This window comes from Pseudomonas sp. N40(2020), from assembly GCF_014472415.1.
Classification (GTDB): domain Bacteria; phylum Pseudomonadota; class Gammaproteobacteria; order Pseudomonadales; family Pseudomonadaceae; genus Aquipseudomonas.
The window spans coordinates 115,344-173,014 of sequence record NZ_JACSZV010000005.1 but is presented as its reverse complement, the minus strand read 5'-3'; the positions used below and the strand labels follow the sequence as shown (position 1 = coordinate 173,014).

Below are 57,671 nucleotides of genomic sequence, written 5' to 3'. Positions count from 1 at the left end.
CGCGGGCGATCTTTGCGGCGCCGCAGCATCCGTACACGCAAGAACTCCTGAAAGCATCGGGATTGGTGGTTTCCCGCCCAATCGCCGAACTCGTGTAGGAGCTGCCGCAGGCTGCGATCTTTTGATCTTGCTTTTTAAAGGATCAAAGTCAAAAGATCGCAGCCTGCGGCAGCTCCTACAGGGGATTTGCGGGGTTTGACATTTATTTTTCGGGCACTGCATCCAATCGGCTCCGCCATGGGTAGTCCCTGTAACAGCCCTCCTTGGCTGCCAGCGATCTACCCTTTTCGGAGAAAACACTGATGAACGCCACACAGCTGATTTGCTTCACCGGTTTGCTTGCAGCCTCCTCGGCAACGTTCGCCCAAAGCAGCTACCCCGACACCATCAAAGTCCCGGACGGCCACAAGATCGCGCTGGAAACCACCGGGGTCGGCGAGATCACCTACGAATGCCGCGACAAGCCCAATATGGCCGGGCAGACCGAGTGGACCTTCGTCGGCCCCAAAGCGGTGCTCAATGATCGCAGTGGCAAGCAGGTCGGCACTTACTTCGGCCCACCGGCCACCTGGCAGGCCAAGGACGGTTCGAAAGTCACCGGCACGCAACTGGCGGTAGCGCCGTCGAGCCCGGGCAACCTGCCCTATCAACTGGTCAAGGCCAACCCTGCAGAAGGCAAAGGCGCGATGACCGGCGTGAGCTACATCCAGCGTGTCGCGCTCAAGGGCGGCGTGGCGCCGAGCAGTGAATGCACGGCGGCGAACAAGGGTAAGCAGGAAGTGGTGAAGTACCAGGCGGATTACATTTTCTGGGCGGCGAACTGACTTTCAGCGCCCACACAAATTCCCTGTAGGAGTGAGCCTGCTCGCGATGGCGGTGTGTCAGCCAATATCTGCTCCATTGACACACCGCCATCGCGAGCAGGCTCACTCCTACAAGGGAATCGTGTGGCCTGGATGTTTGGGGAATGTGAGCTAGATTGCACTGCATGTCCTTACCCGAAACTGAATTCGATTACGAAGCCCGTCTCGCTGCCTGTGCCCGCGGCGAGCGGTCGGCCCTGCGCGATTTGTATGTGCAGGAAGGCCCGCGCCTGCTCGGCGTGGCCAAACGGCTGGTACGCGACACGGCACTGGCGGAGGACATCGTCCATGAGGCCTTCATCAAGATCTGGAACGGCGCGGCAGGGTTTGATCCGACGCGAGGTTCGGCGCGTGGCTGGATGTTCACCGTGACCCGGCACCTGGCGTTGAACCTGCTGCGTAATCAGGCTCGGGAAACACCGTTCAGCGAAGATCATGAAATGCCCACGCACGACGATGACGGCTTCGATGTCCAGGCGCATTCGGCGCGCATTCACCGCTGCCTGGAACAACTCGATCCTCAACGCCGAAGCTGCATCATTCATGCGTATGTCGACGGCTACAGCCATGCGCAGATTTCCGCGCGCCTCGACACGCCGCTGGGCACCGTCAAAGCGTGGATCAAACGCAGCCTCAACGCCTTGCGGGAGTGCATGGGATGACCACTGAATCGGAACGCGATGAGCTGGCCAGCGAATATGTACTCGGCACGCTCTCGGCTGAAGATCGCGCCGACGTTCAACGGCGCCTGCCGACTGATCCTGAACTGCGTGCTGCAGTGGATGTCTGGGAACGACGCCTGCTGGACCTCACCGACCTCGCCGAGCCGCAACAGCCATCCCCCCTGTTGTGGCCGCGAATTGAGCGCAGTGTCGAACGACTTACGCAAAAAGTATCCAGCCCGGCGCAAACCTCCTGGTGGAATCTGCTGCCGCTGTGGCGCGGTTTGAGTGCTGCCGGGTTAGCCGCAACGTTGATATTGGGTTCAATCCTGCTGACCCAGACCACGCCGAAGCCGAGTTATCTGGTGGTGCTGGTCGCGCCGCAGGACAAGGCCCCGGGCTGGGTGATTCAGGCCAGCAACTCACATGAGATTCAATTGATACCGCTGGGCGTAGTCGAGGTGCCGGCGGACAAGGCGCTGGAATTCTGGACTAAGGCCGATGGCTGGCAAGGGCCTGTGTCGCTGGGGCTGGTCAAGCCCGGGCAGGCGCTGAAGGTTGAATTGGATAAGTTGCCGCCACTGCAACCCAATCAGCTGTTCGAGCTGACGCTGGAAGGCGCCAACGGCTCGCCGATCGGCAAACCGACCGGGCCGATTCAGGCCATCGGGCGCGCGGTGAAGGTGCTGTGAGGCTCTAAGCTGCGGGCTCTGTCAATCATCAGCGGCGTCGATGTTCACAATCACAGCAATGAAGTTCTCATAAAAAATCTCCGGCGTAACATCTGCTCCATACCAACCAATAACACCCCGGAGCACACCATCATGAAACGCCAAACTCTTCTCAGCATCGCATTCTCGGTTTTCGCAGTTAACGCTTTTGCCGCTACTCCAGCACACACGATGATCGCTGAAGGTGGCTCCGACAAATTGATCGAAAGCCGTCTGGCTGAAGGTGGTGCGGATCGTCTGATCGAACGCCGCGTTGCTGAAGGTGGTGCAGATCGTCTGATCGAACGCCGCGTTGCTGAAGGTGGTGCAGATCGTCTGATCGAACGCCGTGTTGCTGAAGGTGGTGCGGATCGTCTGAACGAACTGCGCAACGCTTGAATGAATGGCGTCATCGCAACAACCCAGAAAAACCCGGCTCCCCTCAGCCGGGTTTTTTATGCCTGCAACAATCAGCCACCCTTGGCCATGCAGCGTTTGTAACGCTCATCCACGCGTTTGGCGAACCACGCGGTGGTCAGTTTTCGGGTGATTTTCGGACTCTGCAGCACGATCCCTGGCAGCACCGCACGCGGCAATGACTTGCCTTCGGCCTTCTCCGCCAACTCGAATACCCGTTGATAGAGTTTGGTCTCTTCGAATTCCAGGGTTTTGCCCTTCTCCAGTTGATCGCGAATGGTCGGATTGCGCATGCCCAACGACTTGCCGAGGGTGCGTACCGCCAGTTCCGTGCCGCCGGGCATGATCGAGTCGTAGCGGATCAAGTCGCCGTCCAGCGCCAACGGGATACCCGACGCGCGACTGACCGCGTTCTGGAACGCCGCGTTGCGGCTGGCGTACCAACCGGCGTTGAAGTCGGCGAAACGATAGAGCGGCTCGCGGTAACTCACCGGGTAACCGAGCAGATGCGCGATGCCGAAATACATCCCACCACGACGGCTGAACACCTCGCGGCGGATGGTGCCGTCGACCGGGTACGGATAATCCTTGGCGTGCTGTTCGGCAAACTCGATGCTGACCTGCATCGGTCCGCCGGTATGCACCGGATTGAAGCCGCCGAACAGTGTGCGACCCATCGGCACCCTGCCGATGAAGTCATCAAAAATCGCACTCAACTCCTTTTCGCTGCGCGCGCTGCTCAGGCGTTCGCTGTAGCTCTTGCCGTTGGTCGAACGCACTTGCAGGGCGCCGCTGACCAACAGGCTGGGGATATGGACTTTGGCGGCGCGGCGGTCGATTTCATCGCGAGCGATTTTGCCCAGACCGGGCACGGTGGGGTCGGCCTGAAAGGTGGATTCCTGTTCGGCAACGGCCAATACCGAGCACAGGTTTTGTGTGGTCGGGCTGATGCCTTGTGCAGCGAACGCGGCGTAGATATCGGTGGCCCAGCCTTGGCGATCGGCGGTTTTGGCGGGCATCAGGCGCACGATCTCGGCCTTCACTTCAGCCGGTGGGCGTGGGGCGGGTTCGCCGCTGCGCTGGCTGGCGCAACCGGCCAGTACGAGCATTGCGGCGAGGGTGATCAGTAATCGAGGGGTGTGCATGTTGCTCCATCCAGTCCGTTGAGCCGGGTTCACCATACGACCAATGGTGTAGCGCAGGCTAGGACTGCGCCGCTCCAGAGCTGTTCCCCTGCTTTTTAATCGTGATGACAAACTGATTGCAAAACGTTACTGAGAAAACCTATCATTTGCACCTGGAGTCGCATTTGCGCAAGGAGTTCCGCGCCGTCTTAACCTTTTCTCACCGGCCGTGCGCCTCCAGGTACGAAACATGCCCGCTTCAGCCCGACTTGCCGTCCCGTTCCGCCCGACGCTTCTCGCCCTGCTGTGCTCCCTGACTGTCACTGCCCATGCCGCTGAAGAAGACGGCAAAGAACTGCTGCTGGACAACGTCAACATCAACGCCCAGGCCCCAGCGCCAAACGCCTTGCCACCGGTTTATTCCGGTGGTCAGGTCGCTCGTGGCGGCCAATTGGGCGTGTTGGGTAATCAGGACATGATGGACGTACCCTTCAGTGCCGCGTCCTACACCGAGCAACTGATTCAGGACCAGCAAGCCGAAAACGTCGCTGACGTGCTGCTCAATGATTCGTCGGTGCGCCAGGCGTCCGGCTTTTCCAACCAGTCGCAAGTCTTCATGATCCGTGGCCTGCCGCTGAACGGCGACGACATTTCCTATAACGGCCTGTACGGCGTACTGCCACGGCAGATCATTTCCACTGACGCCCTGGAGCGCGTGGAAGTGTTCAAAGGCCCCAACGCCTTCATCAACGGCGTGACCCCGACCGGCTCCGGCATCGGTGGCGGCGTCAACCTGCAGCCAAAGCGCGCCGGCGACGTGCCGCTGCGCCGCTACACCACCGACATCAACAGCGAAGGCCGCATCGGTCATCACTTCGACATCGGCCAGCGTTTCGGTGAAGACAACCGCTTCGGCGCACGGATCAACCTGTCCCAGCGCGAAGGCGATACCGGCATTGATCACGAGAACCAGCGTTCGAAACTGTTTGCCATCGGCCTCGACTATCGCGGCGATGCGCTACGAATTTCCGGCGACTTCGCCTATCAGAAAGAGCGCGTCAACGGTGGCCGCAACTCGGTCAACCTCGGCACCGCCACGCACATTCCGGATGCGCCATCAGCCGACACCAACTACGCGCCGAAATGGGGCTACACCGACATCGAAGACACCTTCGGCATGCTCCGCGCCGAGTACGACCTGAACGACAACTGGACCGCATACGCCGCTGGCGGCGCCAAGCACACTCGTGAAGTCGGGCGCTATAACTCGACCACGCTGGTCGGCAATAACGGTGCATCGTTCACCACCGGCTCGTTCATTCCCCACGATGAAGACAACACCAGTGTGATGGCCGGCCTTAACGGTAAATTCAACACCGGCCCGGTCAGCCACAAGCTCAATTTCGGCCTGACCGGCATCTGGGCCGAACAGCGCAGCGCCTATGATTTTGACTTGACCAAATACGCCAACAACATCTATCACCCGGTACAGACCCCGTCGCCGGTCGGCAACTTTTCCGGTGGCGACCTGAATGACCCGGGCATCGTCGGCAAGACCTTCAACCGCAGCCTCGCGATCTCCGACACTCTCGGTTTCTTCGATGATCGCCTGCTGATCACCGCCGGCCTGCGTCGTCAGCAATTGGTCGTGCAAGGTTACGGTTACGCCAGCTATGGCAGCGGCCCGCGCTTTTCGAGCTACGATGAGTCGATCACCACGCCGGTGTACGGCATCGTATTCAAGCCGTGGGAGCACGTTTCGTTCTACGCCAACCACATCGAAGGCCTGGCCCAGGGCCCGACTTCGCCGACCAGCTCCGGTGGCTTTCGCGTGACCAATGGCAACGAAGTCTACGCACCGGCCCGTTCCAAGCAGACCGAGGCCGGGGTGAAAGTCGACATGGGCACTTACGGCGCGAGCCTGGGTGTGTACCGCATCGAGCAGCCGAGCGACGGCTACTGTGAAATCGACAGCGCCACCACGTGCACCTACGTGCGTGAAGGCGAGCAGATCAACAAAGGCGTGGAAATGAACGTGTTCGGCGAGCCAATCAATGGTCTGCGCCTGATCAGCGGCCTGACCCTCATGGACACCGAACTGAAGAACACCCTGAACGGCGCCAACGACGGCAACCGTGCCATCGGCGTGCCGACCTTCCAGTTCAACGCCGGCGTGGATTGGGATGTACCCGGCCTGCAAGGCGTCGCGCTGAATGCGCGGATGCTGCTCACCGGCGGCCAATACGCCGACGCGGCGAACAACCTCAGCCTGCCGACCTGGAACCGCTTCGACGCGGGTGCGCGTTATGCCTTCAAGGTCTCGGAAAAAGACGTGACCTTGCGTCTGGGCGTGGAGAACCTGGCGAACAAGAAGTACTGGGAATCGGCTCAGGGCGGTTATCTGACGCAAGGTGAGCCGCGGGTGGCGAAGTTGTCGGGCACCATCGACTTCTAAACAACGCCGCAGCATGAAAAAGGCCTCGCAGCTTCACGGTTGCGGGGCCTTTTTGGGTTTTGTGGCGCTTGATAAGGCCACTTCGCGAGCAGGCTCGCTCCCACAGGGGACTGTATTCCAAAGTGGGAGCGAGCCTGCTCGCGAAGACGGCCGGGCCTGGCCACCCTCTCCTTCTGATCCATACTTGCTCCACAGCAAACGGAGGACAGGCCCATGAACCGCAGCGACGTCCTGATCATCGGCGCCGGCCCCACCGGACTCGTTCTGGCCTTGTGGCTGAGCAAACTGGGCGTTCAGGTGCGCATCATCGACAAGACTTCTGCCCCCGGCACCACCTCCCGGGCATTGGCGGTGCAGGCGCGAACCCTGGAGCTGTATCGGCAACTGGATCTGGCCGACACCATTGTGCGCAACGGCCATCGCGTGGCGGCAGCAAACTTCTGGGTCAACGGCAAACCCGTCGCGCAATTGCCGCTCAACCGCATCGGCGAAGGCCTGACGCCTTACTCTTTCGTCGAAATCTTCCCGCAGGATGAGCATGAACGGCTATTGATCGAACGCCTCGAAGACTATGGCGTCAGCGTCGAACGCAACACCACGCTGGAGAGTTTCGCGGAAACCGGCGACGGCCTCACCGCGCATTTGCGTCTGCCCGATGGCGAGCAGGAAATCTGCCAGGCCTGTTACCTGGCTGGTTGCGATGGCGCGCGATCGGTGGTGCGTAAAAACCTCGACACCGAATTCCCCGGCGGGACCTATCAGCAGATTTTCTACGTGGCAGATGTGCAGGCCAGCGGCCCGGCGCTCAATGGCGAGTTGCATCTGGATCTGGACGAAGCGGACTTTCTCGCGGTGTTCCCACTGGCGGGCGAAGGCCGTGCACGACTGATCGGCACCGTGCGCGACGAACGCACGGATCGCGTCGAAACCCTGGAATTCTCTGACGTCAGCAGCCGCGCCATCGAGCACCTGAAAGTCCATATCGAAGACGTGCATTGGTTTTCCACCTACCGCGTGCATCACCGCGTGGCTGAGCATTTTCGCAGTGGCCGCGCTTTTTTGCTCGGCGACGCGGCGCACGTGCACAGCCCGGCGGGCGGCCAGGGCATGAACACCGGTATCGGTGACGCGATCAATCTGGCGTGGAAACTCGCCGCCGTGCTCAGCGGCGCTGCCGAGGCCAGACTGCTCGACACTTACGAAACCGAGCGCATCGCGTTTGCCCGGCGACTGGTCTCGACCACCGACAAAGTCTTCAGTTTTGTCACCGCTGAGGGGCGCATGGCCGATCTGCTGCGCATGCGGCTTGCACCGTTTCTGATCCCGAAAATGGCCGCGTTCGAGACGAGTCGCGAATTTCTCTTTCGCACCGTATCGCAGGTCACCCTCAACTATCGCGGCATGCCGCTCAGCCAAGGCACGGCCGGCCAAGTCCACGGCGGTGATCGCTTGCCGTGGGCGCATGACGGTGAAGGGGATAATTATGAGCCGCTACGCCAACCGTGCTGGCAGGTGCATGTGTACGGCGACACCAGCGACGAGATGATCGCTTGGTGCGTTGAGCATCATTTGCCGCTGCATGTGTTCGACTGGCGCCCGGCGTTTGAAACGGCGGGGTTGGGGCGCAACGGCTTTTATCTGTTGCGCCCGGATACCTATGTGGCGATTGCCGATAACAGCGCCGATCCGAAGGTGATCGAGCGCTATTTTCGCGATCACGGGATCAGGCCATTCCTCCCCTGCCCCTGACACACCACAAAACCCTGTAGGAGTGCAGTGCTGTTTAGATCCCGGCCAGCGCCAGGTCCATCGCAAAGTAAGTGAAGATCAGATCCGCACCCGCGCGCTTGATCGCCCCAAGGCTTTCACGCACCACACGATCTTCATCAATCGCCCCGGCTTGTGCGCCGAACTTGATCATCGCGTACTCGCCGCTGACCTGATACGCCGCCAGCGGCAGGTTCGAGGCTTCGCGGATGTCGCGGATGATGTCCAGATACGCGCCGGCCGGTTTGACCATCAGCGCATCGGCGCCTTCCTGTTCGTCCAGCAGCGATTCGCGCAGGGCTTCGCGGCGGTTCATCGGGTTCATCTGGTAGCTTTTGCGGTCGCCCTTGAGCGCGCTGCCACCGGCCTCGCGGAACGGGCCGTAAAGTGCGGAGGCGAATTTGGTCGAGTAGGCCATGATCGGAATCTGGGTGAAACCGGCGGCATCGAGTGCCTGGCGAATCGCTCGCACCTGACCGTCCATCGCCGCCGACGGTGCAATCACATCTGCGCCCGCCCGCGCCGCTGCCACGGCTTGTTTGCCAAGGTTGACCAAGGTCTGATCGTTGTCGACTTCATGGTTGTGCATCACGCCGCAGTGGCCGTGATCGGTGTATTCGCAGAAGCAGGTGTCGGACATCACGATCATTTCCGGCACGGCATCCTTGGCGATGCGCGACATGCGCGAGACCAGACCGTTTTCGCGCCAGGTATCGCTGCCGTTGCTGTCCAGATGGTGGGACACGCCGAAGGTCATCACCGACTTGACGCCGGCGCGGGCGTAGCGCTCGATCTCGCTGGCCAGTTTGCGCTCGGGAATGCGCATCACACCGGGCATGCTCTTGATCGGCACGAAGTCATCGATTTCTTCCTCGACGAAAATCGGCAGCACCAGATCGTTCAGGCTGAACTCGGTTTCCTGGAACAGACTGCGCAGGCTCGCATTGCGGCGCAGACGGCGGGGACGTGCTTCGGGGAACTGACTGGACATGGGGCCTTCCTGAAACCTGCAGATGAGACGAAAGTCGTAGGGGGCGAAGCTTATGCCTTGCGGGGGTTGAGGTACAAACCTGGATCAATCAAGAGTGCATTACCGGGGGTGCAATAATCATCGGGGTTACGCTGGCGCGTCTTGCCTTCAGAGAGTCAACTGTCCGTCAATGCAGGTCACCACAGCACCGCCAACCCAGATTTCGTCGCCAAGCCGATTAACCCGAATCCGCCCCGCTCGGCCCATGCTCAAACCCTGACTGACGGTGTAGGAATCTGGCGCCAGCCCTTCGCCGAGTAACCATTGAGCCATCCCGGCATTCAGACTTCCGGTGGCCGGATCCTCGGGCATACCATCCCCGGAAATAAACGCGCGCACCTCAAACTGTGCCTCATCACCCTCGCGCTCAGGATCCCACGGAGCGATGACGCCAACCGCCAGACCGAGCATTTGCGCATGATCCGGTTGCAGGTTCAGCACCTGCTGCCGATCGCGGAGCATCACGGCCAGCCATCCCGCGCCGTTGTCCACCCATTGCGCACGAACAATGGCGTCGCTGGCAAGGCCAAGACCTCGCTGCACTCGCGCCATAATCTCGGACTCAACCGGCCCCGTCCTTATAAGTGGCGGTGCGAGAAACGCGAGTTCCTTGCCCTCGCGCCGAATCCGCACCAACCCGACGCCGCACTCCTGAATGATCTCGTCGCCTATTGGCGTGCCCCCCGCCTCGAGCCAGGCATGGCAGCTACCGAGCGTTGGATGACCGGCAAACGGCAATTCGTTCAACGTGGTGAAAATCCGCACCCGATAATCGGCGCGAGGATCACGCGGTTCAAGAATGAACGTGGTTTCGCTCAAATTGGTCCATGCGGCAAACGCAGCCATGCGTTCATCGCTCAGGGAGTCGGCGCCAAATACCACAGCCAGCGGATTGCCTTTGAGCGCTATCTGGCTGAAAACGTCGACTTGCTTGAAATCGAATGAACGCATACACAGACCTTTATTGAGGAATAGTCAAACCACGCACCACCGCCGGCCGCGCCAGGAAGCGTTCCAGCACGCGGGTGACATTCGGGAAATTGCTGATGCCGACCAAGTCACCGGCCTCGTAGAAGCCAATCAAATTGCGCACCCACGGAAACGTGGCGATGTCGGCGATGGTGTAGCGCTCGCCCATGATCCAGTCGCGCCCTTCGAGGCGGGTGTCGAGCACCTTGAGCAGGCGTTTGCTTTCGTCGACGTAGCGATCACGCGGACGCTTGTCTTCGTAGTCCTTGCCGGCAAATTTGTTGAAGAAGCCGAGTTGGCCAAACATCGGGCCGATACCGCCCATCTGGAACATCAGCCACTGAATGGTTTCGTAGCGCAGCGCGCCTTCCTGAGCGAGCAATTGCCCGCTCTTGTCGGCCAGATAGATCAGAATCGCGCCGGATTCGAACAGCGGCAACGGTTGGTCTTCAGGGCCGTGGGGGTCGAGGATGGCCGGGATCTTGTTGTTCGGATTCAGCGACAGGAACGCCGGGGACAACTGGTCATTAGTGTCGAAACCGACGCGGTGCGGCTCGTACGGCAGGCCGATCTCTTCGAGCATGATCGAGACTTTGACGCCATTGGGGGTCGGCAAAGAGTAGAGCTGAATCCAGTCTGGGTACTGCGCGGGCCACTTTTGGGTGATCGGGAACGCGGACAGATCGGTCATGGGAAGCATCCAGTCACAAATGAAAGGCCTGAGCATAATCCAGGATCATCCGCTCTAGCTCGGGTTCTTTTCCCGGACGGCCACCTGCTTACTTAATTTCGCAACATCCTGTCGCTAACCTGCGAACAAGCCATTGAGGGTTGCCGATAGAGTGCTGCGCACTTTTGCCGATCGAACCAAACGGCCTCAGAGGACTCTGAGTTATGCCTTTCGCAAGGGAAGCGCAAACGACATGGAAAACACCCGGTGCTGGGAGCCCGCGGTGTAAAGGTTTGTCAGCCTTAACCGAACACGCTGAAGAATTCTTAATTTCATGACGAACCTTATGAGTTTCGCCAAACGCTTCAAACATCGCGCTTATGTGGCCCTGCCCTCCCTGTTGGCGGTCAGCGCGCTGTTTCTGTCGCTGGAATCCAGCGAAAGCCGTGCGCAGCCGGTGGACGGCACGCAGACTCTGGTGTTCCTGCGCCACGCTGAAAAACCCGAGGGCGGTCTCGGCCAGCTCAACTGCCAGGGCCTGAACCGTGCCATCGACCTGTCGACACTGCTACCGGAGAAATTCGGCAAGGCTGACTACGTGTTCGCCGCCAATCCGACGCGCAATGTCGAGGAAGGCGAGCTGGACAATTCCTACAGTTACATTCGCCCGCTGATGACCATCAGCCCGGCCGCGATCAAGCTCGGCCTGCCGGTAAACATCGAGTTCTCGGCCAACGACACCAGCGATCTGGCGCGTGAGCTGCTTGATGACAAGTATCACAACTCGACGATCTACACCGCCTGGTCACACGGCTATCTGCCGGAGCTGATCAACAAGGTGGCGGGCAACGCGGTCGGCGAAAAGCAGAGCATCACCGATGACTGGGCGGGCAACGACTTTGACTCGCTGTATGTGCTGACCCTGACCTGGCACAACGGCAAGGCCAGTCTGCAGAGCCATAGCTACAAGCAGGGGTTGGATAATGGCAAGGAATCTTGCCCGACTTGAGTCATCGGGTGTCTGTTCGGGCCTCATCGCTGGCAAGCCAGCTCCCACAGATATTGAGTGACGCCGCTATTTGGGGGTAACACACATCACTGTGGGAGCTGGCTTGCCAGCGATGAGGCCGCTGGATTTCACATCAAGTTTTCTGACTCACGCGCTGACGCAGATATTCAATAACCGCCCCACGCTCCCCCGCAAACTCGATCCGCCCGCCCTTCTTCTCCCGCTGAAACACATACATCGGGTCGTAATACTCGCGCAGCAACCCCTCGATCCAGCCGCGATGCAGATCCACCGATCCACTACGCACCTGCTCGGCCAACGCCGCTTCCATCAAGCTAAACATGCGCCGATGCCGCTCACCACCGAGGCGCTTCTGTACATTGTTCAGGCTTTCCAGCAAGCGTTCGGAGAACAGCGCGAAACCCTCCTCGCCATGCACCTGCGAAAATTCCGCCGACAAATCCACCACGTAATCACGCAGGATGCGCTCGACACGATCCGCAAAACTGTCCTCCAGCCAGACCATCGGGTACTGCTGCATGCCTTGATACAGCGGCAGTGGCAATGCACAACTGCCGACCACCCGGCTCTCGTCCTCCAGCACAAACTGCCCGATACCGGCATCGCGCTTCTTGAGAATGTCGATGGCCAGACGGTTCTCAAAATCGATATTCGACGGCTGCCCCGTGGCCCGTTTGCCGAAACTGGAGCCGCGATGATTGGCGTGCCCTTCCAGGTCCAGCCCATTGCGCAACTGCACCAGCACTTCGGTCTTGCCCGTACCGGTCATACCGCCGAGCAAGACGAAATCACACTGCGCGATGGCTTGCTCAACGGTATCGATCAGAAAGCTGCGCATCGCCTTGTAACCGCCACCGACGCGCGGATAGTCGATGCCGGCCTCGTCACGCAGCCACTGCTGGGTGATCTGCGAACGCAAGCCACCCCGAAAACAATAGAGATAACCCTCAGGATGGGCCCGGGCAAAATCGGCCCAGGCTTGAATGCGCTCGGCCTTCACCGGCCCGGCCACCATTTGATGTCCCAACTCGATGGCCGCTTGTTGGCCGTGCTGCTTGTAACAGGTGCCGATCTTCTGGCGCTCGACGTCATTCATCAGCGGCAGATTGACCACGCCGGGAAACGCGCCGTGGGCAAATTCAATCGGCGCGCGGGCATCCATCATCGGCCGGTCGTTGACGAAAATGTCGCGGTAATCGGTACAGTCGCGGAGCATCAAATCACCTCGACTGCGTTGCTCTGTCGCTCAACCAATTCGCCGATGGGCGCCAGGTTCAGGCCCAGTTCGGCGGCGACGGCGAGGAACTCGTCATTGCCTTCAGGCGTGACTGCGATGAGCAGGCCGCCGCTGGTTTGCGGGTCGCACAGCACGCGCTTGTGCAACTCCTGCACGCGCCCAACCTTGCTTGCGTAACTGTCGAAATTGCGCAACGTACCGCCGGGCACACAGCCCTGATCGAGGTAATACTCGACGCTGTCCAGACGCGGCACGAGGTCATAACGGATGCGCGCGGTCAGTTGACTGCCATCGGCCATTTCCACCAGATGCCCGAGCAGTCCGAAACCGGTGACGTCGGTCATCGCGGTGACGCCGGCCAGTTTGCCGAAGCGGCTGCCGGGTTTGTTCAACGTGCACATCCAGTCGCGAGCCACGCCAACGTCGCTGTGGCGCAACTTGCCCTTCTTCTCGGCGGTGGTGAGGATGCCGATGCCCAGCGGTTTGGTCAGGTACAGCAAGCAACCAGCGGTGGCGGTGTCGTTGCGCTTCATGTGGCGTTTTTCGACGAGACCGGTCACGGCCAGGCCGAAGATCGGCTCCGGTGCATCGATCGAGTGCCCGCCGGCCAGCGGAATACCTGCGGCGTCGCACACCGCACGCCCGCCGCGAATCACTTCCCGCGCCACTTCCGGCGCCAGTACATTCACCGGCCAGCCGAGGATCGCAATCGCCATCAACGGATCGCCGCCCATGGCGTAGATGTCGCTGATCGCGTTGGTCGCGGCGATACGGCCGAAGTCGAACGGGTCATCGACAATCGGCATGAAAAAATCAGTGGTCGACACAACGCCGCGCTCGGCATCGATCTCATACACCGCCGCGTCATCGCGCGAGGCATTGCCGACCCACAGCTTCGGATCAAGGTTCTGCGCGCCGCTACCGGCCAGAATCACTTCCAGCACCTGCGGAGAAATCTTGCAGCCACAACCGGCACCGTGGCTGTATTGGGTCAGACGAATCGGCTCACTCATCAGGAGGGTCTCTGGCAGGGAATGGGGCGGATTCTAGCAGAGAGCGGAACTTGCAATTTGTCTGGTGACTGTCAAGGCGCCTACGCGAGCAGTCAATGAACACTTCACTGCAAAAGCGCAGAAAGGGCCCTGATGAAAAATCATCTGCCACTGTTAGACGGTTCCTACACCGATTTCACTGGTTACATGTTTGGGCTACGGCGGGTTGCGTCTTTGCCTACAACAACGCCAGAATCGCCCGGCTTGTGTGCCTTGCGGGCTGTGCCTATTGTTTCTCGGTCGCTGAAATACAGCGGTCGGGCTTGGCGGCCCGGAAAGGTGTTGCAGGTTCTGTCATGAAAGTTTCAGGCGCTTATGGGTGCCGGACTCACTTTATGGCGGGTTGCACATGGATTCCTTCGGGGATGCCGATTCACCTTTCTCGGTCCGCCAACCCTGTGCAACCTGCCACCCAATCTGCTTGGCGGCAGATGGGGTCAGTCCATCGATTTGAAAGGTGATTTCACAATGGTCAAAGTTACTCCAAATCCCCCCAGCACCATGTTCATGGTCGCCCCCAACATCGACACCGAATCTCTCCTCGCCAACGCCTGCGAATCATTGGCCTCTGCCAACGTGATGCTGGCCGAATTTGCCGCCGTGCTGAACGGCCACAATCGAAACACCGTGCTGGGCATCGCCCAGATCGTCATGCTCGGTGAACTTGCAGTCAACCGGGCCTTGGACAATATCGATCCGCAACAATAAAGATCAAAAGATCGCAGCCTGCGACAGCACCTACAGGAAAACGCGAATTCCCGTGTAGGAGCTGCCGCAGGCTGCGATCTTTTGCTTTAACCAAAAAAAACCGCCCTTTCGGGCGGCTAAAAGTGCTTCGACCCTAAATCAGAAGCCAAGGCTGAAGCTGACGGTCATCGCGTGATCGTTGTTGTCGTTCGACAGTTGTCCCGAGTAGCCGATTCCGAGTTTGCCGGTCGGGCTGATCTGGAAATCCACGCCGGCTTCGACGATGGCACTGTCCTTGGCAATCGGTACGCCCTGAGTGCTGAACGAGGCGCCGCCGTCGATGAAGGTCAGATCCGCGTCAGGCTTGGTGTCGCCGAAGGCATGCCGCCAGCCGACGGCCGCGCGCGGGGTGAATTGCCCGCCGTTGGCCAAGGTGATGACTTTGCCGGCGCGCAGGCCGAGGGTAGAGAAGGTGATGTCTTGATCGGCATCGGCTTTCAAGCGACCTACTCCGCCTTTTTCCTTGGCCTTGTCGGTGTCGTAGTTGACGTACGCCAGACCGGCGAACGGCTCCAGAGCAATACCGGCGGCGTCGATGGTGTAACCGACTTCGCCGAACACCTGGGCGCTGCGTGCGTCGTAGTTGGCCTCCAAGCGGTCGTTGTAGGTGCCGACGCTGACGTCGCGTTTGGTCTCGATGTCGTGCCAGCTATAAGCCGCGCCGAGACGCACGGCCAGTGCGTCGAACTGCGAGTTGAGGTACGCCGCCAGGTGGTAGCTCTCGACCGTGGCATCCGAACGACGATCATGGGCGTCGAGGTCGCTGCGGGTGTAACCGGCGGCCATGCCCACGCGCCACTGGTCATCGAGCTGCTTGTCGGTGCCGAGCATGAAGCCGCTGAGGTTGCGATCAAGCTTGGCGCTGTTGCTGTCGCCATCCGATTCACCCCAGGCGCCGAGTGCGCGCGCCCAGCCGACCATTTCGCCGGGGCAACCGTTGCTGCTCAGTTGGTTGTCGCTTGGCGCCAGGGCGCGGCGTGGATCATCCGCCGCGCTGCACGAAGGCTGGCGCATGCGATCGTTGACGGCCTCCCGCACGTAGCGCGAATCCTCAAGGATTGCGCTGGCTGTGCTGGCGTGGATTTCGCCGGACAGACTGTCGAAGGCATTGCGTGCACCGGCCACGCTGAGGTTGACGATTTCGTTCTGCAACGCAGCCCCCGCCGCACCGTTACGCGACAACGCCGACGCGGTGTTGCGCTGGTTGCCCGTGGCCGCCACGTCGGCGAACGAGTTGCCGTTGCGGCTGACCGCCAGGGTCACCGAATCGGCACCGTAGACCAGCGAGCTGTTGAGGAAAGCGTACTGCGGCAAATCGGCACTGCTGAAGGTGCCGGTGACACCGCCGCCCGCCGTGATCAGCGAATACACGGTGTTGCCGGTGAACGGTGCGAGCGAATTCACCTGCAAGCCGCCGCCAAGCGCCGCCGTACCGCCGACTGCCAACGGTGTAGCGGTTGGCGAACTGATGGTCAGCGCCAACACACCGGTTGGAGCATTGGTCAGGTTACCGGCGACGCTCAGGGTTCCCGCCTCGCCACCTGACACCACCAGACCGTTGTTGACGATTGAACCGACGCTGCCGTTACCGCTCAGAGCCGCGCCGTTGGCCACGGTGACTTGCCCGCCCAACGAGGCGCGTGCGGCGCGGCTGCCGACTTGCAGTACGCCTTGATCAACCGACACGGTGCCGCTGAACGGATTGTTACCGGTCAACAACAACGTGCCCGCACCGCGTTTGGCCATTGCTCCGATACCGCTGAGCAGACCATTGAACTGACCGTTGGCGCTCTGCTGGAACACCAGCGAAGCGTTGTTGAGAATGTTGCCTTGCAGGCTGCTGGTGTTGCCGATCAGCGTACCGCCACTGACGGTGGTGCCACCGCTGTAAGTGTTGGCGCCGCTCAGTACCAAGGTGCCGGAATCCAGTTTCTCGATACCGCCCGTGCCCACCAGCGGTGTGGAGATTTCCGCACTCGCACCGGCATTGACCCGCACGGGTGCGAGACTGCCGTCGGCACCGTTGACCGGAGTCAGCGTGCCGCCAGCTCCAGGCACAAGGCTGTAACCGTTGGCGAGGAATTGCAGGCCGGTGAAGTTCTGATTGCCCTGGACGGTGACCGTACCGCCCTGCCCACCAAACACCGCGAACTGACCGTTGGACGCCAACGCCTGGGTGCCGGTCGGATCGGTCCAGTTGGTGTCCGGCCCCCACACACCGCTGCCGCCCCCGATGCTGCCATCAGGATTGGTGGTGCCGCCGTTCCAGAACTGCACCTCGCCCGGCGTGCCTTGCACCAGCAGATTGATCTGGTTGGCGATGGCGGTTTGCAGGGTCAAGTTGGCCGCCGAGACCGGCAGGCTGCCATAGACCAGACCGTTGTTGGTCAGGCTGCCGCCGTAACTGAACAGTTGATAGACCCCGGTACCGAAGCCGCCGGCGTTGCTGATGTTCAGCGTGCCGTCGAGGGTCAGGTTGCCAGCGACGTTGACCACTGTTGTAGAGCTGGTGGCCGAACCGAGGCTGAAGTCCAGGTCGGTGCCCGAGGACAACGCCAGCGAGCCCACTGACAACGGCGTCGCCGTGCCGCCACCGGCCAGTGTTGCGCCGTCGGCCAGTTGCAGCGCCCCGCCGAGTTGCCCGCCACCGCCGATACTCGCACCGCTGGCGACGTTGACATTGGCGCTGTTGAGCACGCCGTTGATGGTCAATGCGCCGGCCTGCACCGAGGTGTTGCCGGTGAAGGTGTTGTTGCCGGTGAGGAGCAATTCGCCGCTGCCGGTTTTGTTCAGCGTACCGGTGCCGGTGAGGTTGCCGGTGTAGCTGCCGTCAGCATTCTGCTCGAAGGTCAACGCCGCGTTGTTGACGATCGCACCTTGCAGGCTGCTGGTGTCGCCGCGAGTAATGCCACCGTTCAGCGTAGTGCCACCGCTGTAGGTGTTGGCGCCGCTGAGCACGAGGTCACCTGCGCCGTTTTTCACCAGACTGCCAGTGCCGGTCACAGCGCCCAGCAGCGTGGTGTTCTGGGTGCCAGCCAGGGTCAGTTGCGCGCCGAGGTTGATGGCGTTGGCCAGTTGCAGCGCCGAGGTGCTGTCGAGGCTGCCGTTGCCGAGCACACTCAGTGCGCCGCTGCTGATCGCGCTGTTGTTGCCGAGGATCAGCGTGCCGGCGTTGAGCTGAGTGCCACCGCTGTAAGTGTTGCTGCCGTTGAGGGTCAGGCTCGAGGCGCCAGTCTTGATCAGACTGCCGCTGCCGCTGACCACACCGCCGAGGGTCAAGGCGTTGGAGCCAGCGACGTTCAAGCCACCGTTGAGCACCACATCGTTGGCGAGGCTGACGCTGGTGTTGCTGTCCAGCGCGGTGCCGTTGGCCGCCGTCAACACGCCAGTGCCGAGGGCTGCGTTGTTGCCGACCACGATCTTGCCGCCGTTGAGCGCAGTGCCGCCGGTGTAGCCGTTGGCGGCGTTGAGCACCAACGTGCCGGTGTCGTATTTGCCGAGGGTGCCGGCGCCGTTGAGTGCCACGCCGATGGTCGCGGTGGCGTTCGGGTCGACCCGTACCGAGGCGTTGCCGAGTGAACCATTGACCAGATTCAGCGAACCCGCCGTGCCGTTTTGCAGGCTGTAGCCATCGGTGACGAACTGCATGCCAGTGATGGTTTGCGCACCGTTGACGGTCACAGTGCCCGCCGCGCCCTGGAACACCGCGAAGTTGTTGGTCCAGGCCTGATTGGTGGTGCCGTTGACGTCGGTCCAGTCGGTGATGCCAGTTCCCCAGGTGCCGCTGCCGCCATCGACCGAACCGTTGGCGATCAGCTGATTGCCGTCCCAGAACTGCACGGTGACGCCCGGTGCGGTAACCAGCAGATTGATCTGATTGGCCAGCGCGGTTTGCAGAGTCAGATCGCCCGGGGTGACGCTGCCCGGCACGGTGCCGATGAGCATGCCGTTGTCGGTCAGTCCGCCGGTGTAGTTGATCAGGCGATAGACGCCGCTGCCGAAGCCGCCGATGTCGCTGACGTTGAGAGTGCCGTCGAGGGTCAGGTTGCCGCCGACGTTGACCAGCGCATTGCCGCCACCGGACACCGGCGTACCGAGGCCGACGTCGAAGTTGGAGTTGCCGTTGAACACCAGCGAATCCACCGACAAGGTGCTGCCAGTGACACCCGCCAGATGCCCGCCATCGGCCACCGTCACTGCACCGGTCAATGTACCGCCGCCGCCGAGGGTGCCGCCGCTGTTGACCAGCACGTTGCCGCTGGCCAGCGAACCGTTGACCTGCAAGGTGCCGGCGTTGACGTTGGTGTCGCCAGTGAGGGTGTTGTTGCCGGTCAGGGTCAATGTACCGCTGCCCAGCTTGGTCAACCCACCCGGATCGATGCCGTCCCTGAGGACGCCAGCGAATGTGCTGCTCTGGTTGTTGCCTCCGATGCTCAGGGTGTCAAAGTCACCGATACCAACCGTACCGTCACCGGTCAGGCTGCCGATGCTGGTCGAATCGCCGATGTTGAGCGTGGTACCGACGGCAAGATTGACGGCGGCGTTATTCCCCAGCGCGGTGCTGCCGACAGTGTTCAGGCTCCCGGCCAGTACATCGATGAGACCGTTGAAGGTGTTATTGCCGCTCAGTGTCAGGACCGCCAGACCGTTCTTGGTCAACGTACCAGCGCCAGCGATCACGCCGCCCAGCGTCAGGCCGCTGTTACCGGTGATGCTCAAATTGGCATTGACGTTGAAGCTGTTGGCGAGCACCAGCGGTCCGGAGGTGTCGAGGGTCGATGCACCCGCCACGGTCAGTGCGCCGGCACCCAGCGAAGCGCCAGTGCCGAGGGTCACTGTGCCGGCATTCAGCGTGGTGCCACCGCTGAAGGTGTTGATGCCGTTGAGGGTCAGGTTCGACGCGCCATTCTTGATCAGCCCGCCAGCGCCGCTGACGACTCCCGCGAGGGTCAGGTTGTTGCTGCCGGTGTTGCTCAGGTTGGCGTTGAGCACCACGTTGTTGCCCAGGCTCAGCGCACTGTTGCTGTCCAGCGCCGAGGCGCCGGCCACCGTCAAGTTGCCCAGACCCAACGCCGAATTGCTGCCGGCGGTCAGGGTGCCAGCGCTCAGGTTGATGCCGCCGAGGAAGTTGTTATTGCCGCTCAGGGTCAGGTTGGCCGCGCCGTTTTTGGTCAGGCTGCCGGCGCCGTTGATAGTCCCGGCAAGGGTCAGATTCGCCGTGCCGCCGATGCCGAGATTGCCGGCCAGGTTGACCGCGTTGTTTACCGAAACTGCGGTGGCGGCATCCAGCGTGGTGCCGCCCGCCGCGTTCAAGGTGCCCGAACCCAACGCCGCGTTCGACGCCAGAATCAGTCCGCCCGCGTTCAGCGCCACTGGCCCAAGGAAGGCATTGTTGCCGCCGAGGGTCAGGTTGGCCGCGCCGTTTTTGATCAGACCGCCCGTGCCGCCGATCACGCCGTTGAGGGTCAGCGCATTGCTGCCGACCACGGTCAGGTTGCCGTTGAGCGTTGCGGCGTTGCCGAGGGTCACTGCTGCGTTGCTGTCCAGTTGCGTACCGGCATTAGCGGTCAGCGTGCCGCTGCCCAACGCCGTGTTGCTGCCGACGATAATCTTGCCACCGTCCAGTTGCGTGCCGCCGCTGTAGGTGTTGGCGCCGTTGAGCACCAAGGTGCCCGTGTCGAGTTTGTTGAGAATGCCGCTGCCATCGATGTTCACGCCAATGGTGGCGGTCACGCCCGGATCGACCCGCACCGCCGTGGTCCCGCCAGTGCCATTGACGGCGGTTAACTGACCCGCCGTGCCGTTGACCAGGCTGTAACCATCGGTGAGGAACTGCATGCCAGTGACCAACTGCGTGCCGTTAACTGTCACCGTACCCGCCGTGCCCTGGAACACCGCGAAGTCGCCGGCCCAGGGCTGATTGACCAGCCCGTTGGCGTCGGTCCAGTTGGTGCCGACCGCGTTCCAGATGCCGCTGCCGCCATCGACGACGCCGTTGGCAATGGTCTGGCTGCCGTCCCAGTAACGGATGTTGGAGTTCGGTGCCGACACTTGAATGTTGATCTGATTGGCCACCCCGGTCTGCACCACCAGATCGCCGAGCGCGTAACCGACCGGCACGCCGGCAACGTCCAGACCCAGATTGGTCAGGGCACCGGTGTAGTTGAATAGGCGGTATACACCGACACCGAAACCACCGGCATCGGTGACATTGAGATTGCCGTCGAGGGTGAGGTTGCCACCGATATTCATCAGCGAGGCGGTCGAGGGTGTGCCCAGCGCCACATCGACGTTGCTGCCGGCAGCGAGGGTCAGCGCACCGGCGGACAGTTGGTTGCCCGACGACAACGCCAGATGCCCGCCGCTGCTAACGTTCACAGCACCAAGCGCCGACCCGGTACCGGTCAGGGTACCGCCGGTGTTGACGTTGACCTGCGCGCTGGCCAGCGAACCGCTGAGATCCACGGTGCCGCCATTGATGGCGGTGTTGCCGGTAATGCCGTTGATCCCGGTGAGGTTCAACGTGCCCGTGCCGACCTTGATCACGCCACCGCTGCCGCTGAGGCCGCCGTCGAAGGTGCTGGTGACGTTGCCGCCGCCGACGGTCAGCGTGTTGCTGCCGGTGAGCTGCACATTGCCGCTGCCGGTCAGCGCGCCAAGGCTGGCGTCGCTACCCAGATTGAGCCCCGCGCCGGCGCTGATATTCACGCCAGAGGTGTTGCCCAGTGCGTTGGTGTTGAGGGTGGTGACGCTGCCGGACACGATGTTCAGTGCGCCGGTGAAGGTGTTGTTGCCCGCCAGCGTCAGGTCAGACAGACCGTTTTTGGTCAGGCTGCCGGCGCCGTCGATGATGCCGTTGAGGCTCAGGTCATTGTTGCCCGCGACGGTCAGACCGGCGTTCAACGTGATCGCATTGCCGATGCCGAAGGAAGCGCTGTTATCCAGTGTTGCCGCGCCGCCAACAATCAATGCGCCAGTGCCCAAACCGTTGGCGTTGCCGAGAGTCAGGGTGCCGCCGTTGAGGGTGGTGCCGCCGCTGAAGGTGTTGTTGCCGTTGAGTGTCAGATTGGCCGCGCCGTTCTTGATCAGCTCGCCAGTGCCGCTGGTGACGCCGCCGAGGGTCAGGTTCTGCGTGCCGCCGACGGTCAGTGCGGCATTGAGGGCGAATGCGTTGTTCAGCGAAACCAGCGGCGAATTGCTGTCCAGCGTTGCGGCGCCGCCCACGGTCAACGCACCACTGCCCAGCGCCGAACTGTTGCCGACAGTCAGGGTGCCGGCGTTCAGGGTCGTGCCGCCGAGGAAGTTGTTCGCCGCGTTGAGGATCAGATTGGCCGTGCCGTTTTTCACCAGACTGCCGGCGCCGCTGACCAGACCGGTCAGGGTCAGATCGGCCGTGCCGCCGACATTCAAGGCACCGGCCAGGGCCACTGCATTGTTCAGGCTGACGGCGGTGTTGGCGTCCAGCGTCGTGCCTGCCGCCGCGTTCAATGTGCCCGAGCCCAGCGCGGTGTTGCTGCCGACAATCAGCTTGCCGGTGTTCAGTGCGGTGTTGCCGAAATAGGTGTTAGCGCCGTTGAGGGTCAGGTCGGCGGCGCCATTTTTGACCAGTCCGCCGATACCGGCGACCACACCGCCGAGGGTCAACGCATTGGTGCCGCCCAGGGTCAGGGTACCGCCGAGGTTGACGTTGTTGGCCAGTGTCGCTGCGGTGTTGGCATCCAGTGTGGTGCCGTTCGACGCGTTGACGCTGCCCGTGCCCAGCGCAGTGTTGGAACCGACGATCAGTGTGCCGGCGTTCAGCGCCGTGGTGCCGGTGTAGGTATTGGCGCCGTTGAGGGTCAGGCTCGACGCGCCGGTCTTGATCAAACCGTTGCCGCCACTGATCACGCCACCGAGGGTCAGCGCGTTGGCGCCGCCGGCGGTGAGGTTGGCGTTGAGGGTGATCGCGTTGTTCAGCGTCACTGCCGAACTGCTGTTGAGTGTTCCTGCCCCGGCCACGGTCAGTGCGCCCGTGCCGAGTGCCGCGCCGTTGCCGACGGTCAAGCTACCGGCATTCAACGTGGTGCCGCCGGTGAAGGTGTTAGCACCGCTGAGGGTCAGGTTGGCCGCGCCATTCTTGATCAACTGGCCGGCACCGTTGATCACACCGGCAAGGGTCAGGCCGCTGCTGCCGCCGAGGGTCAGGGCGCTGTTGAGGTTGACGTTGTTGTTCAGGCTGACGGCGGTGTTGCTGTCCAGCGTTGCCGTATCGGTGACCGACAAGGCGCCAGTGCCCAATGCCGCATCATTACCGACGGTGAGCGTACCGGCCGTCAGCGTCGTGCCGCCGGTAAAGGTGTTGGCGCCGTTGAGAATCAGGTTGGTGAACCCGCGTTTGGTCAGCCCGCCACTGCCGCTGACCACGCCACCCAAGGTCAGGTTGGCGCTGCCACCGATGTCCAGATTGCCGCCGAGGCTGACAGCGTTGGTCAACGCTACTGCTGTGCTGGCGTCGAGGGTAGTGCCCGCCGCCGTGGTCAATGCGCCGGTGCCCAGCGCGGTATTGGAGCCAACGATCAGCGTCCCGGCATTGAGCGCGGTGCCGCCGGTGAAAGTGTTGTTGCCGCTGAGGGTCAGGTTTGCGGTGCCGTTCTTGATCAGGTTGCCGGCGCCACTGATGACGCCGCTCAGGCCCAGCGCCTGCGTGCCGCCGATGGTCAGATCCGCCGCCAGCGCGATGGCGTTGGCCAGAGTCACGGCAGCGGTCGCATCCAGCGTAGTGCCGGCCGCCGCGTTCAGCGCACCGGTACCGAGCGCGGTGTTGCTGCCGACAAACAGGCTGCCGGCATTCAGCGCGGTATTGCCGCTGTTCGTGTTGTTACCGGTCAGGGTCAGGCTGGCGGTACCGGATTTGGTGATGCCGCCGGTGCCGGACAACATGCCGCCCAGGGTCAGCGCATTGCTGCCGAGCACGTTGAGGGCGCCGGTCATCGCAATGTTATTGGCCAGGGTCACGTTGGCGGTGCTGTCGAGACTGGTGCCAGCAGCGGTGGTCAAAGCGCCGCTGCCCAGCGAATCGTTATTGGTCACCAGCAAGCTGCCGGCGCTCAGGGTGGTGGTGCCGGTATAACCGCTGTTGGCGCCGCTGAGGGTCAGGCTGCCGGTGCCGGTTTTGGTCAGGCCGCTACCGCCGCTGATCAAGCCACCGAGGGTCAGTGCTCCCGTGCCGCCAGCCGTCAATGTGCCGCCGAGGCTGATGGCGTTGGCCAGGCTGATGGTGCCCGGTGCGCTCAGCGTCGTCGCGCCGGTCACGTTGAGGGTGCCGGTACTGAACGCCTGATTGTTGCTGACCTGCACCGTGCCGCCATTGAGCGTGGTGTTACCCAGATAGGTGTTGGCGGCGCTGAGGTTAAGTTGGCTGGAGCCGGTTTTGGTCAGGCCACCGCTGCCGGAGATCACCCCGCTCAACGTGGTGGCGTTGGTGCCTTGCACGGTGACACCACCCGCGCCCAGCGAGATCAGATTACTGATGTTCAACCCGGCGTTGCTCGCCTGCAGAATCCCGCCGTTAGAGGTCAACACACCGCTGCCGAAGGTGGCGTTGTTGTTGAACTGGGCGATACCACCGTTAAGCGTGGTCGCGCCGCTGACCAACGGCCCCTGCAAGGTCCAGGTGCCGCTGTTGATGGTCAGGTTGTTGAAGTTGACATAAGTGGCGCTGGACGCAGTGCCGACACCCGTGATCCCGCCGCCCACGCCAACCGGATTCTGCAGGATCAGGCTGTTGGTGCCGCCCGCGCCGCCGTCGACCGTGCCGGTCGGGGCGAAGGTCAGGTTGATGCCGATCAGCCCACCCAGCCCCACACTGATCTGTACGCCGTCACCCACGTTGACGCTGGAGCCGGTCACCGCCGTGAAGGTATTGGTACTGCTCGCGCCCATCGACACGCCGCCGGTAATCGTGCCGGCGTTGGTAAAGGTGTTGCCCGCCGCCGACGTCTCGAAGGCGATCCGGCCGTTGATGATGCCGGTGCTGCTGTTGGTCATGTTGACTTGTGAGCCACCGTAGACCCCGACCACCGGGGTATCGGCCAAGGTGATTCCGCCCACCGACAGCCCGGTCGAGGTGATGGTGCCGTTGTTGGTGATGCTGGTGGTGCCGGCCGCCGCGTTGTTCACCGCGATGCCCAGGCCGTCGAGGCTGGTCAGATTCAGCCCGAGCAACATGCCCGTCCCGCGGATGATCCCGCTGGCGTTGTTGAGCACGCTGACTGTACTCGTCGCGCCAGTACCGATAAACGCACCGCCGCTCAGTACGGAGACCAGGCCAAGCAACGCCGGATCGATGGTGCCGGAGTTGTTCAGGCTGATGTTGACCCCGGTCAGGTCCATCACGTGGCCGCCCAGGGTCGCGTTCATCTGCGCCCCGCTGTTGACGTTGACCGTCAGTCCGTTGGTGGCGCTGTTGAAGTTGTTGAGAAACAGCGGCAGGCTCGGCACGCCGGTACAGGTCACGGTCGAGCCGGCCGTGGAGCACGTAGCCAGCGCCGGGGTGCTCACGCCCCCCAACAACAGTCCGGCGACGCTCAGGTGCACAGCAAGGGAAAGAGGGGAAAAACGCGAGACGAGTGCGACACCAAACCTTGCTTCCACGGGCGACTCCTTATCGTGGTCAATTCTTCCTTGAAGGCGTGCGAAGCCTGTTTATTCCACACGCGAATCAAGAGCGCGACGGTCATCAGAAAACCGTTGAATGCTCACAACGCTAGTAGACGCCCAGACATGGGGCACGGATTAAATGGTGTTAATACTTTAATACTAGCCGCTCTAGGACGAGGGTTTTGGCCAATAGACACGGAGATTTGAACGCACAACATCGCCCTTGTTGGAGCTGCGGCACGCTGCGATCTTTTGCTTTTGATCTTTAAAGCAAAATCAAAAGATCGCAGCGTGCCGCAGCTCTTACAGTGGCAGCCGGGAGGAGTTGGTATGGCTTATGCAAACGTTTGCGAACCGTCAATCCCGGCATTTTCGCCACACATCCAGTAGGCCCACAGAATCCGGGCCTTGATCCGCAAAAAAGGACTTTGAATGCACGTCGCTTCCGTTTTTCGCGCCCCGTTTGTGCGCACGTTTGCTGTTTCCCTGCTACTGACCGGCGTTACCGGAGTTCTCAGCCACAGCGCGATGGCGCAACCAACGCTCCCCGAAGAATCCGCCCAGGGCGAAACCCTCAGCCCCGAAGCCAGTCCGCCGCAAAAAGGTGCGTACCTGTCGGACTGGTACAACCAGGACCTGACCCTGATCGGCAGCAAAGACATCAGCTTCGGCCCGCAACCGGCGGACGATATCTACCTGGAATACGAGTATTTCGGGCGCAAAGGCCCGTTCGAGCTGTACGGCTACATCGACGTGCCGAAGATCTTCAACATCGGTAACAGCCACGACAAAGGCGTGTGGGACCACGGCTCACCGGTGTTCATGGAGCACGAACCGCGCATCTCCATCGACTACCTCGCCGGCCGCAGCCTGGCCATCGGCCCGTTCAAGGAGTGGTACGTCGCGTTCGACTGGATCTACGACCACGGCAGCCGCAAAGAGAACCGCGCCAACACCCTCTACAGCGGCTTCGGTACCGACATCGACACCCATTCGCGGGTCAACCTGTCGGCCAACTTCTACGGGCGCTACCAGTGGGAAAACTACGGCGCCAGCAACGAGTATTCGTGGGACGGCTACCGTGCGCAGCTCAAGTACATCGTGCCCATCGACAAATTCAGCAACGGCGCCTCGCTGACCTACATCGGCTTCACCAACTTCGATTTCGGCTCCGACATGCACAAGGACAACCCGGCGCGCACCGCCAACGCGACGGTGGCGACCAACGTCTTGCTGTACTCGTTCACCCATTTGCGCTTCACCCTGGTCGGGCGTTATTTCCACAATGGCGGTAACTGGGAAGACGGCAGTGAGTTGAATTTCGGCGACGGCAATTTCCGCGCGCGTTCCAACGGCTGGGGTTACTACGCCGGTATCGGTTATCAGTTCTGAAATCAGGAGATTTTTATGCAAGCAATGATGCGAGTTTCACTGGCCGCTGCCGCCCTGCTCTCTTCCACCGCATGGGCTAGCGATGCGCCAATCCAGCCCAAAGTCGTGCTGATCACCATGTTCGCCCCCGAGGCGCAGCACTGGATCGATCGCCTTGAGCTCAAACAGGAAATCCGCGTGCCGGGCCTGTCCGCCGAGTACCCGAGCATCCGCTGCAACACGCAGCAGGTGTGCCTGCTGACCACCGGCATGGGCCAGACCAACGCGGCAGCCTCTACGCTGGCACTGGCCATGTCGCCGAAATTCGACCTGCGCAAAAGCTACTTCCTGATCGCCGGTATCGCCGGGATCAGCCCCAAACACGGGACCATCGGCACCGCAGCGTGGGCGCACTATCTGGTGGAGTTCGGCACGCAGTGGGAGCTGGATTCCCGTGATGCGCCCTCGACCTGGCCGACCGGCTACATCGGCATCAACACCAAAGGCCCGAACGAAAAACCGCCGCTGGATTACAAGACCGAAGTCTTCGAACTCAATCCGACATTGCAGGCCAAGGCCTTCGCCCTGAGCCACAAGGTCGAACTGAGCGAGAGCAAGGAATCCGCCGCTTGGCGTTTGAAGTACCCGTCAGCGCCCGCCAACCAACCGCCAGTTGTCACCCGTTGCGACACACTGGCGGGCAACACCTGGTTTTCCGGCACACGCCTGAGTGAACGAGCCGAGGTCTGGACCAAATTGCTGACCGACAACAAGGGCGAATACTGCACGACGCAGCAGGAAGACAACTCCACCTACGAAGCCCTGCTGCGCGCCAGCCGTGAAGGACTGGTCGATGTGCAACGCCTGGCAGTGGTGCGCGCCGGCTCCGACTTCGACCGTCCTGAACCGGGTGGTAGTGAAGTGGATAATTTGCTCAAGTATGCCGATCAGGGTGGTTTTGTCCCGGCGCTGGAAAACCTCTATCGCACCGGTAATCCGCTGGTGCAGGAAATCCTCAAAAACTGGTCTGCCTGGGAAAACGGCGTCCCGCAATCCTGAAGTCCTAGCGGAGCAACTGTAGGAGCGAGCCTGCTCGCGATAGCGGTGTTTCAGTCACTCATGCATCAACTGACACTCCGCTATCGCGCAAGTCCCTCGGCCAGCGGTGCTTCGACCAGACCTTGCGGCAACGGCAGCAAGTCTTCATCGAAGAACCGGTCGAACTTTTCCAGCATGGCCGCGCACGCTTCAACGCCGTACAGCAGCGAGTTGATCCCGACCACCGAACCGCCCTTGCGATACAACGCCAGTGCTGGCAACTGCACGTGTCCGTCGACCGGCGCGGCAATGATCGCGATGCGACCGAACGCGGCCAGTGCCGGCACCGGCATTTTCCGCGTGCTGCTCGATATACAAACCACGCGGATACGTGCGCGCCAGCGGCTGAACGAGCACATCGGTGTCACTGAGATCGGGCGGCGCGGCGAGGGCCATGGCGAGCATTCATTGGGGTTGGCGAAGACGCCATGGTAACCAGTGCGTCAGTGCGTCGCCTTTGATAGATACCGTCGGACAATCCGAGTGAATTTTCCCGGTGCGCTGCGATCCTTCTATTACCACAGGGAGGAATACGGGCTTTATGAACAACGCAAAACTCTACGTCATCGAATACACCCTTCACGGCACGCCCAAGTCGTTCATTATCCGCTCGGACAAAATGGACAACGCCGAGGCGTGGCACTGGGCGAGTTGCGACGCGGGCGTGGGTCGAATCCCGCGTTTCGGCCGCGAAAAAGTACAGAAAACCAGCAAACCGATGGCGGAAAAATTCGGTGTGGAAAACGTTATCTGGCGACCGACCAGCTAAGCTTTGCGCAGCGATCGGGATCATTCGGGGGAATGCACAATGAGCCACATCAGCAGTCCGGCGCATCTGGATTACGGCCTGGACACATTGTTCGGACGTATCACCAAAAGTGTCGATTGTGAGGTGGGGCTTGAAGCCGTCGAACATGATCCGTATTGCTTTGCTCTGAGAGTGCCGGCGCCGCTTCCTGAAAATCTTGATCAAGCGAAAACCGTGGTAGTCAGGGTTGAGGGGCGACGATTGCAAGGAACAGTCCGGCATACGGAACGGCTGGAGGATGAAAGTCTGAAACTGGAAGTGGAGCCTGATTAGGCTCCACTTTTTTGTGGGCGGTCGTCAGCCGTGGGCGCATTTACAGGCCTTGCTTGAGCACTCCTCACCGTTTTTGTGATGGTTGGCACAGCCTTCGCAGCAGTAGTGCTTGCCGTGGCGCGCGATCGGATGCTCGCCGAGCTTGCAGTTGCATTTAGTACAGTCACAGTTGCTTTCAGAAGTTACAGGCATGGGACAGACTCCTTCAGTGGTGGTTGTCTGAGGCTTGAAGGGCAAGCCGTAGGAATCAGTGTAGGAGCTGCCGAAGGCTCGGGCCGCGATCGGACGATCTTTTGATTTTGTTTGGGGGTTTGGGGGGCATATCCGTTGCTGCGGTAACGGCTGCTTAGGGTTCCGCCCTTACGGCGGGTCACTTTTTCCAAACGCCGAAAAGGTAACCCAAAAGGCTCTACCCTGACGTACGGCACTTCGCTGAGGCTCAGTGTTCCCTCGCTACGGTGTCCATCCGGGGGCATCGCCTACGGTTTGCTTCGCTGCACCTCCTCTCGATGTGTGCGGCTTCGCCGCACGGCGCTGCGCGCCTACCCCCGGATGAACACCTTCGCTCGGCCTGCCGATGGGCTGAAGAGCAAGATCAAAAGCCAAAGCCAAAGCCAAAGCCAAAGCCAAAGCAGATCAAAAGATCGCAGCCTTCGGCAGCTCCTACAAGGAGTGAGTACACCCCGCACGCGGCGCATGCCGCCCCACTCAACACAATGAGCGCAAGCTCGAGTACCGCTCTTGATCTCAAACGCCCGTCGGCAGGCTGAGTGGAGGGATTGATCCGGGGGTGGGAGCGCAGCGACCGTTTGGCGCAGCCAAACACATCGAGAGGAGGTGCAGCGAAGCAAACCGGAGGCGATGCGCCCGGATCAATCCCGGAGCGAAGGAACCCCGAGCCTCAGCGAGCGGGCCGTACGTCAGGGCAAGCCTTTTTGGTTACTTTTTCGGCGTCTGGAAAAAGTGACCCGCCGTAAGGGCGGAACCCTAAGTCGCCCTCACAAAAATAACGGATATGTACTCAGTCAGAAGAGCGAACACTGCTGCGATACATAAACACCAAAGCCAACCCCAAACAAACCATCGCCAAAATCCGACTCGAAGAAAGATCGATCGCCGGATTCCCTAACCAACCAAAATTATCAATCAACATCCCCATCCCCAACTGCCCGACAATCACCGCCACCGTCGCCACCGCCGTACCAATCCGTGGCACAGCGCCGACCATCACAATCATGTAAACCACCCCGAACAACGCACCACTGAGCTGCCATTTCGGCACATCGAGCAAACTCACCGCATGGGCCGGTTCAAAAAACAGAATCAACAACCCCGTAACCAACGCCCCCACGGCAAACGTCAGCAAACTACTGCGCAAAACCCCAACGGTTTCACCCAGACGCCCATTGATCGCGGCCTGAACACTCAACACCGCGCCTGCCGCAACCACCACAGCCAACAAAATAATCAGATTCATCATCAACCCCGAGCAATCAAGACAAGTGCCGCCACAATCAAGCCCAACGCCAGCCACCGCTCAGCGTTGACCTTCTTGCGCGTCGCCCCGAACCAGCCGAAATGGTCAATCAACACACTCTTGCCCACCTGCCCCGACAGAATCGCGATCATCGTCATGGCGATACCGATATGCGGCGTGGCCAACGTCAGCACCACCACATACATCGGCCCCAAAAACCCGCCGATCAACTGCCAGCGCGGCAATGTATTCAGCGCCGGCCCTTGTTGCGGGCCGCTGAACAACAGCAGCAAAAACAGAATCGCCGAACCCACGCCGAAAATGCTCAAGGTCGCCCACAGATGCCCGACCTGCACCCCCAACGGCCCGAGCAACCCCGCCTCCACCGACAAACCCATGCCCGCCAGAATCACCAGCGGCAGCAACAACAAACGCAACCCCGGTTTGGCCACCGGCGGCGCAACACTCACCTCATCCAACGTCTGCATAACTAAAACCCAAGCAAATAATCGATGGCGCGGATTATCGACTGGCGGCGCTTTGCGATAAATGGGAGCATCCGGACAACACTTTTGCGTAACTCGCACAGCAGGATGATTCATGCACGGGCTCAACGAACTCGGATTCAAGGCACTCAGGCTGTTTGTGGCGGTGCTCGACCACGGCAGTTTCTCCGAAGTCGCCCGCCGCGAAGGCGTGGCGCCCTCGTCGATTTCCCGGCAGATTCAGTTGATGGAGCAGGCGCTCAACCAGCAATTGCTCTACCGCCACACCCGCGCGGTCACGCCGACCGAGGCCGGGCGCATGCTCGGCCATCATGCGCGGTTGGTGCTGGTGCAACTGGAAGAAGCCGAGCAAGCGCTGCAGGAACAGCAAAGCGAACCCACGGGGCTTGTACGAATCAACGCCCCAGTGGTGTTCGGCCAGCGCCATCTGACGCCGTGGCTGGGCCAGTTGTGCGTGCGTTATCCGAAGTTGCAACTGGATATCCAGCAGACTGACCACTACGTCGACCCGTTGCAGGAAGGTGCGGACCTGCTGTTCCGCATCGGCCCGTTACACGATTCGAGCATGCAGGCGCGGATTCTGGCGCCACATCGCTTTCAAGTCGCGGCCAGCCCCGCTTACCTCAAACGTCACGGCACACCGCAACACCCCGACGAACTCGCGCAGCATCAATGCCTGGCCTACAAAGGCGCGACCGGTCAGCAGCGCTGGTTTTTCCGTCGTGACGGGCAGGACTGGACGCCCTACTCGGTCAAGGGCCCGATCACCGGCAACCACGCCGATACCCTCACCCAAGCCGCCGAGCAAGGCCTGGGGCTGGTGATGTTTCCGTCATGGCTGATTGGCGAAGCGGTGCGCGAAGGCACGCTGGTGCCGGTGCTGAGGGAGTATCAGGTATCGAACAGTCTGGAGCCGCAGCAGATTGCGGTGCTGTGGCCGGGGAGTCGTCGGTTGTCGGTGAAGGTGCGGACGGTGATTGATTTCTTCATCGAATGTTTCGGTGAAGTGCCTTATTGGGACAGGTCTTGAGAGGTTGAAGATCAAGAGCCCCTCACCCTGGCCCTCTCCCGGAGGGAGAGGGGACTGACCGAGGTGTCTTGCGTCATGCATCGACCTGAAAGATTGAGTCGATTATGGATTCGGTATAGCAGGTTCAAGTCGCCGTACATCCTCAATATCCCCCGATCAGTCCCCTCTCCCTTCGGGAGAGGGTTAGGGTGAGGGGCTTTCCCTGACACTCAGATACGGAACTGCCCAACCAGTTTGCCCAGTCGCTGCCCCAGATCCGCCAGACTGCGCGAAGTCTGCGCCCCCAACTGAGTCTCATCCGCCACGCTGTCCACCGCCACCGCAATCTGATGCACGCTGCGGTTGATCTCTTCGGCCACCGCCGTCTGCTCTTCCGCCGCACTGGCAATCTGCGCGTTCATCGAGTTGATCGTCGCGATCAATTCCGCCATCGCATCCAGCGACGCACCGGCCTGATTGGCCTGCTGCGAGGTGCCATCACCCGCCTCGCTGGAACGGCGCATCGCTTCCACCGCCGACTGCGTGCCCGCCTGCAAGCGATCAATCATCCCCTGAATTTCCTGAGTACTGATCTGCGTGCGACTGGCCAGCGCCCGCACTTCATCGGCCACCACGGCAAATCCGCGCCCGGCCTCACCAGCCCGCGCGGCTTCAATGGCGGCGTTCAAGGCCAGCAGGTTGGTCTGCTCGGCAATCGAGCGAATCACCCCCAGCACGCCGACAATCGAACTCACGTCCTGCTGCAAACTGTCCAGCGACACACCGCTGCTGCGGATGTCATCCACCAGCGCATGAATCTGTTTGATGCTGCCGGCCACCACGCGTTTGGCGCTCTGGCCTTCTTCGTCGGTCTGCTGGGCCGCGACCGCAGCGTTTTGCGCGCTCTTGGCGACTTCCTGGGCGGCGGCAGACATTTCGTTGATCGCTGTGGCCACCTGATCAGTCTCGTGGCGCTGGCGTTCCATGGCTTGATCCGAACGCTGGGCTTGATCCGACACCTGCGTCACCAGCCCGGTCAGTTGCGTGGTCATCTCGGTGATCTGCCGCACCAGGCCGTGGATCTTGTCGACGAAACGGTTGAACGAGCCGGCCAGTTCACCGAGTTCGTCCTGGCTGGTGATGTTCAAACGACGGGTCAAATCGCCCTCGCCCGCCGCAATGTCGTCGAGGTTGGCTTTCATCAGAGTCAGTGGACGCAGAATCGTGTTGGCCAGCAGCATCCCCGCCGCCGCGATCACCAACAGCACCACCACCGCCACGCCGACGATGCTGAAGATCACGCCCTGCATACGTTCCTGCACCTGCGCTTCAACCTGCGCCACCTGCGCTTCGATGCCGTCAAGGTTGACCGAGGTGCCGACCGCCATGTCCCACTTCGCCAGGTATTCGGTGTAACCGAGTTTCGGCACCAGCACCTTGGCGTTGCCCGGCAACGGCGAGCTGTATTGCAGATAGTGGGTGCCGTCCTTCGCCACTTTCACCAGACCGAGGTTGACGTAAACCCCATTCGGGTCGCGGTTGTCCTTGAAGCTTTTACCCACGCCTTCCGGATCGTTGGCCTTGAACAGGCGCACGGTCTCGGAGTCGTAGCCGAAGAAGTAGCCGTCCTTGCCGTAGCGAATGCCCGACAGCAGTTTGATCGCCTGCGCGCGCGACTCGGCATCACCGGGGGCGGCAGCGTCATACAGCGGTTTGATCGTGGTCATGGCCACGGCGACGTAACTTTGCAGAGTGGCCTTGGCGTCGCCGAGCAGGCGTTCGCGGGTCTGTTCGACCTCTTTGTGCGCCTGTTCCTGGAGGATGAACAGCGTGGTCAGGCTGATGACCAGCGCAAAGAGCAATACCGGGAGGACGGCAAGGGACAGGACTTTGGCCTTGAGACTCAAGCGCATGGGGGAAGCTCACTCTTTTGATTTTATTGGCGTGGTTAAAGGCTTTAACGGCACGCCAGATCAAAAGTTGAGTCAGCAATTCCCCCCAATCCCCTGTGGGTTCAGAGAACCATCGCGGCCACCCAGCCGAACGCCAGCAATGGCAAGTTGTAATGCAGGAAGGTCGGCACCACGGTATCCCAGATGTGGTGATGCTGGCCGTCGATGTTCAGACCGGAGGTCGGGCCAAGGGTCGAATCCGAGGCGGGCGAACCGGCGTCGCCCAGCGCGCCGGCGGTGCCGACAATGCAGACGATGGCCAGCGGACTAAAGCCCAATTGCATGCACAACGGCACGAAAATGGCAGCCAGAATCGGTACGGTGGAGAACGACGAACCGATGCCCATGGTCACCAGCAGCCCCACCAGCAGCATCAGCAAAGCGCCAACACCCTTGCTGTGATTGATCCACGACGCCGACGACTCGACCAGTGTCTGCACCTGTCCGGTGGCCTTCATCACTTCGGCAAACCCGGAGGCGGCGATCATGATAAAGCCGATCATTGCCATCATTTTCATGCCTTCGGTGAACAGATCATCGGTCTCGCGCCACTTGACGATGCCCGATACCGAGAAGATCAGGAAGCCGGCCAGCGCGCCGATAATCATCGAGTCCAGCAGCAGTTGAACGATGAATGCCGCCGCGATAGCCACACCGGCAATCATCAGACTCATCGGGTTGTACTGCACGACCACCTGCTCGACCTGCTCGATTTTCGTCAGGTCGTAAACACGCTTTTTGCGGTAGCTGATGAACGCCATCGCCAGGCCGAACACCATGCCCAGCGCCGGAATGCCCATGGCGTGAGTGACGTTGACGCCGCTGATGTCGACACCACTGCGGGCGACGTTGGCCAACAGGATTTCATTGAGGAAAATGTTGCCAAAACCCACCGGCAGGAACATGTACGGCGTGATCAGGCCGAACGTCATGACGCAAGCGATCAACCGGCGATCCAGTTGCAACTTGGTCAGCACATATAAAAGCGGCGGCACCAGCAACGGAATGAACGCGATGTGGATCGGCAGGATGTTCTGCGAGGCAATCGCTACCACCCACAACAGGCCGATCAGCAGCCATTTGACGCTGCCACCACCGGTCGAGTGCTGACGGTCGACCATGGCCAGTGCCTTGTCGGCCAGCGCGTGGGCCAGGCCGGACTTGGCGATCGCCACAGCGAAAGCGCCGAGCAACGCGTAGGACAATGCCACCGTCGCCCCGCCACCCAAACCGCTGTTGAACGCCTTGAGCGTGGCGTCGATGCCCAGACCACCGGTAAGGCCGCCGACCAATGCACCGACGATCAAGGCGATCACCACGTGCACGCGGGACAGGCTGAGGATCAGCATGACGCCGACCGCAGCAATCACTGCATTCATTTCACTACCTCAAAAACACTGCGGTGGACAATTCACCGCCAGACAGGATGAGTCCGCCCATGAAGCACCGGCGGATTTGCAAAGAGGGTCTTATTAGAAGGGCGCGCACTGTGCCGCAGAGTGGCCGCAGTGTCAAAGCAACTGGTCGATTCCGGGTGCGGCAATCAGCCATATGATCGTTCCCACGCTCTGCGTGGTAACGCCGCAAGGGACGCTCCGCGTTCCCATCGGACGCAGAGCGTCCGGGGCTGCATTCCCACGCGGAGCGTAGGAACGATCTACCCCGTGCGCCAATGACTGCGGCAATTGGCCCTATTGTGTTTCCAGCATAAAGAAAGCCGAAACGCGGCCGTTACAGTGCAAAGTCTCAGATATTTATCGAATAAGGATGTTTCCATGTCGCTCAGACAACTTTCCATCCAATGGAAAATCACCCTGCTTGCCGGGCTTTGCCTGGCGGGTATCGTGACCCTGTTGGTGGGTCTTTCGCTGTATCGCATGGAGCACAGTTCCGAACTGGTGAAAGCTTCGAGCATGGAGATGCTCACTGAATCGGCGCAGGCGCGCATCGAGTCTCAGGGCGAGGTGCAAGCGGCGGGCATTCGCCAGCAGTTCATGGACGCTTATCAGTACGGCCACGGATTCTCGCGGCAGGTGCTGTTCCTGCGTGAACAGGCCGAGAAACGCTTCCTCGATGCCTTCGACCTGCGCGAAGACATGACCCGTCAGGTCAAGTCAGCCCTGCAAGCCAACCCTGACTTGCTCGGCCTGTCGCTGGTGTTCGAAGCCAACGCACTGGACGGCAAGGACGAATTGTTCGCCGGCCAGGCCGAACTGGGCAGCAACGACAAGGGCCGCTTCGCCCTGTACTGGTCGCAACCGACCCCGGGCAAAGTCACCTCGATGGCCCTGCCGGAAAGCGACATGGCCGACACCAGCACCGGCCCCAGTGGTCAGGCGGCCAACGCATGGTTCACCTGCCCGCGCACCACGCTCAAACCGTGCGTGATCGAACCCTACTTCTATGTGATCGATGGCCAGAATGTGCTGATGACCAGCATCGTCTTCCCGCTGATGGTCAACGGCAAAGTCATCGCCTCGCTGTCGGTGGACATCAACCTCAACAGCCTGCAAGCGATCAGTCAGGGCGCGAGCAAAAAGCTCTACGACGGTCAGACCGCCGTGAGCATCATCAGCCCGGTCGGCCTGCTCGCCGGTTACAGCCCGGACGCCGGCAAACTCAGCCAGCGCCTGGATGCCGTAGACAAGACCAGCGGCGCCGAGCTGTTGCGTATGCTGTCGTCGAGCGCCAGCGTCAGCAGCCTGCACAGCAACGGCCAGTTGAAAGTGCTGTCGCCGTTCCAGCCGATTCCCGGCGGGCCGTCGTGGGCGGTGTTGCTGGATGTGCCGGAAAAAGTGCTGGTGGAGCGCGCCGAAGCACTCAAGCAGCAACTGGATGCGAGTAACACCTCGGGTACCCTGATCGAATTGAGCCTCGGTGTACTCGCCGCGCTAATCGGCTTGCTGCTGGTGTGGCTGATGGCGCGCAGCGTGACCAAACCGATCCTCGGCGTCGCGCGCATGCTCGAAGACATCGCCAGCGGCGAAGGTGATCTGACCCGACGTCTGGCCTATGACAAGAAGGATGAACTGGGTCAACTGGCCGGCTGGTTCAACAAGTTCCTCGACAAGTTGCAGCCGATCATCGCCGAGGTGAAACGCTCGGTGCAGGACGCGCGCAACACCGCCGACCAGTCTTCGGCGATCGCCACCCAGACCAGCGCCGGCATGGAACAGCAATACCGTCAGGTCGATCAGGTTGCCACCGCCTCCCACGAAATGAGCGCCACGGCGCAGGACGTCGCCCGCAGCGCCGCGCAAGCAGCGGAAGCGGCCAAGGATGCTGATCGCGCCACGCGTCAGGGCCTGACCGTGATCGACCGCACCACCGCTAGCATCGACACCCTCGCCGCCGACATGAGCGCGGCGATGGTTCAGGTCGAAGGTCTGGCCGCCAACAGCGAGAAGATCGGCGCCGTGCTGGAAACCATACGCGCCATCGCCGAGCAGACCAACCTGCTGGCACTCAACGCAGCCATCGAAGCGGCGCGTGCCGGTGAGGCCGGACGTGGTTTCGCCGTGGTCGCCGACGAAGTCCGCAACCTCGCCCGCCGCACCCAGGAGTCGGTGGAAGAAACCCGTCAGGTGATCGAACAACTGCAGAGCGGCACGCAGGATGTGGTCGGTTCGATGGGCAACAGCCATCGTCAGGCCCAGGGCAGCGTCGAGCAGGTTGGCCAAGCGGTGACTGCACTGCGCCAGATCGGTGATGCGGTGACGGTGATCAGCGACATGAACCTGCAGATCGCCAGTGCCGCCGAAGAGCAAAGCGCGGTGGCTGAGGAGATCAACAACAACGTGGCGACGATTCGCGATGTGACGGAGTCGTTGTCGGAGCAGGCGAATGAGTCGGCGCGGGTCAGTCAGTCACTTAATAGCCTGGCGAATCAGCAGCAGAGTTTGATGGATCAGTTTCGCGTTTGATTCAAACTTGAATCCGACAGCGTTTTAATGTGGGAGCGAGCCTGCTCGCGAAAGCGGTAAACCAGTCAACAGAGATGTCGACTGACCTGACCTCTTCGCGAGCAGGCTCGCTCCCACAAGTTTTTTTGGTGTTTTAAAGATCAGCGTTTAGGCAGTTCAATCACCACCTTCAACCCGCCCCACTCGCTCTCGCCCAACACCAACAACCCACCCCACGTATCGACGATATCGCGCACGATCCCCAATCCCAGACCATGCCCGTGAGTCTGCTCATCCAGCCGCGCGCCCCGGCTGAATACCTGAGCACGCTGCTCTTCGGGAATCCCCGGCCCGTCATCTTCCACGCTCAGGGCAAAGCCGTCGGTTCGTTCAATCACACTCAAGCGCACTTCGGCATCCGCCCACTTGCAGGCGTTATCCAGCAGGTTGCCGAGCAACTCGAGCAAATCCTCACGATCCCACGGCAATTGCAGCCCCGGCGGAGCCACATAGCTCAACGCCAGATGTTCGCCGTGGATCATGTTCAACGTCGCCAACAACCCCGGCAGTTCCGCGTCGCAATCAAACAGCGCACCCGGCAGCGCATCGCCGGACAGCCGTGCGCGATTCAGCTCACGATTGAGCCGCTGCTGCACCTGCTCCAGTTGTTCCTTGAGGATCTTGCGTAGCTCGGGATGGCCATCGAGTTTTTCGCTCGATGCCAGGCTCAACAGCACCGCCAACGGTGTTTTCAACGCATGCCCCAAATTGCCCAGCGCATTGCGTGAACGCTTGAGGCTGTCTTCGGTGTGCGCGAGCAAATGGTTGATCTGCGCCACCAGCGGCTCCAGCTCCACCGGCACCTGATCGTCGAGTTGCGAACGCTGGCCCTGTTGCAGCTGGGCGATTTGTTCGCGGGCCTTTTCCAGCGGCTTCAGGGCGCGGCGCACGGTCAGCCGTTGCAAAAACAGAATCAGCAACAACCCGGCCAATCCCAAGCCAAGGCCGATCTGGCGCATGCGCTGGAAACTCTCGCGCACGGGCGTGTAATCCTGCGCGACGCTGATCGATATCGATTGCCCCAGCCGCCGATAGTCCGAACGCAGCACCAGCAACTGCTGACCGTCCGGCCCCAGTTGCAGGTTGCTGTGCAGGCCGGGGCGTTCAAGCAGCGGCAGATCCTGATCCCACAACGAGCGCGAGCGCCAATGGCTCTCGGCAAAGTCGATGCGGAAATAATGCCCGGAAAACGGCCGCTGATAGGCCGGCGACAAATGTCGCTCATCCAGTTGCAAACCCTGCGGCCCGCGCACCAGCGCCACCAGCAGACTCTCGCTGTCGTTACGCAACCCGGCTTCGAGGTAGCGCTGCAAACCCATTTCAAACAACCACAGACTGGTTTGCGCCAGCACCAGGCCGACGACCACCATCACGCTGATCAACCCCAGGCTCAAGCGGCGCTGGATTGATCTCACGAAGCTTGCCCGCCGAACAGGTAACCCTGGCCGCGACGGGTTTCGATCACGCTTTTGCCGAGTTTACGGCGCAGGTGATTGACGTGGACTTCGAGGACGTTGGAGTCGCGCTCGGTCTCACCGTCATAGAGGTGTTCGGCGAGGTGGCTTTTGGAGAGGATCTGTTCCGGATGCAGCATGAAATAGCGCAGCAGGCGGAATTCGGCGGCGGTCAGCAGAATGTCCGCACCGTCGCGGGTCACGCATTGGCGGCCCTCGTCCAGATGAAGGCCGGCAGCCTTGAGCGTGCTTTGATTGGCCTGGCCCTTTGAGCGACGCAGCAACGACTGAACGCGCAGGTGCAGCTCTTCGGGGTGAAACGGTTTGGTCAGGTAATCGTCGGCGCCAGCCTTGAGGCCTTCGATACGTTCGGCCCAGGAATCGCGCGCCGTCAGGATCAACACCGGAATCGCCAGACCGCCCGCGCGCCATTGCGCCAGCACTTCAAGCCCCGGTACACCGGGCAGGCCGAGGTCGAGGATGATCAGGTCATAGGGCTCGCTGCTGCCCTGATACACCGCATCGCGGCCGTCCGCCAGCCAATCCACCGCATAGCCTTGGCGTTGCAGGCCCGCGATCAATTCGTCGGCCAGCGGTACGTGGTCTTCCACCAGAAGCAAACGCATCGATCAATCTTCCTTGTCTTTCACGAGTTCACCGGTATCGGCTTTCAGGTGCAGCTCACGCGCAACACCCTCGGCTGTCAGCAACTCGACTTCATAAATGTAGACGTCGTGTTTCTCTTCCAGCTCGACTTCCAGCAGTTTCGCCCCGGGATAGCGATCCATGGCCTGCTGCAGCACTTGCTCCAGCGGCAGAATCACCCCGCGCTCACGCAGCTTCAGGGCTTCGTCCTGATCGAGGTCGCGAGCCATCGCAGCCGAGCAGAAAATCACAAGCGCCAACGCAGTGCGACTGGTGGCGCGAACATTCACCTTCATTACGTATCCTGATGATCCTTGAGAACCTGCCCGCTGACCGCGTCTAATTCCAGATCCCACTCCAGCCCCTGCGGATCACGCATTTCGACCTGGTAGATGTACTTGCCGTACTCTTCTTCCAGCTCGGTTTCGGTGATCGTTGAACCCGGGTGTTTGGCCAGTGCCGTGGCATTGAGCTTCTCGAAGGAGACGATAGTACCAGCGTCACGCAGACGCAGGGCTTCATCGGGTCCCAGATCGCGAGCGTGAGCGAGGCTGGCGGTGAGGCCGAGGATCGAGGCGAGGGAAAGGGCAGTCAGGGTTTTCATGGATGTCTCCGTATTTTTTATGTGTTGCGACGGTGGGCACCTTAGCGGGAGCAACTTAACTGAAACTGAATTGCCATCATTGCTCCAAGGCAATAAAGGGTCCCCCTGTGGGAGCAGTGGTTCTATAATCCTTCGCTTGCTAACGATCGAGACCGGTATGACAGCCATCCACATCAAATTCCCCGCCCTCACCCTCAAGGCCGGCCCCCGAGCCATGGCGCGGATTCGAGCCCAGGGTCTGAACGCCGCCGACGTCGGCACCCTGCCCGGCGCGGCCGGTGGACCGAAGGCGTTGGGGATTCAGGGGCTGGATCTGGCGTTGTTCGGTGAATGGCTGCCGAGCGCGCCACGCGAGCGCTCGCTGATCGGCGCCTCGGTCGGTTCCTGGCGCTTCGCCAGTGCCTGCCTGCCCGATGCCGCCGAAGGCATCCGCCGCCTCGGGCGCTTGTACGCCGAGCAGAATTTCAACAAAGGCGTGACCATGGCCGAGATCAGTCAGAGCTCGCAGCGCATGCTCAACGACCTGCTCGACGGTCGCGACGCGAGCATCCTGAACAACGCCGATTACCGCCTGAACATCATGGTGGTCAAAAGCCAGGGCCGCCTCGCTGATGATCATCGTGGCCGACTTGGCTTGGCGCTGGGCTCGGTGATCGCCGACAACCTGCGTGGTCGCGCGCGGCTCTCGCGGCACTTCGAACGGCTGATCATTCACGATCCGCGCCTGGCGCCACCGGTCAACGCACTGAACGATTTCCCGTCGCGCTTCGTCGCGCTCAACGCCGGCAATCTGCGCCAGGCACTGCTGGCCTCGGGTTCAATCCCGATGGTGATGGAGGGCGTGCGCGACTTGCCGGGCGCCGGTGAGGGGACGTTCCGCGACGGCGGTCTGCTCGACTATCACCTCGACCTGCCCTACAGCGGCGACGGCATCGTGCTCTATCCGCACTTCACCGACCGGGTAATTCCGGGCTGGTTCGACAAAACCCTGCCGTGGCGCCGCGCATCGGTGGAGCGCTTGCAGGACGTGCTGTTGCTGGCGCCGTCGAAGGAGTATCTGGCGCGCCTGCCCTACGGCAAACTGCCCGATCGGAACGACTTCAAACGCTTCATGGGCGATGCGCCCAGCCGGCAGAAGTACTGGCACGCGGCAATGGACGAGAGCCGGCGCCTCGGTGACGAATTCCTCGAACTGACTGCCAACGGTCGCCTCGCCGAACGCTTGCTGACCCTTTAGTCAGCACGGCCAAACACAAGCTGATAAACTCGCGGCCTGCCCGAATCGCTGCGGCGAACGCCATCTGAACAGAGCTGAAAATACTGTGGAAATCTTCAAGGAATTTACATTCGAATCCGCCCACCGCCTGCCGCACGTCCCGGACGGCCACAAGTGCGGGCGTCTGCACGGTCACTCGTTCAAGGTGGCGATTCACCTCAGCGGCGACCTTGATCCGCACACCGGCTGGATCCGCGACTTCTCCGAGATCAAGGCGATTTTCAAGCCGCTGTACGAGCGTCTGGATCACAACTACCTGAATGACATTCCCGGCCTGGAAAACCCGACCAGTGAAGTGCTGGCCAAATTCATCTGGAATGAAATGAAGCCGCTGCTGCCGGAACTCAGCGCGATCCGTATTCATGAGACCTGCACCAGCGGTTGCATCTATCGCGGCGAATGATCCAACACCGATACCCCGTGTAGGAGCTGCCGAAGGCTGCTCCTACGGGCTCGGTGTTTATCCATGGAAATAGAGAACAGCCTCCCCGGCTGTTTTTTTATGCCTATGCTCTTTGGCTCAAACCCGCCAAGAGGACAGGCCCATGACGGACTGGCTGCTGGATCAGGTCTTTGACTTCAACGGCCACCCGGTGCGGCATGCCGTACGCGGCGACGGCCCGCCGCTTGTGTTCGTGCATGGCACGCCCTTCTCGTCCTATGTCTGGCATCGCATCGCGCCGCACTTTTTCGCCACGCACCGCGTGCATTATTTCGATTTGCTGGGCTACGGGCGCTCGGAACAACCGGACGCTGACGTGTCACTCGGCGTGCAAAACCAACTCCTCGCACAACTGCTCGATCACAGGAACATCCAGCGCCCCGACGTAGTCGCCCACGACTTCGGCGGCGCCACGGTACTGCGCACGCATCTGCTCAACGAAAAGGATTACCGCAGCCTGACGCTGATCGACCCGGTGGCGCTGACGCCGTGGGGATCACCGTTCGTGCAGCACGTGCGCCAGCATGAAGCGGCGTTCAGCGGCCTGCCGGATTACATCCAGCGCGCCATCGTGCCGACCTACATTCGCGGGGCGATACACCGGGATATTCCCGATGATGAACTGGCCCCATACGTGCAGCCGTGGCTCGGCGATCCGGGGCAAGCGGCGTTCTATCGGCAGATCGCGCAGATGGACGAACGCTATACCCGTGAAGCCGAAATTCTGTACCCGGCGATCCGCTGCCCGGTGCAGATTCTCTGGGGTGAGGACGATCAATGGATTCCCATCGAACGGGGTCGGGCGTTACACCAGATGATCCCGGGATCACAATTTCACCCAATACCCAACGCCGGCCACCTCGTCCAGGAAGACGCCCCTGAAGCGATCGTCGCTGCATTGCTGCGATTTCTTTGACGCGCGGCGTCCGCGTCCCGGAATGGCGCAAGTGCACAAAGGCCAAACCACTCATATAGAGTCGCTAAATGCCGAAGAATCAGTGTTCCAAGATGCATCATCAATGCACCAATTTCATGCCTATCCCTGCGCTGTGTGAATCAAAATCCCAGCTTTCGATTGTGTCAAAAAGTATTAACTTCACCATTTAGAGCCAACCCTTCAATCCATGTATGAAGCCCCCGTTTAATGACATGCCGAGATTTAGACGTCCCTGACTCTTCAAGAATATCTTTCAATATCGGTGAATGAGTAACAACCCAAATCTGCGATCGCTTGCTGGCAGAACTAATCAAAACAGCCAACGACCTGAGCATATCGGGATGCAAACTGTTGTCAGGCTCATTCAAAACAATGAATGGAGGCAAAGAACTGGATGTCAGCGCAACAGCTAGGCAAATATATTGCAAAGTGCCGTCAGATAGTTCCCACGCATTGCTTGTGCGATTACTTTGAGGAAATCGAAGTCCAAAAGAAACGGTACGTTCCGGTCTTGAAATCTCCAAAATAGCCCCTCCGAATGTATCCGCAATCAACTCTTCAACAACATCGAGATCTTGAACTATATATTTATGCGTCGCCAGAACCGCAGCGAGATTTGCTCCAGACGAATGAAGTACCGTGTCACTAACTGCGTAGCAAGGCTTGCGAATGGGCGACTCAATATCAGTCCTGAAACCGTGATAAAAACGCCACCCCATAATTTCATGTTTGACGCGTAACACCTCTGGAAAACGCTCTGCATCCGTGAGAGAGCTTAATGCCGTAGCAGAGGGGAATAGTCGAATAGCATTCGACATGTCGAGAACGGCCATTTCTCGATCCATCACCTTCAAGAAACCATTTTCTCGGAACATCAAAGTATGACTTTTCCGTCCATTATGAAAAATCAGTTTTTCAGTTTTGATTTGAGGTTCAAACTCAAAACCATCGCCCAATACAATCTTTTCTCCAAAAGCGGTTTTTTGCGGCACTAGTCCCGCTGTGATTCCGTAACTGTAATAGTCATCATCATCTGAAAAAGTCGAGAACCGCACTTCAAAAATAATTTTTGAACGATCTGCATTGCGCTTTGAATTCTCCGAAAGGATCGACTGCATGCCACCCTCCCGAACGATAAACTTCGAAAACTCTCCCGTTGCAGCAGCCTGCACGAGCTTGAGTGCATTATATAAATTAGTTTTCCCAACTCCATTTTCACCATGAAAAATATTCAAACCATCAAGATTCAGAAACACATCATCAACAGAGCGGTACCCTTTAATTGAAACAGACAATATTCTCACGATTAAAGCTCCACGCAAAATTCGCCATTAAACGAGACCACTCGATCAGCCAACTTTAATATCGACTCTCGATGAGCAACAATGATCACAATATTAGACGCATTATATTTTTTGATATTTGAGATCACTGCTCGCTCAGCAACCTCATCAAGGAATGCCGTGCTCTCGTCAAAAACGACGACCTTATGGTCTCGCAAAAAACTTCTTGCCAAGGCAAGACGTTGACGCTCGCCTCCCGACAACATTAAACCCCTGTCTCCAATTTCCGTATCCAGCCCGGATGGCAAGCCTTTTAGGAATCCACCAAGGTCAGCAAGTTTTAAAACTGCTTCTAATCTTTCATCAGGTGCATTTTGATCAGCGATTCTTAGATTAAATCTTAACGACCCGTTGAATAAACCAACCTCTTGGGATACGAAAGAAAACCTAGAATAGAAGTCTTGATCAGACAAATCTTCTATCGCAACACCACCATATTTAATTAAACCCGAAGAGGGTGTATAGAGCCGCATCAGCAACTTGACAATTGTCGACTTACCCACACCAGATGGACCGGTGATCGCAACTACTTCACCCGGAATAAATCGGATTGACAAATCGTGCAGCACCTTTTCTGTAGGTCGCTCAGGGTAAGAAAATCGAACATTAGAAAATTCCAGGTGATGACTAATATTCGGAAGCTCATTACCTTTACCAACATGCCGAACTTCACAAGCGTCGAGATGTTTCAGCAAGGGTGCAAAGCCACCGAGTGATTCAATCATGCTACCAATACTTTTTAAAAGAGCATCGTATGGCTGACACACCTGAAACATATAGGCTGCAACCATTACAAAATGACCAACACCTATCTCTCCGGAAAGTAACCTTAGTGAAGACTCATAAAGAACAACAAAAAAAACAAGCGAAAAAACACATACCCTAAAAACTTCTAGACAAGTACTTCTCCTATAAAAACCCAACCAAGACTGATAAACACCTTCTTGATCTTCACGAAAAAAACGCAACAGAAATTCATCGGCCAAATATATACGTATTGTCTCAATATTCGAAACAATGCCATGAATGGTTTTTGAACTCCCCATCTCTTTTAATATCACAACCTTGAACAACTCTGACAAGCGCCCAATCATTGAAGAGCTAATAATTGCATACGTAAAAACGTACAAAAAAATCATGAACATTACGAAAAAATCTTTAAAAACCCACAACACAACTAACGATACGAATATTTGAATGATAGAGGGCAATATACTAACCAGCATTGATCGAATTGTGTTATCCATACTCGCAGAAGCACATTGCAGCACCTGCGCCAGTTGCGCCGGGCCTTTTATCAGGCTCTCACATGCAGACAAACGAATAGATCTCTTAATGAACATCTCACCAAGATTTATATTCACCCGCTGGATAAACATCATTGTCATTACATCGGACAAATGAGAAAACACCTGAGATATAAAAATAACGCCGACTACCAGGCTCAAAAACATCAAAAACTGCTCATGATTACCTGATGCAACCGCAAGCATCCTCTGCAAAAATAACGGTACGAGACCAAAACCTATCGCGGTAAGGAAAATCAACACTACTAAAAAGGCCAAACGACTTACGTCCTTTGATTTCATGGACAACTTCAGTAGCGTATAAGTATCAACAAATCCTTTGACATTCATTTGGATACTTCCCGAAAACGCAGTTTGAACAGTTCATGAGGCAACAGAGGAAAAGATTGGTCACCCGTCATTAGAGAATTCATGGCTAGTTGCTCTCCGGCACACCCTTTCATCAGACCACACCCTAAAGTAGACGCCCCCTGAATCGACCAATACTTACTTTCTAAATCGACGTTCAAAGCTTTCTTGAATAGTCGCTGATAAATTAACTCTACCCCCAACACTCCGTTTGAAACTGAGAAATTTTCTTTACTGGCCGAAGCTTTGAAATTCTTCTCGAACATCGCTCGAAAACTGTGCTCCTGCAAAAACCTGTCAAGCACGTCGATATTAAAATGTCTTCTTAAAAAATCGAACACATAAATAATTCCCGCGCCTCCATGCGCCCATCCAAACTCATTTTGAAGCTCTATGCTTCGAGGCTTATGTCTTAAATCTGGCCAGTTGCCAAGTTGCCGCTCGAAGCAGTTGATTTCCGACGTAATTACGCCTTTTATCAATGGAATGACCGTTTCATCAGATATATCAAAAACCATCGCATATACAGCGATCGAATAAGCGATACCTGCTTGTCCATGCGAAAGCCCACATAATATTTTTTTAGGATGCATTGAGATATTACTAGGGAATATTATCTGCTCACCGTCTAATTCAGATCTCGCGACTAACGCCTCGAATAGTAATCTAGAAATATCTTGCCACTCCTCCTTCTTTGACAATTGAAAATAACAGCTGGCGACCACCAAAGCTCCAGCAAGACCATAGATCAAGCCCGAACCTAGATTTTTATATTCTTCAGAATAAAAAGCCGCAACAATTTTATCGGTTGCAGTTGAAATAAAGGAGGAATTTCCATCTATAAAAATTGGCGCTATAGAACTTAGCCCACCGACATATGCTCCACCTATTGGAGACGACGATAGCAACTCATCACCTAAAATCATCTCAAAATATGCAAACAAAAACTCCTTATTCTCCGATTCTGATTCGAATAATCTCCCAGTAGCAGCGAGATAACCAAGCCCACCCGAACCTGAAAACAAATCAAACCCTACGGTAGTTAACTCGAGATAGCTTTCACACCTACTAGTAAACATTAAAGGAGGAGACCGAGTATCAATCATGTGTTTAGCAGTTATATTTACTGCAGAAGGCATTGTTTTTAGAACCAAGCAATTAGAACCTTCTTCTTCCTCAAATCCATGAACCTGATTAAACCTACAACTCAAGTCAACTATTTTTTCCGCCTCTCGGTATACGCACTTTAAAAATTGAATCTCGCTACCAAACCCCTCATTCACTATGCGATATAAATTATCCCTCACACTGTCGTATCCGCTTACATAATTAATCAGCTTAATACTTTCAGCAGCATGAGTTGACCAAACAGCAAGATCTTTCGCACAAGAAGTAAATCTGGGAACATCCCCAAAAAAGCAGGATTCAACCTCCGCCCTTAAGAGAGCGGAGTCAGCCCGATGATCTTCGACTGATCCTAGGCAAGACTCGATGTATTTTTTTCTATCCTGGTTATTCTTTAGAAACCGCGGATGATAGGAAGCCTCAATCACCAAGCAATAGTTAGCCGTATCTCTCAAGATTATTCTATTTCTTAGATTAGAAGTTTGATTCAAAAACTCTACAAAACGCTGATACTCATAAATTATGACCTTGTAGCATTCAACACAACCTGCAACGATATGTTCAATATAGTCTATTGGATTCTGTACCTCACCATCAAACACCACCGCATTTGGATTTGTGTTTAATGATGCTTTTCTAACGGATTGTTTCCGAAATATATTTCCTATGCCCGCGTGCTCGGTGTCGGCAAGTCCATCTGTGTACTTAATAACATTCGGCACAAGCCCTGTTCTGGGTACTCCCAAACGCGGCGCATCAACATAGACATGATGAAATACCGCCTCCAAGTCGACCGGAACGGGGTTTCCTTGATGAGTTACGATATTTTCATAATGGAGGTCGGTAATTCCTAACGACGCAGCCGCAGCAATCAAATAACCTGCCAATCTATAGTAATTCTCTACCTCCGCCTTGCTTTTCAAAGGAACCTGATCACACCACTTCACCCACCCGAAACCTTGCCCCGATATATATTCTGGAAACTCCCAACCGCGAATACCACATTGTTCATTGAAAAAAGCTCCAAGAAACTCGCTTGTTTTCCTTTCCAACTCCAAATCACGCAACTTCAAGGCAAAAGCAGGGCATCCTTGAACATAAAAAAGTGCCACGTTTTTATTTCCATCGTGACTCTCGTCTCCCAGCAAAAACACATCACTCACTTCATGAGGACCATCCAAAAAACCACTACGCAGCAATTCTGGAAGCGACTTTACAAAATACTCTTTAACTAATGAGAAATTCTCTAATTCATCCACAAAAAGTTTATCCAGCAAGTACCTCAGCGACTCGTACTTCCTCAAAAACTCGAGATACAATTCATCCTGCTCTAAAAATTCCTCGTAGGCCATACTGACCCCAAGGTTTTCATTAACATGTGACACCTCTGCCTCGATGGATTGGCGAACATAGCTTTCAACCTTATTTGCCACGTGTATAGCAAAGGCATTAGCCAGCTTCTTATCAATCAGACAAGCAAGATCAAACTTTTTACTCTCATACAGGCTATTTAAAAATTCATTCACTAAAACCCTGTGTGAGCCAGAATAAGTCGCCATAGAATCAACCATCGAGAAATCACTCACTAACACTTCCTTATGTCAATTGAAATGCCGCCTTGAGGCGGCACATACCTAGTTAAAAACGACTACATTGGCTCTGGATACCAGTCCATAACAGGTGCCACTTTTTATTGATTTCGGAGAGTAAGAAGCATAGCAACACCGACTGAAACATTGAGTACAATTACTTGTTGCCGCCCCCGTATGTACTGGCCTAGTCAGTTCCATTCCCGGGGGGGTGTTCTCAACTTGCACAAGAAGTGGATCTACGTACTTCTCCCCAAAGACAGCGCTCATCATAACGCCGTCCGCCCGAATAACATCTTTAATAGTTTCGATATCAACGTTTCGAATATTCATCTCACATCCTTGTATCGCCATTAGAATTTTCTGAAAAATCGTGAATCACTTGCACTTATAGATATATTGGATCAAGTCTTTACGGTCAATAAATTAAAGGCAGGAATAAGACTAATATCCTGTAGGATTATTCCAACAAGACCATGGGAGCAATCCATACTTAATCCAAAATATGAAGATTTTCACACAAACAATAAATTCGTTAGAACACGACATGCCTACTGATTCAACACTTAGATGTTCAACAATCAATAACTTAGACATCTTCAAACATTGGGACGGACGCTACTCAAACCTGGCACGACCACTGCAACCCTCCCCCGCGTCTCCCTTTTTCAGCAAGGAACGCCCCATGACGCAAAACGATCCCGGCAACGATTACCCCCTCAGTGAAGTCCCCATGCATGCACGCAAAGGCCTGGCCTCGACCGCCATGGTATTGCTGGGCTTCACCTTCTTCACCGCGACCATGTTTGCCGGCGGCAAGCTCGGTGTGGCGTTCGGTTTTGCCGAGATGATGGCGGTGATCATCGTCGGCAACCTGCTGCTCGGCCTGTACGCGGCGGGTCTGGGTTACATCGCTTTCAAGAGCGGTCTCAATTCGGTGCTGATGGGTCGTTTCTGTTTTGGCGAAGTCGGCAGCAAGCTCAGCGACCTGATCCTCGGCTTCACCCAGATCGGCTGGTACGCCTGGGGCACAGCGACCGCTGCGGTGGTGCTCGGTAAATACTTTGATCTGGGCGAAGGCGCGGTGCTGGGTTTGATGGTGCTGTTCGGCCTGGTGTTTTGCGCCACGGCGTATGTCGGCTATCGCGGCCTGGAGATTCTGTCGTACATCGCGGTGCCGGCGATGATGCTGCTGTTGATGTTGTCGATGTGGGTGGCGACGGTGAAAGTCGGCGGTTTCGAGGGCTTGCTCAGCGTGGTGCCAAGCGGCTCGCTGGATTGGTCGACCGCGATCACCCTGGTGTTCGGCACCTTCGTCAGCGGCGCGACCCAGGCGACCAACTGGACGCGCTTTTCGCGCTCGGCAAAAGTCGCGGTGCTGGCCAGCCTGATCGGATTTTTCATCGGCAACGGCTTGATGGTGCTGATCGGTGCCTACGGCGCCATCGTCTATCAACAACCGGACGTGGTGGAAGTGCTGCTCCTGCAAGGCTTCGCCATGGCGGCGATGGCCATGCTGCTACTCAATATCTGGAGCACCCAGGACAACACCATCTACAATTTCGCCGTCGCCGGCTGCAATCTGCTGCGCACCGGCCGACGCAAAACCGTAACCCTGGCCGGCGCAGTGATCGGCACCCTGCTCGCCCTGCTGGGCATGTACGACATGCTGGTGCCGTATCTGATTCTGCTCGGCACGGTGATTCCGCCGATTGGCGGGGTGATCATGGCCGACTTCTTCTTCCGCTGGCGCGGGCACTATCCGCGCCTGGCCGACGCACGGCTGCCGGCCTTCAACTGGCCGGGCCTCGGGGCCTACGGGGTCGGGACCGTCGCCGCGTTCAGCTCGCCGTGGGTTGCGCCGCTGGTAGGCATCGCCGCTGCCGCGCTAACGTATGTCATCGTCACCGGCCTGCTCGGCGCCCGCAGCGCCAACGCGCCACTTCAAGACTTATAAAAAAGGATTCGCCTGATGCACATCATCAACGCCCGATTGCGCAACCAGGAAGGTTTGCACGAATTGCACCTTGAGGAAGGGCTGATCCGCAGCATCGCCCGCCAGTCCGAAGCGCCGTCCCTCGGCCCCGACGACCTCGACGCCGGCGGCAATCTGGTGGTGCCGCCCTTCGTCGAGCCGCACATTCACCTTGACGCGACCCTCACCGCTGGCGAGCCGCGCTGGAACATGAGCGGCACGCTATTCGAAGGCATTGAGTGCTGGGGCGAGCGCAAGGTCACCATCACCGAAGAAGACACCAAGACCCGCGCCAAGAAAACCATTCAGACCCTGGCCGCCCACGGCATCCAGCACGTGCGCACCCACGTCGATGTCACCGACCCGCAACTCACTGCACTCAAAGCCATGCTTGAAGTGCGCGAGGAAAGTCGTCATCTGATCGACCTGCAAATCGTCGCGTTCCCGCAGGAAGGCATAGAGTCATACCGCAACGGCCGCGAGCTGATGGAAGAAGCGATCCGCATGGGTGCGGACGTGGTCGGCGGGATTCCGCACTTTGAGTACACCCGCGATCAGGGTGTGAGTTCGGTGAAGTTCCTGATGGACCTGGCCGAGCGCACCGGTTGCCTGGTCGACGTGCATTGCGACGAAACCGACGACCCGCATTCGCGCTTCCTTGAAGTGCTCGCCGAAGAGGCACGCAGCCGCGACATGGGCGCCCTAGTCACCGCCAGCCACACCACGGCAATGGGCTCTTACGACAACGCTTACTGCGCCAAACTGTTCCGCCTGCTTGGCCATTCCGGGATCAGTTTTGTCTCCTGTCCGACCGAAAGCATTCACCTGCAAGGCCGCTTCGACAACTTCCCGAAACGGCGTGGCGTGACCCGGGTGAACGAGTTGCTGGAAGCCGGTATGAACGTGTGCTTTGGCCAGGACTCGATCGTCGACCCCTGGTATCCGCTGGGCAACGGCAATATCCTGCGCGTGCTGGAAGCCGGGCTGCACATCTGCCACATGCTCGGTTACCGCAACCTGCAAAGTGCGCTGGATCTGGTGACCGACAACAGCGCCAAAGCCATGCACTTGGGCGAGCGTTATGGCCTGGAACAGGGGCGCCCGGCGAACCTGCTGATTCTGTCGGCGGACAGCGATTACGAGGTTATTCGCAGTCAGGGCTTGCCGCTGTATTCGATTCGCGGCGGCGAGGTGTTGATGAAGCGGCAGATGCCGGTGGTGGAGTTCGTCTAAGGGTGTCGTGTACGGGCATTTGCATGCTCGCCCCGGCCTCGACCCGCGCCTGCGTGAAGCGGTGTCATGCGCTGCGATCGTAGCCTCGGGACTGGCGCCCGGTGAAACGCCAGTTGAAGCATGCCCGAAGCTTGTCGTTGCTGGCGACGTCGGCACACTCGGTGATTATTGAGTGTTTTGAGGCGTTGCCCACTCCGCAGGCGTTGCTGCGGCTGGTTGTCGAGGGTGATCAGGTGGTGAGCGTGACGTTGTTCAAGGCTCATTAACGGTATCGCAAACCTTCGGCAGCGCTAGAGGATCGGTTGGGCCGTACCGAACAGGCTGAGGCGCAGCAATTCACCATTTGCTTCTTCGAGCAGGATCGGCGCCGTGCCGCCGGGCATGACGACGTGTACTGCGCCTGCCTCGACCCATCCGACCCGCCACGCCGCTGAGGCCACTGCGCTGGCGCTGGTGCCAGAAGAGGCCGTCGGCCCTTCGCCGCGTTCGAACACCCGGGCGACGATACGTCGTGCGGACTCGCGCGCGGCCCATTGCAGATTGACGCCCGCCGGACAGGGCTGCCCTGAGCCGGTGGGCATGGCATAAGCGATTCGGGTCAGGCCTTCGTTCAGTGGCGATTCGCGCATCTGTTCGTTACTGGGCAGCGCGGCAACTTCTGTCAGCAACGTCACGCAATGCGGATTGCCAATACGCACGAACTGGCTGTGGCTCCACGACGGATCGAGTTGTGCCAAGGATTGAATATGGCTTGTTCCACAGCCGTTGAATTCGCGGCTTTCTGCGTTCTGTGCACCGACCGCGGACGGGCCGAATTCGGGTTGGCCGAGATCCAGCCAGAATCCTCTCACGCCTTCGACTTCGGCCGGTTTCACAGAGGTCTCAACCGCGCTCCCTTTGTCATGATGCACGCGCAACAGAGCGCCCTGCTCGGGCAGTACACCTTGCTCGGTCAGGGCTTGCGAGAAGATCGTCAGGCCATTGCCACTGCGCTCGGCGAGGGTACCGTCGGTGTTGATGATCAGCACGTCAAATGGCGGCGACGCCTGGAACGGACCCACGAGCAGACCGTCGCTGCGGTGGGATTTGCTGTCTGCTGGCCGCTGACCTTCGGGCCATTCGCAGCAGAGAGCGACGGCGTGATGACTCCAGGTCTGGCGTGATGACGCACATTCGCCAGCGCTGGTCGGCAAGTCGATTCCCGCCATGCGTAGCGCCTCGGGAGAGATCACTCCGTAGATGTTGCCCCGCGCATCGTAGAACTGCGTCATCACTTTTGTGTCCCTGCTGCCAAAGTAGTCCACTGTAAACCGCAACTACCTGTAGGAGTGAGCCTGCTCGCGATAGCGGTGTGCCAGGCAAAAAAATGTCGACTGATCCACCGCTATCGCGAGCAGGCTCACTCCCACAGGTTAGGATGTCGACTGCACGTCCCCGGAACACCTGCGATCGAACCTCGACGCTCAATCACTGTCCTTCGGGGACGCGACGTTTTTTGCCAAGGATCGATATGACCAGCCTCAACCCCCAAGACACTTTCGTCCCCGGACGCCTGCAACAGATGTCCACGCGCATCGCTTTCTTCATCGCCGGGCTCGGCATTGCCGCATGGGCGCCACTGGTGCCGTACGCCAAGGCTAGGGCCGGGCTTGATGAGGGCACGCTGGGATTGTTGCTGTTATGCCTGGGCGTCGGTTCGATTCTGGCGATGCCCATGGCGGGGATTCTGGCAACGCGATTCGGCTGCCGCAGAGTGGCAACTGGCGGCACGCTGTTGATCTGCGCGGCATTGCCGTTGCTCGCGACGGTGTCGTCGATTCCGGCGCTGATCGCCACGCTGTTCATGTTCGGCGCCGGCCTCGGCACGGTGGATTCGACGGTAAACCTGCAAGCGGTGATCGTCGAGCGTGCGAGCGGCAAGAACATGATGTCGGGTTTCCACGGTCTGTTCAGCCTTGGCGGCATCGTCGGCGCGGCAGGCGTCAGCGCCCTGCTCGGCCTCGGCCTTTCGCCGTTGGGCGCGATGCTGGTGGTGGTGGCGGTGTTGATCGCCGCTTTGTTCAAGTGTGTACCGCACATGTTGCCCTATGGCAGCGAAAGCTCCGGGCCTGCATTCGCCATCCCCCACGGCATCGTGCTGTTTATCGGCGGGATGTGCTTCATCGTATTCCTCACCGAAGGTGCGGCGCTGGACTGGAGTGCGGTGTTCCTGGCGCAAGAGCGCGGGATCGACACGGCGTATGCGGGGCTGGGTTACGCGGCGTTCGCTCTGACCATGACCGCCGGACGCTTGATGGGTGACCGGATTGTTCGGATTGTCGGGGCGACGCGGATCATTTTGTTTGGTGGCCTGTTGGCGGCGGCAGGCTTGTTTCTGGCAACGTTCGCACCGAGCTGGGAGGCTGCACTGGTCGGTTATGCGTTGGTCGGTGCCGGTTGCTCGAATATCGTGCCGGTGTTGTACACGGCGGTGGGCAAACAAACCGTGATGCCGGAAAGTATTGCGGTGCCGGCGATTACTACGTTGGGTTATGCGGGGATTCTGGCGGGGCCGGCAGTGATTGGTTTTGTTGCTCATGCCAGCAGTTTGAGTTTTGCTTTCGGGTTGATGGCGGTGTTGCTGGTGGCGGTGGCTATTGGTGGGAAGGTGTTGAAAGTCTGAACTCAGTGCACCTGTCAGATTGTTGTTTGGGGTTGGGGTGGGGGCATATCCGTTGCTGCGGTAACGGCTGCTTAGGGTTCCGCCCTTACGGCGGGTCACTTTTTCCAGACGCCGAAAAAGTAACCCAAAAGGCTGCCCCCTGACGTACGGCACTTCGCCTAGGCTCAGTGTTCCCTCGCTACGGTGTCCATCCGGGGGCATCGCCTACGGTTTGCTTCGCTGCACCTCCTCTCGATGTGTGCGGCTTCGCCGCACGGCGCTGCGCGCCTACCCCCCGGATGAACACCTTCGCTCGGCCTGCCGATGGGCTGAGAGCAAGATCAAAAGCCAAAGCCAAAGCCAAAGCCAAAGCCAAAGCCAAAGCAGATCAAAAGATCGTCCGATCGGGGCCCGAGCCTTCGGCAGTTCCTACAATTGGAATGGATGCACCTGACAAAGATTGGTCGGCTGTCAGGCCGCCATCGCCAGCAGGCTGGCTCCTACAGTTTTAATTGCGTACAACCCAAGCGGCAAAGCCGCACCACTCATCACAATGAGCGTTAGCTCGAGTAAAGCTCTTGATCTAAGCGCCCGTCGGAAGGCTGAGTGGAGGGATTGATCCGGGGGTGGGAGCGCAGCGACCGTTTGGCGCAGCCAAACACATCGAGAGGAGGTGCAGCGAAGCAAACCGGAGGCGATGCCCCCGGATCAATCCCGCAGCGAAGGAACCCCGAGCCTCAGCGAGCGGGCCGTACGTCAGGGCAAGCCTTTTTGGTTACTTTTTCGGCGTCTGGAAAAAGTGACCCGCCGTAAGGGCGGAACCCTAAGTCGCCCTCACAAAAATAACGGATATGTACTCAGTCAAAACCCCACACTGGCCTGCACAAAAAACGTCCGCGGCGCCCCCACATACATCCCCGAATTGTTATCACTGGAACGCGTAAAGTACTGCTTATCGAAGACGTTCTTCACCCCCGCCCCCAACTTCAGATTCGACACCTGAGGCCCAAAGTCATACCCCCCGCGCACGTTCCAGGTCACATAACCCGGAATATCGCCATACTGCCCATCCGCCGTACCGTCAGTAATGTAATTGCCATTGAAACTGCCATCAGCATTCACCCCGGTACCCGGCGAGCGCTGCTTGGACTGAGCAAAACCGTCGAGATTGTAGGTCCAGCGATTGACGTCATACCGCAACCCCACCGTCGCCACCTGACGCGAATAAAACGGCAGATCACGCCCCTTGAACCCCGGAATCTCCCCTTCATAAGTCGCACGGGTATAAGTAAAACCAGCATTCGCGGTCAAGCCATCAAGGCGCGAGTCCAGCGCTGCCATGTCGTAATGTACCGACGCTTCAATCCCCTGGTGCTTGGTCGCACCAAGATTGGTCCAGCCCACATCATTGCTGATGTATTGCAGTTCATCGTCGAAGTCGATGTAGAACAGCGTCACTTCCCCGCCCCACACGTCATCGTTGTAGCGCGTACCGATCTCGTAAGTCTTGGCCTTTTCCGGCTCCAGACCGTTGGCGGTGTTGTCACCGGAACCACCCTGACCGAGCTGGAAATATTGCAGGCTGCCGAACGACGTCTCGTAGTTGGCGAACAGCTTCCACGCATCCGACAAGTGATACATCACGCTCAGCGCCGGCAGCGGTTCGTTGCTCTCGATGCTGCGGTTTTTCTCCGGCACCGGTTTGCCGGCAGTGTCGAGCACGGCGCGGTCGTGCCAGTCGGTGCTGATGTGTTCGAAACGAATGCCCGGGGTGACCGTCCAGTTGCCGACGTCGATTTTGTTATCGACGTAGACCGAGTTGGCTTCCGTGCCGCCGGTGCGATCCTGAAACACATGGCCGTCGGAGGTCGGCGTAACCACCGGCTGATTGTTGACCAGCGCCAGACGGCTCGACTGCTCGTGCATCGCCTCTTTCAAATAGCGGTAACCGACGCTGACTTCCTGAGTCGTCGGGCCAACGTCAAACACGCGCGACACACGCGGCTCGATGCCCAAGGTGTAGTAGGAACGCGGATACGAGCTGAGGGTTTTCTGGTCGCGGGCGGCGATGGTGCTGCCACGGAAGCTGTCGGTGTAATAGGTCAGCACTTCGGCCTGGGTACGCTCATCGATCTGGCGAATCCACTTGAACGACACGTCTTTGCGCCGACCGGTGAAGTTGTCGTAGTCGCGCACCGAATCGTAGGGTTTGTCATCGTACTGCTTCTGCGTCAGGCCACCGGGCATGTCGGCGCTGGCGTCGTAGTAGTGGAAGTTGAGGCTGAAATCGTCCTGATCGGTCGGCGCCCAGTGCGTCTTGAGCAGCACGTCGTCGATGTCGTTGCCGTTATTGCGCTCGCGATAGCCGTGGCCGTTGACGCCCGAGTAGAGCAACGCTACACCCATGCCGTTATCGGCGGTGCCGCCGAGGAACGCGGTGTCAATGTGTTTCCAGCCGCCGTACTGTGTGGTTTCCAGGGTGGTGCCGATTTCACCGGTGGTTTTTTCCGGGATCGCGCGGGTGACGAAGTTGATCACCCCGCCGACGTTCTGCGGCCCATAACGCACAGAACCGGCGCCACGGACCACGTCGATGCTGTCGAGGTTGCCCGCAGAAATCGGCGCCATCGACAGTTGCGGCTGACCATACGGCGCGAACGCTGCCGGTACGCCATCGATCAGCACGGTGGAGCGCGGTGACAGACGCGACGTCAGGCCGCGCACGCCGACGTTCAGCGCGATGTCGCTGCCGCCGGTACCGTTGGAGTCCTGCACCTGCACGCCCGGCACACGCTTGAGGACGTCGCTGACGTTCATTGCGCCCTGCTCGACCATCGCTTCGCGGCGGATCACCGTGCGCGCACCGGGATGGTTCTGCACCACGACGGCGTCGGCATCACCGAGCCAGTCGCCGACCACTTTGAT

41 protein-coding genes and 6 pseudogenes (2 of these 47 cut by a window edge) are annotated in these 57,671 nt (G+C 59.0%); 23 read left to right on the top strand and 24 right to left on the bottom strand.

The window, feature by feature from the left end:
- From IAI51_RS05890 to IAI51_RS05870, 5 genes and pseudogenes are all read left to right on the top strand, one after another.
- Positions 1–98, top strand: the final stretch of a protein-coding gene (locus IAI51_RS05890; protein WP_187677625.1) for an ABC transporter ATP-binding protein. It extends 1,507 nt beyond the left edge of the window; only the last 98 of its 1,605 coding nucleotides appear in the window; its start codon lies beyond the left edge, outside the window; its stop codon occupies positions 96–98.
- Between the two features lie 204 nt (positions 99–302).
- Positions 303–824: a DUF3455 domain-containing protein gene (locus tag IAI51_RS05885; protein ID WP_187677624.1), complete on the top strand. Its 522-nt coding sequence runs from the start codon at positions 303–305 to the stop codon at positions 822–824.
- A 164-nt stretch (positions 825–988) separates the two neighbouring features.
- Positions 989–1,525 (top strand): sigma-70 family RNA polymerase sigma factor, encoded by a 537-nt coding sequence (locus IAI51_RS05880; protein ID WP_187677623.1) that lies wholly within the window; start codon positions 989–991, stop codon positions 1,523–1,525.
- Positions 1,522–2,217 carry an anti-sigma factor domain-containing protein gene (locus tag IAI51_RS05875; protein WP_187677622.1) on the top strand — a complete coding sequence of 232 codons (696 nt, stop codon included), beginning with the start codon at positions 1,522–1,524 and terminating at the stop codon, positions 2,215–2,217. The genes IAI51_RS05880 and IAI51_RS05875 overlap by 4 nt, the downstream gene beginning before the upstream one ends.
- A 132-nt stretch (positions 2,218–2,349) precedes the next feature.
- A pseudogene (locus IAI51_RS05870) lies at positions 2,350–2,631 on the top strand (hypothetical protein); the annotation flags it as partial.
- A gap of 74 nt (positions 2,632–2,705) precedes the next feature.
- Here the strand turns inward: IAI51_RS05870 and IAI51_RS05865 are convergent.
- A complete protein-coding gene (locus tag IAI51_RS05865) occupies positions 2,706–3,797 on the bottom strand; it encodes a DUF1615 domain-containing protein (protein WP_187677620.1) in 1,092 nt (363 codons plus the stop codon).
- Between the two features lie 229 nt (positions 3,798–4,026).
- On the opposite strand from IAI51_RS05865, the gene IAI51_RS05860 reads away from it, so the two are divergent.
- On the top strand, positions 4,027–6,231 hold the full coding sequence (locus tag IAI51_RS05860; protein ID WP_187677619.1) for a TonB-dependent receptor: 2,205 nt from the start codon (positions 4,027–4,029) through the stop codon (positions 6,229–6,231).
- Positions 6,232–6,444: 213 nt separating this feature from the next.
- Positions 6,445–7,980, top strand: coding sequence for an FAD-dependent oxidoreductase (locus tag IAI51_RS05855; RefSeq protein ID WP_187677618.1), 1,536 nt, complete (start codon positions 6,445–6,447; stop codon positions 7,978–7,980).
- A gap of 34 nt (positions 7,981–8,014) precedes the next feature.
- On the opposite strand, the gene hemB is transcribed toward IAI51_RS05855, so the two are convergent.
- The 3 genes from hemB to IAI51_RS05840 all read right to left on the bottom strand — a co-directional run bounded on the left by hemB (position 8,015) and on the right by IAI51_RS05840 (position 10,688).
- Positions 8,015–8,989, bottom strand: a complete 975-nt coding sequence (gene hemB / locus IAI51_RS05850) for a porphobilinogen synthase (protein ID WP_187677617.1) — start codon at positions 8,987–8,989, stop codon at positions 8,015–8,017.
- A 147-nt stretch (positions 8,990–9,136) separates the two neighbouring features.
- A complete protein-coding gene (locus IAI51_RS05845) occupies positions 9,137–9,979 on the bottom strand; it encodes a PhzF family phenazine biosynthesis protein (RefSeq protein ID WP_187677616.1) in 843 nt (280 codons plus the stop codon).
- Positions 9,980–9,989: 10 nt separating this feature from the next.
- Entirely contained in the window at positions 9,990–10,688 is a 699-nt protein-coding gene (locus tag IAI51_RS05840) for a glutathione binding-like protein (RefSeq protein ID WP_187677615.1), read from the bottom strand.
- A 313-nt stretch (positions 10,689–11,001) separates the two neighbouring features.
- Here IAI51_RS05840 and IAI51_RS05835 point away from each other — a divergent pair, with 313 nt between their 5' ends.
- Entirely contained in the window at positions 11,002–11,676 is a 675-nt protein-coding gene (locus IAI51_RS05835) for a histidine phosphatase family protein (RefSeq protein ID WP_187677614.1), read from the top strand.
- Positions 11,677–11,809: 133 nt separating this feature from the next.
- On the opposite strand, the gene mnmH is transcribed toward IAI51_RS05835, so the two are convergent.
- Positions 11,810–12,913: a tRNA 2-selenouridine(34) synthase MnmH gene (gene mnmH / locus IAI51_RS05830; RefSeq protein WP_187677613.1), complete on the bottom strand. Its 1,104-nt coding sequence runs from the start codon at positions 12,911–12,913 to the stop codon at positions 11,810–11,812.
- Positions 12,913–13,947, bottom strand: a complete 1,035-nt coding sequence (gene selD / locus IAI51_RS05825; RefSeq protein WP_187677612.1) for a selenide, water dikinase SelD — start codon at positions 13,945–13,947, stop codon at positions 12,913–12,915. Before selD ends, mnmH begins: the two co-directional genes overlap by 1 nt.
- Before the next feature lie 507 nt (positions 13,948–14,454).
- Between selD and IAI51_RS05820 the strand changes: the two genes are divergently transcribed.
- A complete protein-coding gene (locus tag IAI51_RS05820) occupies positions 14,455–14,694 on the top strand; it encodes a DUF6124 family protein (protein WP_187677611.1) in 240 nt (79 codons plus the stop codon).
- A 138-nt stretch (positions 14,695–14,832) separates the two neighbouring features.
- Here IAI51_RS05820 and IAI51_RS05815 read toward each other — a convergent pair whose 3' ends face one another.
- A complete protein-coding gene (locus IAI51_RS05815) occupies positions 14,833–25,365 on the bottom strand; it encodes an autotransporter-associated beta strand repeat-containing protein (protein WP_187677610.1) in 10,533 nt (3,510 codons plus the stop codon).
- Between the two features lie 438 nt (positions 25,366–25,803).
- On the opposite strand from IAI51_RS05815, the gene IAI51_RS05810 reads away from it, so the two are divergent.
- Positions 25,804–26,763, top strand: a complete 960-nt coding sequence (locus IAI51_RS05810; RefSeq protein ID WP_187677609.1) for a nucleoside-specific channel-forming protein Tsx — start codon at positions 25,804–25,806, stop codon at positions 26,761–26,763.
- Between the two features lie 15 nt (positions 26,764–26,778).
- Positions 26,779–27,801: a purine-nucleoside phosphorylase gene (locus IAI51_RS05805; RefSeq protein ID WP_187677608.1), complete on the top strand. Its 1,023-nt coding sequence runs from the start codon at positions 26,779–26,781 to the stop codon at positions 27,799–27,801.
- An 80-nt stretch (positions 27,802–27,881) separates the two neighbouring features.
- On the opposite strand, the pseudogene IAI51_RS05800 reads toward IAI51_RS05805, so the two are convergent.
- A pseudogene (locus IAI51_RS05800) lies at positions 27,882–28,127 on the bottom strand (zinc-binding alcohol dehydrogenase family protein); the annotation flags it as partial.
- A gap of 13 nt (positions 28,128–28,140) precedes the next feature.
- Positions 28,141–28,236: pseudogene (locus tag IAI51_RS05795) on the bottom strand (AraC family transcriptional regulator); the annotation flags it as partial.
- Between the two features lie 145 nt (positions 28,237–28,381).
- On the opposite strand from IAI51_RS05795, the gene IAI51_RS05790 reads away from it, so the two are divergent.
- Positions 28,382–28,609 (top strand): DUF6555 family protein, encoded by a 228-nt coding sequence (locus IAI51_RS05790; RefSeq protein WP_187677607.1) that lies wholly within the window; start codon positions 28,382–28,384, stop codon positions 28,607–28,609.
- 39 nt (positions 28,610–28,648) lie between these two features.
- Positions 28,649–28,921 carry a hypothetical protein gene (locus IAI51_RS05785; RefSeq protein ID WP_187677606.1) on the top strand — a complete coding sequence of 91 codons (273 nt, stop codon included), beginning with the start codon at positions 28,649–28,651 and terminating at the stop codon, positions 28,919–28,921.
- Positions 28,922–28,945: 24 nt separating this feature from the next.
- Here IAI51_RS05785 and IAI51_RS05780 read toward each other — a convergent pair whose 3' ends face one another.
- From IAI51_RS05780 to IAI51_RS05770, 3 genes are all read right to left on the bottom strand, one after another.
- On the bottom strand, positions 28,946–29,113 hold the full coding sequence (locus tag IAI51_RS05780; protein ID WP_187677605.1) for a metallothionein: 168 nt from the start codon (positions 29,111–29,113) through the stop codon (positions 28,946–28,948).
- 829 nt (positions 29,114–29,942) lie between these two features.
- A complete protein-coding gene (locus IAI51_RS05775) occupies positions 29,943–30,401 on the bottom strand; it encodes a DMT family transporter (RefSeq protein WP_095191284.1) in 459 nt (152 codons plus the stop codon).
- Positions 30,401–30,886 (bottom strand): DMT family transporter, encoded by a 486-nt coding sequence (locus IAI51_RS05770; RefSeq protein WP_187677604.1) that lies wholly within the window; start codon positions 30,884–30,886, stop codon positions 30,401–30,403. Before IAI51_RS05770 ends, IAI51_RS05775 begins: the two co-directional genes overlap by 1 nt.
- A gap of 112 nt (positions 30,887–30,998) precedes the next feature.
- Between IAI51_RS05770 and IAI51_RS05765 the strand changes: the two genes are divergently transcribed.
- On the top strand, positions 30,999–31,934 hold the full coding sequence (locus tag IAI51_RS05765) for a LysR family transcriptional regulator (RefSeq protein ID WP_187677603.1): 936 nt from the start codon (positions 30,999–31,001) through the stop codon (positions 31,932–31,934).
- Between the two features lie 209 nt (positions 31,935–32,143).
- Here the strand turns inward: IAI51_RS05765 and IAI51_RS28155 are convergent.
- The 3 genes and pseudogenes from IAI51_RS28155 to IAI51_RS05755 all read right to left on the bottom strand — a co-directional run.
- Positions 32,144–32,737 (bottom strand): annotated as a pseudogene (locus tag IAI51_RS28155) (methyl-accepting chemotaxis protein); the annotation flags it as partial.
- Between the two features lie 312 nt (positions 32,738–33,049).
- A pseudogene (locus IAI51_RS28150) lies at positions 33,050–33,826 on the bottom strand (cache domain-containing protein); the annotation flags it as partial.
- A gap of 101 nt (positions 33,827–33,927) precedes the next feature.
- Positions 33,928–35,244: a Na+/H+ antiporter family protein gene (locus IAI51_RS05755; RefSeq protein WP_187677601.1), complete on the bottom strand. Its 1,317-nt coding sequence runs from the start codon at positions 35,242–35,244 to the stop codon at positions 33,928–33,930.
- 396 nt (positions 35,245–35,640) lie between these two features.
- Here IAI51_RS05755 and IAI51_RS28145 point away from each other — a divergent pair.
- Together IAI51_RS28145 and IAI51_RS28140 are read left to right on the top strand one after the other, a co-directional pair.
- A pseudogene (locus IAI51_RS28145) lies at positions 35,641–36,930 on the top strand (HAMP domain-containing protein); the annotation flags it as partial.
- Between the two features lie 102 nt (positions 36,931–37,032).
- Entirely contained in the window at positions 37,033–37,788 is a 756-nt protein-coding gene (locus IAI51_RS28140) for a methyl-accepting chemotaxis protein (protein ID WP_401266348.1), read from the top strand.
- 140 nt (positions 37,789–37,928) lie between these two features.
- Here IAI51_RS28140 and IAI51_RS05745 read toward each other — a convergent pair whose 3' ends face one another.
- The 4 genes from IAI51_RS05745 to IAI51_RS05730 are packed head-to-tail and all read right to left on the bottom strand — an operon-like array spanning position 37,929 to position 40,530.
- The gene (locus tag IAI51_RS05745) at positions 37,929–39,242 is read right to left on the bottom strand and encodes a sensor histidine kinase (RefSeq protein WP_187677599.1); all 1,314 of its coding nucleotides are present in this window, start codon (positions 39,240–39,242) and stop codon (positions 37,929–37,931) included.
- Positions 39,239–39,907 (bottom strand): response regulator transcription factor, encoded by a 669-nt coding sequence (locus tag IAI51_RS05740; RefSeq protein WP_187677598.1) that lies wholly within the window; start codon positions 39,905–39,907, stop codon positions 39,239–39,241. The genes IAI51_RS05745 and IAI51_RS05740 overlap by 4 nt, the downstream gene beginning before the upstream one ends.
- Before the next feature lie 3 nt (positions 39,908–39,910).
- Positions 39,911–40,222, bottom strand: coding sequence for a PepSY domain-containing protein (locus IAI51_RS05735; RefSeq protein WP_187677597.1), 312 nt, complete (start codon positions 40,220–40,222; stop codon positions 39,911–39,913).
- Positions 40,222–40,530 carry a PepSY domain-containing protein gene (locus IAI51_RS05730; RefSeq protein ID WP_187677596.1) on the bottom strand — a complete coding sequence of 103 codons (309 nt, stop codon included), beginning with the start codon at positions 40,528–40,530 and terminating at the stop codon, positions 40,222–40,224. Before IAI51_RS05730 ends, IAI51_RS05735 begins: the two co-directional genes overlap by 1 nt.
- 157 nt (positions 40,531–40,687) lie before the next feature.
- On the opposite strand from IAI51_RS05730, the gene IAI51_RS05725 reads away from it, so the two are divergent.
- The 3 genes from IAI51_RS05725 (at position 40,688) to IAI51_RS05715 (ending at position 43,164) form a co-directional block, all read left to right on the top strand.
- Positions 40,688–41,767 (top strand): patatin-like phospholipase family protein, encoded by a 1,080-nt coding sequence (locus IAI51_RS05725; RefSeq protein ID WP_187677595.1) that lies wholly within the window; start codon positions 40,688–40,690, stop codon positions 41,765–41,767.
- Positions 41,768–41,852: 85 nt separating this feature from the next.
- Positions 41,853–42,209: a 6-carboxytetrahydropterin synthase QueD gene (gene queD, locus IAI51_RS05720; RefSeq protein WP_003223505.1), complete on the top strand. Its 357-nt coding sequence runs from the start codon at positions 41,853–41,855 to the stop codon at positions 42,207–42,209.
- A gap of 142 nt (positions 42,210–42,351) precedes the next feature.
- Positions 42,352–43,164 (top strand): alpha/beta fold hydrolase, encoded by an 813-nt coding sequence (locus IAI51_RS05715; protein WP_187677594.1) that lies wholly within the window; start codon positions 42,352–42,354, stop codon positions 43,162–43,164.
- Positions 43,165–43,328: 164 nt separating this feature from the next.
- Here the strand turns inward: IAI51_RS05715 and IAI51_RS05710 are convergent, their stop codons facing one another.
- Genes IAI51_RS05710 through IAI51_RS05700 form a run of 3 tightly spaced genes read right to left on the bottom strand, consistent with a single transcriptional unit; the run spans position 43,329 to position 48,894 of the window.
- A complete protein-coding gene (locus IAI51_RS05710; RefSeq protein WP_187677593.1) occupies positions 43,329–44,489 on the bottom strand; it encodes an AAA family ATPase in 1,161 nt (386 codons plus the stop codon).
- Between the two features lie 2 nt (positions 44,490–44,491).
- Entirely contained in the window at positions 44,492–46,165 is a 1,674-nt protein-coding gene (locus IAI51_RS05705) for an ABC transporter ATP-binding protein (protein WP_187677592.1), read from the bottom strand.
- Complete coding sequence (locus IAI51_RS05700) at positions 46,162–48,894, bottom strand: DUF4135 domain-containing protein (protein ID WP_187677591.1); 2,733 nt, start codon at positions 48,892–48,894, stop codon at positions 46,162–46,164. The genes IAI51_RS05705 and IAI51_RS05700 overlap by 4 nt, the downstream gene beginning before the upstream one ends.
- A gap of 688 nt (positions 48,895–49,582) precedes the next feature.
- Here IAI51_RS05700 and codB point away from each other — a divergent pair.
- The 3 genes from codB to IAI51_RS27895 all read left to right on the top strand — a co-directional run bounded on the left by codB (position 49,583) and on the right by IAI51_RS27895 (position 52,371).
- Positions 49,583–50,854 (top strand): cytosine permease, encoded by a 1,272-nt coding sequence (gene codB, locus IAI51_RS05695; RefSeq protein ID WP_187677590.1) that lies wholly within the window; start codon positions 49,583–49,585, stop codon positions 50,852–50,854.
- Positions 50,855–50,869: 15 nt separating this feature from the next.
- Complete coding sequence (codA, locus tag IAI51_RS05690) at positions 50,870–52,105, top strand: cytosine deaminase (RefSeq protein ID WP_187677589.1); 1,236 nt, start codon at positions 50,870–50,872, stop codon at positions 52,103–52,105.
- Positions 52,106–52,206: 101 nt separating this feature from the next.
- Positions 52,207–52,371: a hypothetical protein gene (locus IAI51_RS27895; protein WP_262410295.1), complete on the top strand. Its 165-nt coding sequence runs from the start codon at positions 52,207–52,209 to the stop codon at positions 52,369–52,371.
- Positions 52,372–52,395: 24 nt separating this feature from the next.
- Here the strand turns inward: IAI51_RS27895 and IAI51_RS05680 are convergent, their stop codons facing one another.
- Positions 52,396–53,376, bottom strand: coding sequence for a diaminopimelate epimerase (locus tag IAI51_RS05680; protein WP_187677588.1), 981 nt, complete (start codon positions 53,374–53,376; stop codon positions 52,396–52,398).
- A gap of 239 nt (positions 53,377–53,615) precedes the next feature.
- Between IAI51_RS05680 and IAI51_RS05675 the strand changes: the two genes are divergently transcribed.
- Positions 53,616–54,767 carry an MFS transporter gene (locus IAI51_RS05675; RefSeq protein ID WP_187677587.1) on the top strand — a complete coding sequence of 384 codons (1,152 nt, stop codon included), beginning with the start codon at positions 53,616–53,618 and terminating at the stop codon, positions 54,765–54,767.
- Between the two features lie 840 nt (positions 54,768–55,607).
- Here IAI51_RS05675 and IAI51_RS05670 read toward each other — a convergent pair.
- Positions 55,608–57,671, bottom strand: partial view of a TonB-dependent siderophore receptor gene (locus IAI51_RS05670; RefSeq protein WP_187677586.1) — the 3' portion only. Its footprint extends 363 nt past the window's final position; only the last 2,064 of its 2,427 coding nucleotides appear in the window; its start codon lies off the right edge, out of view — the gene reads right to left on this strand; the stop codon is at positions 55,608–55,610.

What these genes read in the sequence shown, in the direction of transcription:
- IAI51_RS05885 (WP_187677624.1), top strand. Translation starts at nt 303, where the DNA reads ATGAACGCCACACAGCTGATTTGCTTCACCGGTTTGCTTGCAGCCTCC.
- IAI51_RS05880 (WP_187677623.1), top strand. Translation starts at nt 989, where the DNA reads ATGTCCTTACCCGAAACTGAATTCGATTACGAAGCCCGTCTCGCTGCC.
- IAI51_RS05875 (WP_187677622.1), top strand. Translation starts at nt 1,522, where the DNA reads ATGACCACTGAATCGGAACGCGATGAGCTGGCCAGCGAATATGTACTC.
- IAI51_RS05865 (WP_187677620.1), bottom strand. Translation starts at nt 3,797, where the DNA reads ATGCACACCCCTCGATTACTGATCACCCTCGCCGCAATGCTCGTACTG.
- IAI51_RS05860 (WP_187677619.1), top strand. Translation starts at nt 4,027, where the DNA reads ATGCCCGCTTCAGCCCGACTTGCCGTCCCGTTCCGCCCGACGCTTCTC.
- IAI51_RS05855 (WP_187677618.1), top strand. Translation starts at nt 6,445, where the DNA reads ATGAACCGCAGCGACGTCCTGATCATCGGCGCCGGCCCCACCGGACTC.
- hemB (WP_187677617.1), bottom strand. Translation starts at nt 8,989, where the DNA reads ATGTCCAGTCAGTTCCCCGAAGCACGTCCCCGCCGTCTGCGCCGCAAT.
- IAI51_RS05845 (WP_187677616.1), bottom strand. Translation starts at nt 9,979, where the DNA reads ATGCGTTCATTCGATTTCAAGCAAGTCGACGTTTTCAGCCAGATAGCG.
- IAI51_RS05840 (WP_187677615.1), bottom strand. Translation starts at nt 10,688, where the DNA reads ATGACCGATCTGTCCGCGTTCCCGATCACCCAAAAGTGGCCCGCGCAG.
- IAI51_RS05835 (WP_187677614.1), top strand. Translation starts at nt 11,002, where the DNA reads ATGACGAACCTTATGAGTTTCGCCAAACGCTTCAAACATCGCGCTTAT.
- mnmH (WP_187677613.1), bottom strand. Translation starts at nt 12,913, where the DNA reads ATGCTCCGCGACTGTACCGATTACCGCGACATTTTCGTCAACGACCGG.
- selD (WP_187677612.1), bottom strand. Translation starts at nt 13,947, where the DNA reads ATGAGTGAGCCGATTCGTCTGACCCAATACAGCCACGGTGCCGGTTGT.
- IAI51_RS05820 (WP_187677611.1), top strand. Translation starts at nt 14,455, where the DNA reads ATGGTCAAAGTTACTCCAAATCCCCCCAGCACCATGTTCATGGTCGCC.
- IAI51_RS05810 (WP_187677609.1), top strand. Translation starts at nt 25,804, where the DNA reads ATGCACGTCGCTTCCGTTTTTCGCGCCCCGTTTGTGCGCACGTTTGCT.
- IAI51_RS05805 (WP_187677608.1), top strand. Translation starts at nt 26,779, where the DNA reads ATGCAAGCAATGATGCGAGTTTCACTGGCCGCTGCCGCCCTGCTCTCT.
- IAI51_RS05790 (WP_187677607.1), top strand. Translation starts at nt 28,382, where the DNA reads ATGAACAACGCAAAACTCTACGTCATCGAATACACCCTTCACGGCACG.
- IAI51_RS05785 (WP_187677606.1), top strand. Translation starts at nt 28,649, where the DNA reads ATGAGCCACATCAGCAGTCCGGCGCATCTGGATTACGGCCTGGACACA.
- IAI51_RS05780 (WP_187677605.1), bottom strand. Translation starts at nt 29,113, where the DNA reads ATGCCTGTAACTTCTGAAAGCAACTGTGACTGTACTAAATGCAACTGC.
- IAI51_RS05775 (WP_095191284.1), bottom strand. Translation starts at nt 30,401, where the DNA reads ATGATGAATCTGATTATTTTGTTGGCTGTGGTGGTTGCGGCAGGCGCG.
- IAI51_RS05770 (WP_187677604.1), bottom strand. Translation starts at nt 30,886, where the DNA reads ATGCAGACGTTGGATGAGGTGAGTGTTGCGCCGCCGGTGGCCAAACCG.
- IAI51_RS05765 (WP_187677603.1), top strand. Translation starts at nt 30,999, where the DNA reads ATGCACGGGCTCAACGAACTCGGATTCAAGGCACTCAGGCTGTTTGTG.
- IAI51_RS05755 (WP_187677601.1), bottom strand. Translation starts at nt 35,244, where the DNA reads ATGAATGCAGTGATTGCTGCGGTCGGCGTCATGCTGATCCTCAGCCTG.
- IAI51_RS28140 (WP_401266348.1), top strand. Translation starts at nt 37,033, where the DNA reads ATGGAACAGCAATACCGTCAGGTCGATCAGGTTGCCACCGCCTCCCAC.
- IAI51_RS05740 (WP_187677598.1), bottom strand. Translation starts at nt 39,907, where the DNA reads ATGCGTTTGCTTCTGGTGGAAGACCACGTACCGCTGGCCGACGAATTG.
- IAI51_RS05735 (WP_187677597.1), bottom strand. Translation starts at nt 40,222, where the DNA reads ATGAAGGTGAATGTTCGCGCCACCAGTCGCACTGCGTTGGCGCTTGTG.
- IAI51_RS05730 (WP_187677596.1), bottom strand. Translation starts at nt 40,530, where the DNA reads ATGAAAACCCTGACTGCCCTTTCCCTCGCCTCGATCCTCGGCCTCACC.
- IAI51_RS05725 (WP_187677595.1), top strand. Translation starts at nt 40,688, where the DNA reads ATGACAGCCATCCACATCAAATTCCCCGCCCTCACCCTCAAGGCCGGC.
- IAI51_RS05715 (WP_187677594.1), top strand. Translation starts at nt 42,352, where the DNA reads ATGACGGACTGGCTGCTGGATCAGGTCTTTGACTTCAACGGCCACCCG.
- IAI51_RS05705 (WP_187677592.1), bottom strand. Translation starts at nt 46,165, where the DNA reads ATGAATGTCAAAGGATTTGTTGATACTTATACGCTACTGAAGTTGTCC.
- codB (WP_187677590.1), top strand. Translation starts at nt 49,583, where the DNA reads ATGACGCAAAACGATCCCGGCAACGATTACCCCCTCAGTGAAGTCCCC.
- codA (WP_187677589.1), top strand. Translation starts at nt 50,870, where the DNA reads ATGCACATCATCAACGCCCGATTGCGCAACCAGGAAGGTTTGCACGAA.
- IAI51_RS05680 (WP_187677588.1), bottom strand. Translation starts at nt 53,376, where the DNA reads ATGACGCAGTTCTACGATGCGCGGGGCAACATCTACGGAGTGATCTCT.
- IAI51_RS05675 (WP_187677587.1), top strand. Translation starts at nt 53,616, where the DNA reads ATGACCAGCCTCAACCCCCAAGACACTTTCGTCCCCGGACGCCTGCAA.